48 protein-coding genes, 2 tRNA genes, 2 pseudogenes and 1 riboswitch (2 of these 53 running past the window's edge) are annotated in these 56,802 nt (G+C 73.3%); of the genes and pseudogenes, 25 read left to right on the top strand and 27 right to left on the bottom strand.

Features of this window, described 5'->3' with window-relative positions; all coding sequences use genetic code 11:
* From hpnH to ACZ6RC_RS12460, 5 genes are all read left to right on the top strand, one after another.
* On the top strand, nt 1-605 hold the 3' portion of the coding sequence (gene hpnH / locus ACZ6RC_RS12480) for an adenosyl-hopene transferase HpnH (RefSeq protein WP_391135145.1). Its footprint begins 418 nt before the window's first position; the window shows 605 of its 1,023 coding nt (coding positions 419-1,023); the start codon falls outside the window, past its left edge; its stop codon occupies nt 603-605.
* Nucleotides 606-672: 67 nt separating this feature from the next.
* On the top strand, nt 673-2,553 hold the full coding sequence (dxs, locus tag ACZ6RC_RS12475; RefSeq protein WP_469581647.1) for a 1-deoxy-D-xylulose-5-phosphate synthase: 1,881 nt from the start codon (nt 673-675) through the stop codon (nt 2,551-2,553).
* A complete protein-coding gene (locus ACZ6RC_RS12470) occupies nt 2,550-3,968 on the top strand; it encodes an aspartate aminotransferase family protein (RefSeq protein WP_469581643.1) in 1,419 nt (472 codons plus the stop codon). Before dxs ends, ACZ6RC_RS12470 begins: the two co-directional genes overlap by 4 nt.
* 106 nt (nt 3,969-4,074) lie before the next feature.
* Nucleotides 4,075-4,722, top strand: a complete 648-nt coding sequence (locus ACZ6RC_RS12465) for a helix-turn-helix domain-containing protein (protein WP_469581640.1) — start codon at nt 4,075-4,077, stop codon at nt 4,720-4,722.
* Between the two features lie 20 nt (nt 4,723-4,742).
* The gene (locus ACZ6RC_RS12460; RefSeq protein ID WP_391135133.1) at nt 4,743-4,898 is read left to right on the top strand and encodes a DUF6126 family protein; all 156 of its coding nucleotides are present in this window, start codon (nt 4,743-4,745) and stop codon (nt 4,896-4,898) included.
* Between the two features lie 66 nt (nt 4,899-4,964).
* Here ACZ6RC_RS12460 and ACZ6RC_RS12455 read toward each other — a convergent pair whose 3' ends face one another.
* Nucleotides 4,965-5,786 carry a tyrosine-protein phosphatase gene (locus tag ACZ6RC_RS12455; protein ID WP_469581637.1) on the bottom strand — a complete coding sequence of 274 codons (822 nt, stop codon included), beginning with the start codon at nt 5,784-5,786 and terminating at the stop codon, nt 4,965-4,967.
* Between the two features lie 391 nt (nt 5,787-6,177).
* Nucleotides 6,178-6,335: riboswitch (cyclic di-AMP (ydaO/yuaA leader) on the top strand.
* 2 nt (nt 6,336-6,337) lie between these two features.
* On the opposite strand from ACZ6RC_RS12455, the gene ACZ6RC_RS12450 reads away from it, so the two are divergent.
* On the top strand, nt 6,338-7,297 hold the full coding sequence (locus tag ACZ6RC_RS12450) for a M23 family metallopeptidase (RefSeq protein ID WP_469581634.1): 960 nt from the start codon (nt 6,338-6,340) through the stop codon (nt 7,295-7,297).
* Nucleotides 7,298-7,498: 201 nt separating this feature from the next.
* Entirely contained in the window at nt 7,499-8,266 is a 768-nt protein-coding gene (locus ACZ6RC_RS12445; RefSeq protein ID WP_391135124.1) for an SGNH/GDSL hydrolase family protein, read from the top strand.
* Here the strand turns inward: ACZ6RC_RS12445 and ACZ6RC_RS12440 are convergent.
* From ACZ6RC_RS12440 to ACZ6RC_RS12420, 5 genes are read right to left on the bottom strand one after another with little or no spacing between them, the layout of a single operon-like run.
* Nucleotides 8,253-9,119, bottom strand: a complete 867-nt coding sequence (locus tag ACZ6RC_RS12440) for an STM4011 family radical SAM protein (RefSeq protein ID WP_391135121.1) — start codon at nt 9,117-9,119, stop codon at nt 8,253-8,255. The two genes, ACZ6RC_RS12445 and ACZ6RC_RS12440, sit on opposite strands and share 14 nt — an antisense overlap.
* Before the next feature lie 6 nt (nt 9,120-9,125).
* A complete protein-coding gene (locus tag ACZ6RC_RS12435) occupies nt 9,126-10,466 on the bottom strand; it encodes an STM4012 family radical SAM protein (RefSeq protein WP_469581631.1) in 1,341 nt (446 codons plus the stop codon).
* On the bottom strand, nt 10,463-11,278 hold the full coding sequence (locus ACZ6RC_RS12430) for an STM4013/SEN3800 family hydrolase (protein WP_469582831.1): 816 nt from the start codon (nt 11,276-11,278) through the stop codon (nt 10,463-10,465). Before ACZ6RC_RS12430 ends, ACZ6RC_RS12435 begins: the two co-directional genes overlap by 4 nt.
* A 20-nt stretch (nt 11,279-11,298) precedes the next feature.
* Nucleotides 11,299-12,567, bottom strand: coding sequence for an STM4014 family protein (locus ACZ6RC_RS12425; protein WP_469582828.1), 1,269 nt, complete (start codon nt 12,565-12,567; stop codon nt 11,299-11,301).
* A 56-nt stretch (nt 12,568-12,623) separates the two neighbouring features.
* Entirely contained in the window at nt 12,624-13,580 is a 957-nt protein-coding gene (locus tag ACZ6RC_RS12420) for an STM4015 family protein (RefSeq protein ID WP_469581629.1), read from the bottom strand.
* 237 nt (nt 13,581-13,817) lie between these two features.
* Between ACZ6RC_RS12420 and ACZ6RC_RS12415 the strand changes: the two genes are divergently transcribed.
* Nucleotides 13,818-14,633: an SIMPL domain-containing protein gene (locus ACZ6RC_RS12415; protein WP_469581626.1), complete on the top strand. Its 816-nt coding sequence runs from the start codon at nt 13,818-13,820 to the stop codon at nt 14,631-14,633.
* 265 nt (nt 14,634-14,898) lie between these two features.
* Here ACZ6RC_RS12415 and ACZ6RC_RS12410 read toward each other — a convergent pair whose 3' ends face one another.
* The gene (locus ACZ6RC_RS12410) at nt 14,899-15,528 is read right to left on the bottom strand and encodes a TetR/AcrR family transcriptional regulator (RefSeq protein ID WP_469581623.1); all 630 of its coding nucleotides are present in this window, start codon (nt 15,526-15,528) and stop codon (nt 14,899-14,901) included.
* A gap of 77 nt (nt 15,529-15,605) precedes the next feature.
* Nucleotides 15,606-16,784: a Glu/Leu/Phe/Val dehydrogenase dimerization domain-containing protein gene (locus tag ACZ6RC_RS12405; protein WP_469581620.1), complete on the bottom strand. Its 1,179-nt coding sequence runs from the start codon at nt 16,782-16,784 to the stop codon at nt 15,606-15,608.
* A 149-nt stretch (nt 16,785-16,933) separates the two neighbouring features.
* Here ACZ6RC_RS12405 and ACZ6RC_RS12400 point away from each other — a divergent pair, with 149 nt between their 5' ends.
* Entirely contained in the window at nt 16,934-18,136 is a 1,203-nt protein-coding gene (locus ACZ6RC_RS12400; RefSeq protein WP_453611364.1) for an MBL fold metallo-hydrolase, read from the top strand.
* Between the two features lie 87 nt (nt 18,137-18,223).
* Here the strand turns inward: ACZ6RC_RS12400 and ACZ6RC_RS12395 are convergent, their stop codons facing one another.
* Nucleotides 18,224-19,501, bottom strand: coding sequence for an Nramp family divalent metal transporter (locus ACZ6RC_RS12395; RefSeq protein ID WP_391135099.1), 1,278 nt, complete (start codon nt 19,499-19,501; stop codon nt 18,224-18,226).
* A 148-nt stretch (nt 19,502-19,649) separates the two neighbouring features.
* Entirely contained in the window at nt 19,650-20,477 is an 828-nt protein-coding gene (locus ACZ6RC_RS12390) for an AraC family transcriptional regulator (RefSeq protein ID WP_469581615.1), read from the bottom strand.
* A 50-nt stretch (nt 20,478-20,527) separates the two neighbouring features.
* Between ACZ6RC_RS12390 and ACZ6RC_RS12385 the strand changes: the two genes are divergently transcribed.
* From ACZ6RC_RS12385 to ACZ6RC_RS12355, 7 genes are all read left to right on the top strand, one after another.
* Nucleotides 20,528-20,959 carry a DUF2000 family protein gene (locus tag ACZ6RC_RS12385; RefSeq protein WP_453611360.1) on the top strand — a complete coding sequence of 144 codons (432 nt, stop codon included), beginning with the start codon at nt 20,528-20,530 and terminating at the stop codon, nt 20,957-20,959.
* A gap of 86 nt (nt 20,960-21,045) precedes the next feature.
* Entirely contained in the window at nt 21,046-21,573 is a 528-nt protein-coding gene (locus tag ACZ6RC_RS12380) for a GNAT family N-acetyltransferase (RefSeq protein WP_469581612.1), read from the top strand.
* 515 nt (nt 21,574-22,088) lie between these two features.
* A complete protein-coding gene (locus tag ACZ6RC_RS12375; protein WP_469581609.1) occupies nt 22,089-23,954 on the top strand; it encodes a sensor histidine kinase in 1,866 nt (621 codons plus the stop codon).
* Between the two features lie 7 nt (nt 23,955-23,961).
* Nucleotides 23,962-24,396, top strand: coding sequence for a roadblock/LC7 domain-containing protein (locus ACZ6RC_RS12370; RefSeq protein ID WP_391135087.1), 435 nt, complete (start codon nt 23,962-23,964; stop codon nt 24,394-24,396).
* A 2-nt stretch (nt 24,397-24,398) separates the two neighbouring features.
* Nucleotides 24,399-24,770, top strand: a complete 372-nt coding sequence (locus ACZ6RC_RS12365) for a DUF742 domain-containing protein (protein ID WP_391135084.1) — start codon at nt 24,399-24,401, stop codon at nt 24,768-24,770.
* Nucleotides 24,748-25,371 (top strand): GTP-binding protein, encoded by a 624-nt coding sequence (locus ACZ6RC_RS12360; RefSeq protein ID WP_391135081.1) that lies wholly within the window; start codon nt 24,748-24,750, stop codon nt 25,369-25,371. The genes ACZ6RC_RS12365 and ACZ6RC_RS12360 overlap by 23 nt, the downstream gene beginning before the upstream one ends.
* Nucleotides 25,368-25,937: a GAF domain-containing protein gene (locus tag ACZ6RC_RS12355; protein WP_391135078.1), complete on the top strand. Its 570-nt coding sequence runs from the start codon at nt 25,368-25,370 to the stop codon at nt 25,935-25,937. Before ACZ6RC_RS12360 ends, ACZ6RC_RS12355 begins: the two co-directional genes overlap by 4 nt.
* A 108-nt stretch (nt 25,938-26,045) precedes the next feature.
* On the opposite strand, the gene ACZ6RC_RS12350 is transcribed toward ACZ6RC_RS12355, so the two are convergent.
* Nucleotides 26,046-27,245, bottom strand: coding sequence for an acyl-CoA dehydrogenase family protein (locus ACZ6RC_RS12350; protein WP_469581605.1), 1,200 nt, complete (start codon nt 27,243-27,245; stop codon nt 26,046-26,048).
* Between the two features lie 580 nt (nt 27,246-27,825).
* On the opposite strand from ACZ6RC_RS12350, the gene ACZ6RC_RS12345 reads away from it, so the two are divergent.
* A tRNA-Pro gene (locus ACZ6RC_RS12345) sits at nt 27,826-27,899 on the top strand.
* 234 nt (nt 27,900-28,133) lie between these two features.
* On the top strand, nt 28,134-30,218 hold the full coding sequence (locus ACZ6RC_RS12340) for a SpoIIE family protein phosphatase (protein WP_453611354.1): 2,085 nt from the start codon (nt 28,134-28,136) through the stop codon (nt 30,216-30,218).
* A gap of 52 nt (nt 30,219-30,270) precedes the next feature.
* Here the strand turns inward: ACZ6RC_RS12340 and ACZ6RC_RS12335 are convergent, their stop codons facing one another.
* From ACZ6RC_RS12335 to ACZ6RC_RS12325, 3 genes are all read right to left on the bottom strand, one after another.
* Nucleotides 30,271-31,203 (bottom strand): DNA/RNA non-specific endonuclease, encoded by a 933-nt coding sequence (locus ACZ6RC_RS12335; protein WP_469581601.1) that lies wholly within the window; start codon nt 31,201-31,203, stop codon nt 30,271-30,273.
* 132 nt (nt 31,204-31,335) lie between these two features.
* On the bottom strand, nt 31,336-34,386 hold the full coding sequence (locus ACZ6RC_RS12330; RefSeq protein ID WP_469581598.1) for an AAA family ATPase: 3,051 nt from the start codon (nt 34,384-34,386) through the stop codon (nt 31,336-31,338).
* A 235-nt stretch (nt 34,387-34,621) separates the two neighbouring features.
* Nucleotides 34,622-36,319 carry a S8 family serine peptidase gene (locus ACZ6RC_RS12325; RefSeq protein ID WP_469582823.1) on the bottom strand — a complete coding sequence of 566 codons (1,698 nt, stop codon included), beginning with the start codon at nt 36,317-36,319 and terminating at the stop codon, nt 34,622-34,624.
* 544 nt (nt 36,320-36,863) lie between these two features.
* On the opposite strand from ACZ6RC_RS12325, the gene ACZ6RC_RS12320 reads away from it, so the two are divergent.
* Nucleotides 36,864-37,667 carry a hypothetical protein gene (locus ACZ6RC_RS12320; RefSeq protein ID WP_469581595.1) on the top strand — a complete coding sequence of 268 codons (804 nt, stop codon included), beginning with the start codon at nt 36,864-36,866 and terminating at the stop codon, nt 37,665-37,667.
* Nucleotides 37,668-37,723: 56 nt separating this feature from the next.
* Here the strand turns inward: ACZ6RC_RS12320 and ACZ6RC_RS12315 are convergent.
* The 6 genes and pseudogenes from ACZ6RC_RS12315 to ACZ6RC_RS12290 form a co-directional block, all read right to left on the bottom strand.
* Nucleotides 37,724-38,065: pseudogene (locus ACZ6RC_RS12315) on the bottom strand (GNAT family N-acetyltransferase); the annotation flags it as partial.
* 261 nt (nt 38,066-38,326) lie between these two features.
* A pseudogene (locus ACZ6RC_RS12310) lies at nt 38,327-38,587 on the bottom strand (GNAT family N-acetyltransferase); the annotation flags it as partial.
* A gap of 244 nt (nt 38,588-38,831) precedes the next feature.
* Nucleotides 38,832-39,731: a hypothetical protein gene (locus ACZ6RC_RS12305; RefSeq protein WP_469581592.1), complete on the bottom strand. Its 900-nt coding sequence runs from the start codon at nt 39,729-39,731 to the stop codon at nt 38,832-38,834.
* Nucleotides 39,728-40,732, bottom strand: coding sequence for an SPFH domain-containing protein (locus ACZ6RC_RS12300; RefSeq protein WP_469581590.1), 1,005 nt, complete (start codon nt 40,730-40,732; stop codon nt 39,728-39,730). The genes ACZ6RC_RS12305 and ACZ6RC_RS12300 overlap by 4 nt, the downstream gene beginning before the upstream one ends.
* A 119-nt stretch (nt 40,733-40,851) precedes the next feature.
* Nucleotides 40,852-42,135, bottom strand: coding sequence for a DMT family transporter (locus tag ACZ6RC_RS12295; protein WP_469581588.1), 1,284 nt, complete (start codon nt 42,133-42,135; stop codon nt 40,852-40,854).
* Nucleotides 42,132-43,106 carry a phosphatase PAP2 family protein gene (locus tag ACZ6RC_RS12290; RefSeq protein WP_469581585.1) on the bottom strand — a complete coding sequence of 325 codons (975 nt, stop codon included), beginning with the start codon at nt 43,104-43,106 and terminating at the stop codon, nt 42,132-42,134. The genes ACZ6RC_RS12295 and ACZ6RC_RS12290 overlap by 4 nt, the downstream gene beginning before the upstream one ends.
* Nucleotides 43,107-43,262: 156 nt before the next feature.
* Between ACZ6RC_RS12290 and ACZ6RC_RS12285 the strand changes: the two genes are divergently transcribed.
* The 3 genes from ACZ6RC_RS12285 to ACZ6RC_RS12275 all read left to right on the top strand — a co-directional run bounded on the left by ACZ6RC_RS12285 (nt 43,263) and on the right by ACZ6RC_RS12275 (nt 45,753).
* Nucleotides 43,263-43,865, top strand: a complete 603-nt coding sequence (locus tag ACZ6RC_RS12285; RefSeq protein ID WP_391135048.1) for a TetR/AcrR family transcriptional regulator — start codon at nt 43,263-43,265, stop codon at nt 43,863-43,865.
* Between the two features lie 50 nt (nt 43,866-43,915).
* Complete coding sequence (locus tag ACZ6RC_RS12280) at nt 43,916-44,290, top strand: DUF488 domain-containing protein (protein ID WP_469581581.1); 375 nt, start codon at nt 43,916-43,918, stop codon at nt 44,288-44,290.
* Nucleotides 44,291-44,388: 98 nt separating this feature from the next.
* Complete coding sequence (locus ACZ6RC_RS12275; RefSeq protein WP_469581578.1) at nt 44,389-45,753, top strand: cytochrome P450; 1,365 nt, start codon at nt 44,389-44,391, stop codon at nt 45,751-45,753.
* A 23-nt stretch (nt 45,754-45,776) separates the two neighbouring features.
* Here the strand turns inward: ACZ6RC_RS12275 and ACZ6RC_RS12270 are convergent, their stop codons facing one another.
* Nucleotides 45,777-46,286: a DUF309 domain-containing protein gene (locus ACZ6RC_RS12270; RefSeq protein ID WP_469581575.1), complete on the bottom strand. Its 510-nt coding sequence runs from the start codon at nt 46,284-46,286 to the stop codon at nt 45,777-45,779.
* 173 nt (nt 46,287-46,459) lie between these two features.
* On the opposite strand from ACZ6RC_RS12270, the gene ACZ6RC_RS12265 reads away from it, so the two are divergent.
* Both ACZ6RC_RS12265 and ACZ6RC_RS12260 read left to right on the top strand, forming a co-directional pair.
* A tRNA-Pro gene (locus tag ACZ6RC_RS12265) sits at nt 46,460-46,536 on the top strand.
* A 190-nt stretch (nt 46,537-46,726) separates the two neighbouring features.
* The gene (locus ACZ6RC_RS12260; RefSeq protein ID WP_453611327.1) at nt 46,727-47,578 is read left to right on the top strand and encodes a DUF72 domain-containing protein; all 852 of its coding nucleotides are present in this window, start codon (nt 46,727-46,729) and stop codon (nt 47,576-47,578) included.
* A gap of 70 nt (nt 47,579-47,648) precedes the next feature.
* Here ACZ6RC_RS12260 and ACZ6RC_RS12255 read toward each other — a convergent pair whose 3' ends face one another.
* The 6 genes from ACZ6RC_RS12255 to ACZ6RC_RS12230 form a co-directional block, all read right to left on the bottom strand.
* Nucleotides 47,649-48,056: an FKBP-type peptidyl-prolyl cis-trans isomerase gene (locus tag ACZ6RC_RS12255; protein WP_453611325.1), complete on the bottom strand. Its 408-nt coding sequence runs from the start codon at nt 48,054-48,056 to the stop codon at nt 47,649-47,651.
* A 136-nt stretch (nt 48,057-48,192) separates the two neighbouring features.
* A complete protein-coding gene (locus tag ACZ6RC_RS12250; RefSeq protein WP_469582820.1) occupies nt 48,193-49,785 on the bottom strand; it encodes a long-chain-fatty-acid--CoA ligase in 1,593 nt (530 codons plus the stop codon).
* A 67-nt stretch (nt 49,786-49,852) separates the two neighbouring features.
* On the bottom strand, nt 49,853-51,559 hold the full coding sequence (locus tag ACZ6RC_RS12245; RefSeq protein WP_469581571.1) for an aldehyde dehydrogenase family protein: 1,707 nt from the start codon (nt 51,557-51,559) through the stop codon (nt 49,853-49,855).
* 82 nt (nt 51,560-51,641) lie between these two features.
* Nucleotides 51,642-52,979, bottom strand: a complete 1,338-nt coding sequence (locus ACZ6RC_RS12240) for an MFS transporter (protein WP_469581570.1) — start codon at nt 52,977-52,979, stop codon at nt 51,642-51,644.
* Between the two features lie 49 nt (nt 52,980-53,028).
* Nucleotides 53,029-53,946, bottom strand: coding sequence for a TauD/TfdA dioxygenase family protein (locus ACZ6RC_RS12235; RefSeq protein WP_469581567.1), 918 nt, complete (start codon nt 53,944-53,946; stop codon nt 53,029-53,031).
* Nucleotides 53,947-54,063: 117 nt separating this feature from the next.
* Entirely contained in the window at nt 54,064-54,666 is a 603-nt protein-coding gene (locus ACZ6RC_RS12230; RefSeq protein ID WP_391135006.1) for a TetR/AcrR family transcriptional regulator, read from the bottom strand.
* A 226-nt stretch (nt 54,667-54,892) separates the two neighbouring features.
* Here ACZ6RC_RS12230 and ACZ6RC_RS12225 point away from each other — a divergent pair, with 226 nt between their 5' ends.
* Nucleotides 54,893-56,802 carry the 5' portion of a S8 family serine peptidase gene (locus ACZ6RC_RS12225; protein WP_469581565.1) on the top strand. 1,825 nt of this gene lie beyond the right edge of the window, so only the first 1,910 of its 3,735 coding nucleotides appear in the window; it begins with the start codon at nt 54,893-54,895; its stop codon lies off the right edge, out of view.

Raw genomic sequence — 56,802 nt, 5'->3', positions numbered from 1 at the left:
AGTCCGTCGCCAAGGAAGGCGTCTTCGACGAGGCGGTGGCGGCGATCAAGGAGGCCAAGCGGCGCGGCTTCCGGGTCACCACCAACTCCACCTTCTTCAACACCGACACCCCGCAGACCATCATCGAGGTGCTCAACTACCTCAACGACGACCTCCGGGTCGACGAGATGATGATCTCGCCCGCGTACGCCTACGAGAAGGCGCCCGACCAGGAGCACTTCCTCGGCGTCGAACAGACCAGGGAGCTCTTCCGGAAGGCCTTCGCGGGCGGCAACCGGCGCCGCTGGCGCCTCAACCACTCGCCGCTCTTCCTGGACTTCCTGGAAGGCAAGGCCGATTTCCCCTGCACCGCGTGGGCGATCCCGAACTACTCCCTCTTCGGCTGGCAGCGACCCTGCTATCTGATGAGCGACGGATACGTGCCCACCTACCGCGAGCTGGTCGAGGACACCGACTGGGAGAAGTACGGCCGCGGCAAGGACCCGCGCTGCGCCAACTGCATGGCGCACTGCGGCTACGAACCCACCGCCGTCCTCGCCACCATGGGCTCGCTGAAGGAGTCCCTCCGGGCGGTCCGCGAGACCGTCTCCGGAAGCAACGGCTGATCCGAGGGGCGCGGGGAGCCCGCGACACCGTCGCGGGCCCCCGCCTCCGCGAGAAAGGGGGCCGCACATGACGATCCTGGAGAACATCCGGGGGCCGCACGACCTCCGGCCGCTCGACGGTCCGGAGCTGACCGCGCTGGCCGAGGAGATCCGGCGGTTCCTGATCCACTCGGTCGCCCGGACCGGCGGTCACCTGGGACCCAACCTGGGCGTGGTCGAGCTGACCCTCGCCCTCCACCGGGTCTTCGACTCGCCCGCCGACCGCATCCTCTGGGACACCGGGCACCAGAGCTACGTCCACAAACTCGTCACCGGCCGCCAGGACTTCTCGAAGCTGCGCGGCAAGGGCGGACTCTCCGGCTATCCCTCACGCGCCGAGTCCGAGCACGATGTCATCGAGAACTCGCACGCCTCCACCGTCCTCGGCTGGGCCGACGGCCTCGCCAAGGCCAACGAACGCCGGGGCAAGGACGACCACGTCGTCGCCGTCATCGGCGACGGCGCCCTGACCGGCGGTATGGCCTGGGAGGCGCTCAACAACATCGCCGCCGCCCGCGACCGGCCGCTGATCATCGTCGTCAACGACAACGAACGGTCCTACGCCCCGACCATCGGCGGCCTCGCCGACCATCTGGCGACCCTGCGGACCAGCGACGGCTACGAACGCTTCCTGGCCCGCGGCAAGGGCATCCTGGAGCGCACGCCCGTCGTGGGCAAGCCGCTCTACGGGTCGTTGCACGGCGCCAAGAAGGGCTTCAAGGACACCTTCGCGCCCCAGGGCCTCTTCGAGGACCTCGGCCTGAAGTACCTCGGCCCCGTCGACGGGCACGACATCGCCGCCGTCGAGTCCGCGCTGCGGCGCGCGAAGCGGTTCCACGGACCGGTGCTCGTGCACTGCCTCACCGAGAAGGGCCGCGGCTACCAGCCGGCCCTCCGGGACGAGGCCGACCGCTTCCACGCCGTCGGCGCCATGGACCCGCACACCTGCGCACCCCTCGCCCCGGCGGCCGGACCGTCCTGGACCGCCGTCTTCGGCGACGCCCTCGCCGAGATCGGCGCCGAGCGGCCCGACGTCGTCGCGATCACCGCCGCCATGCTCCAGCCCGTCGGCCTGAGCCGCTTCGCCGAGCGGTTCCCCGACCGGGTCTGGGACGTGGGCATCGCCGAGCAGCACGCCGCCGTGTCGGCGGCCGGCCTCGCCGCCGGCGGGCTCCACCCGGTCGTCGCCGTCTACGCCACCTTCCTCAACCGCGCCTTCGACCAACTCCTGATGGACGTCGCCCTGCACAAGTGCGGCGTCACCTTCGTCCTCGACCGGGCCGGTGTCACCGGCACCGACGGCGCCTCCCACAACGGCGTCTGGGACCTCTCCCTCCTCCAGGTCGTCCCCGGACTGCGGATCGCCGCCCCGCGCGACACCGACCGGCTGCGCGCCCAGCTGCGCGAGGCCGTCGACGTCCACGACGCGCCGACGCTGCTGCGCTTCCCCAAGGAGACGGCGGGCGAGCCGATCCCCGCCGTGGGCCGGATCGGCCGGATGGACGTGCTGCGCGACGAGCCCGATGCGGAGGTCCTGCTGGTCGCCGTCGGCGTGATGGCCGACACCTGCCTCCGTACCGCCGACCTGCTCGCCGACCGCGGAGTGCGCTGCACCGTCGTCGACCCCTGCTGGGTCACACCGGTCGACGCCCACCTCCCCCCGCTCGCCGCCCGGCACCGGCTCGTCGCCGTCGTGGAGGACAACAGCCGTACGGGAGGGGTCGGCGCCGCCGTCGGCCAGGCGCTGCGCGACGCGGACGTCGACGTGCCCCTGCGGTCCTTCGGGATCCCCGAACAGTTCCTCGCCCACGCCAGGAGGAGCGAGGTGCTCGCCGACCTCGGGCTCACCCCGGTGGAGATCGCCGGACGGATCAGCGCCGCCCTGGCACACAAGGAGAAGGCTCGATGAACGACGCCATGGGCCACGCGACGGACCGCCCCGAGGGCGCCTTCGATCTCCGGGCGCTGCTGGCCGCCCGCGGCGCCGAGCGGTACGAGCTGCACACCCGGCACCTCAACCACCAGCTGCCGCGCATGCTGCACACCCTCGGCTTCGACAAGGTGTACGAGCGGGCCGAGGGCGCCCACTTCTGGGACGCCGAGGGCGGCGACTACCTCGACATGCTGGCCGGCTTCGGCGTCATGGGCCTCGGCCGGCACCACCCCGTCGTCCGCAAGGCCCTCCACGACGTCCTCGACGCCTCGCTCGCCGACCTCACCCGCTTCGACTGCCAGCCCCTGCCCGGACTGCTGGCCGAACGGCTCCTCGCCCACAGCCCCCACTTGGACCGGGTCTTCTTCGGCAACAGCGGCACGGAGGCCGTGGAGACGGCGCTGAAGTTCGCGCGGTACGCCACCGGACGGCCGAGGATCCTCTACTGCTCGCACGCCTTCCACGGCCTGACCACCGGCTCCCTCTCCGTCAACGGCGAGAAGAGCTTCCGCGACGGCTTCGCCCCGCTCCTGCCCGACACCCCGATCGAGCTGGGCGACCTCGACGCGCTGGAGCGGGAGCTGCGCGCGGGGGACGTCGCCGCCTTCGTCGTGGAGCCCATCCAGGGCAAGGGCGTCCAGGAGGCCCCGCCCGGATTCCTGCGCGCGGCCCAGGAGCTGCTGCACCGGCACGGGGCGCTGCTCATCGCCGACGAGGTGCAGACCGGGCTCGGCAGGACCGGCGATTTCTACGCGTACCAGCACGAGGACGGGGTCGAGCCCGACCTGGTCTGCGTCGCCAAGGCGCTCTCCGGCGGGTACGTCCCCGTCGGGGCGACCCTGGGCAAGGACTGGATCTTCAAGAAGGTGTACTCCTCGATGGACCGGGTGCTCGTCCACTCGGCCAGTTTCGGGTCGAACGCGCAGGCCATGGCGGCAGGGCTGGCCGTGCTCTCGGTGATGGAGTCCGAGGGGACGGTGGCGCACGCGCGGCGGATGGGCGAGCTGCTGTCCTCGCGGCTGCGGGAGCTCGTCCCGCGCTACGAACTCCTGCACGAGATCCGCGGCCGGGGCCTGATGATCGGGATCCAGTTCGGGCGTCCCTCCTCGCTCGGGCTGCGCGGCCGGTGGACCATGCTGCAGGCCGCCCGCAAGGGACTCTTCGCCCAGATGGTGGTCGTCCCGCTGCTCCAGCGGCACCGCATCCTGACCCAGGTGTCGGGGGATCACATGGAAGTGATCAAACTGATTCCGCCGCTGGTGATCGACGAGACGGACGTGGAGCGGTTCATGACCGCCTTCACGGCGGTGATGGACGAGGCGCACGGGGGCGGCGGACTGATGTGGGACTTCGGCAAGACGCTGGTCAAGCAGGCCGTCGCACAGCGCTAGCGGCGGCCCGGCACGGCCCCGCACGGTCGGGCGCTGCTGGCCGGGGCGGATTTGCCCCTGAGGCAAGAAACTTGCCTCAGGGGAAAGACCCTGGCGCAATGGGGGCATGGAGCACCTCCCCGGGGAGCCGTCCCCGGACCCCCTCGCGCCGGACGGCCCGGACGAAGCCGGCGCGCTGCCCGACATGGCCCCCCAGCTGCGGGGGCTGCGCCGACGGCGCGGGCTCACCTTGGAAGTCGCGGCCCGGCGGGCCGGGCTCTCCCCGGCGCACCTCTCGCGCCTGGAGACCGGCCGGCGCCAGCCCTCGCTGCCGATGCTGCTCGCGCTGGCCCGTATCTACGGTACGACGGTCTCCGCGCTCCTCGGCGAGGTGCCCCCCGAGCGCGACCCGGTCATCCGCGCCGGCCGGTCCGAGCCGGTCGAGGCCGACGGCTGGATCTACCACCAGGCGGGCGGAGCCGGCCGCGCCCTGCAGGCGCTCCGCGTCCACGTGCCGTACGCCACCCGCTCCGACATCGTGCGCGTCCACCCCGGCGAGGAGTGGCTGCACGTGATCGACGGGCGGGTGCGGCTCTCCCTCGGCGGCGCCGTGCACGTCCTCGACCCGGGCGACAGCGCCCATTTCGACTCGCTCACGCCCCACCGCATCGGCGCCGCCACGCGCGGGGGCGCCGACCTGCTCTTCGTCCACACGCTGATGCAGAGCCCCGCGGCCGAGACCTGTCTCGGCGACACGACCGCCCGCCCGCGATGAGCCCCCGGAAGGGATCCGACATGTCCGACAAATCAACTGCGGTCACCGGCGAGGAGCGTGGGGGCGGCAAGTTCCCCAAGGGCCTGGTCCTGCGGCTCTTCGCCTATCTGGTGGCCGGGCACCTCTTCGCCGGCTTCCTCTACCTGCTGTTCCTGCTCGGCGGCCAGAACCAGTAGCGGACCAGGAGCGGGGCCGGGCCTCCGGGCCCGGCCCCGCTCGCTCGTCGCGCCGGTCCCGGCCGCTCAGACCTCGGTGGGCCCGGTCACCAGGCTCCGGCGCAGGCGCTCCCGTGTCTCCGGGGAGAGCCCGAGGCCCTGCGAGAGATACGCCTCGACCGTGCCCCAGGTCTGCTCCATCGTCTCGAAGGCCGCCCGGAGGTACTCCACCCGCGCGTCGAAGAGGGGGCTCAGCAGCTCCATCACCTCGGGCGCCATGGCGTCCGCCGAGGTGGAGCTGCGGCGGATCTTGTAGCGGCGGTGCGGGTCGTTCGACTTGACGTAGTCCGCCTCGATCGCCTCCCGCTCGACGCCCACCGCGAGCAGCGAGATCGCGATGGAGAGCCCCGCCCGGTCCTTCCCGGCGGCGCAGTGCATCAGCGCGGGAACGCTGTCGTCGGCCATCGCGTGCAGGACGCGGCTGTGCTCCGCCGTCCGCTCGACCACCATCTTCCGGTAGGAATCGGACATTCGGTCGGCCGCCTTGCCGTCGCCGAGCGCCTCGCGCAGCTGATCCAGTTCGCCGCCGCTGACCAGCTTCCAGAACTCCTTGCCGTCCGCCGGGTCGTTGAGCGGGATGTTCACGTTCCGCACGCCGGGCAGCTCGACGTCCGCGCCCTCCACCTTCCGGTCGGCCGCGTTGCGGAAGTCGAAGACGGTGTGCAGCCCCAGGCCGGCGAGGAAGGCCGCGTCGTCCTCGGTGGCATGGGCGAGGTGGCCGCTGCGGTAGAGGCGTCCGAACCGGACCGACCCGCCGTCCTCGGTCGGCAGGCCGCCCACGTCCCGGAAATTGCGGACCCCGGTCAGCTCGGGTTCGGTCGACGAGACCTGGGGCAGCTGCTGCGTCACGAGTGCTCCTGAAGGTTGGCGGACTTCGACGATACGAGATCGGTTCCAGGGGCAATCATTCCGGGTGGCGAGCCGGGCGCACACCCCTCGGACGGGAATGGGTGTTCTGTCCGAATTAGGGCCTTGGTGATAACGCGCCCTGATTGCAGGGGAGATGGGTTTCGACGCGTGAGCAGCGTCTCACAGGTGACGGACCGTGCCTGATCGTCTTCCGCAAACGCCCTGCGAGAAAAGGATGTCGAGAGTCCCGCATCCACGGAGGGTGACCGGAATTCCGGACGTAAATCGCTCCTCCGAATGGGCGGGGAAAAGAGCGGCTTGTTCACGCCGACCCCGCTCGTCTACGGTCACCGTCAATCCGGTCGGACCGCCGAATCCTGCCACCGTCCGGAATCCGCACCCACCCACGTACGGCAGGAGCGGGGGACCCAGGTAGTACGCCGATCCGGTCGATCCGGAACGGCTTGGGGTGAAGTCGCGAGCGATCGCGACCGGGCAACTCCAGCCCGAACCCGACAGCTCACCTCGTAGGCGACGGAGAGGAATTCGCCATGCCCGCGAAGGGTAAGCACCGCCGTCCCAAGGTCAACCCGATCACGCGCGGATTCGTCGCCGCCGGAACGGGCGGCGCCGTCGTCGCCCTGCCGCTCCTCGGCGCGACCGGAGCCCACGCCGCCGAGAAGTCCGCCCCGACCGTGACCCCCGAGCAGGCCGTCGCCGCCGTGGCCGCCGCTCCCGCGAAGGCGCCGGCCGCCCCCGCCGCCGCCAAGGCGAAGCCCACGACGTACTCCGTCGTGGCGGGCGACTACCTGTCCAAGATCGCCTCCGAGCACCACCTGGCCGGCGGCTGGAAGAAGCTCTACCAGGACAACCGCCAGGTCGTCGGCGAGAACCCCTCGCTGATCTTCCCCGGCATGAAGCTCAGCATCGGCGCGAAGTCGACGGCCGAGGCGCCCGCCCCGAAGGCCAAGGCCCCCAAGGCCGCGCCGAAGGCCGCCCCCAAGGCCGAGAAGTCCTCCGCCGACGCGTCCGAGACCCGCAGCTCCCGCAGCGCCGAGCGCACCGAGCCGGCGCCCGCCCAGGAGCAGCCCGCCCAGGCCGCGTCCTCCGGCTGGGTCGCCCCCGTCAGCGGCGGCATCTCCACCCAGTACCGCGCCTCGGGCTCCATGTGGTCCTCCGGCTACCACACCGGCGTCGACTTCATGGCCTCCTCCGGCACCTCCGTCAAGGCCGTCGGCGCGGGCACCGTCCACTCCGCCGGCTGGAGCGGTTCGTACGGCAACGAGGTCGTCATCCAGCACGCGGACGGCACCTACTCGCAGTACGCCCACCTCTCCTCCCTCTCCGTCTCCACCGGCCAGTCCGTCAGCGGCGGCGACGAGATCGGCCTGTCGGGCTCCACCGGCAACTCCAGCGGCCCGCACCTCCACTTCGAGATGCGCACCGGGCCGAGCTACGGCTCGGACATCGACCCGCTCGAGTACCTCCGCCAGAAGGGCGTCGGTATCTGACGCACCCCACCCGGAATCGCCTTCTCTCCGGGTGCGCACCGGGCCCGGCACCTTCGTGCCGGGCCCTTCGCGTATTCCGCCTTGGCGCAATCTTGACCGGTGGCATATCTCACCCTCCGTCAACCCCTCCTTACGGTCGCGTAGGTCACACCCGTAAAGGAAAGATGTGCTCCCGTGGCAGACGATTCGAGATCAAGAGACATGGACGTATTCGGGTCGTACGCGGCGATCGGAGACAGCTTCACCGAGGGCGTGGGAGACCCCGGCCCCGGCGGGAGCTTCCTCGGCTGGGCGGACCGTTTCGCGGTCCTCCTCGCCGACCGGCTGCCGGAGAACGACGCGTTCCGTTACGCCAATCTGGCCGTGCGCGGACGCCTCCTCGACCAGATCGTGGCGGAGCAGGTCCCGCGGGCGAAGCAGCTCGCCCCCGACCTGGTGACCTTCTGCGCGGGCGGCAACGACATCATCCGGCCCGGCAGCGACCCGGACGCCGTCGCCGAACGCTTCGAGCGCGCCGTCGCCGACCTCACCTCCGCCGTCGGCACGGTCATGGTGACCACCGGTTTCGACACCCGCGACGTACCCGTGCTGCGCCATCTGCGCGGCAAGATCGCCACCTACACCGCCCACGTCCGGTCCATCGCCGACCGCTACGGCTGCCCGGTCCTGGACCTGTGGTCGCTCAAGTCCGTCCAGGACAGGCGGGCTTGGGACGGTGACCGGCTGCACCTCTCGCCCGAGGGACACACCCGCGTCGCGCTCCGCGCCGCCCAGGTCCTCGGCATCGAGGTACCGGCCGACCCGGACCAGCCGTGGCCGCCCCTGCCCCCGCGCGGCGCGCTCGACCTGCGCCGCGACGACATCCTGTGGGCCAGGGAGTACCTCGTGCCGTGGATCGGCCGCCGGCTGCGGGGCGAGAGCTCGGGCGACCACGTGGCGGCCAAGCGGCCCGACCTCATGCCCCTCTAGGACCGCCCGGCGGCGCCGCCGGGATCCGCTCCAGGACCCCGCCCGCGAACACGTCGTACAGCGGCAGCGACTCCAGATGGACGTAGCCGATGTGGCAGTCGCAGACGGAGAGCGGGCAGGCGCGCGGGCGCAGGGCGGCGCGGTAGGAACCGTCGTAGAGACCGCCCAGCTCGGCCTTGACGAAGTGGCAGCGCCGGACCGTCCCGTCGCCGTCCACGGAGATCACCGACTCGCCGGTCCGGCAGGGGAGACCGGCCGAGCGGTGCGGACGGCGGCTGTACGGGAAGAGGGGGTCGAGCGCCGTCCAGGCGTCGGCCTCCTCGTCGGTGTAGGCGTACCCCTCGGCGGCGTTGATCCAGAGGTAGACCTCGGACGGCAGCTCCGCCCGCAGCCGCACGGCGTGCTCCCGGTGCTCCGGCAGTCCGACGACCCCCACGCTGAACCGCGTCCCCCGGGCCGCCAGCTCACCGCACTTGGCGAGGAACCGGTCGTAGGGCGTCTGGCCGGGGTGGTACGTGCACCAGAGCGCGAGGGTCCGGGGGTCGGCCTCCGCCAGCCAGTCGGTGCGGCAGCTCAGGTTGGTCTGGATCGCGACCCGCTCGACATGCGGCAGCCGGGACAGCTCGGTGAGCGTCCGCCGGTACCAGGAGCGGACCAGCCCCTCGCCCCACGGGGTGAACAGGATCCGCAGCCGGTCGCCGGTCTGCCCGGCCACCCAGGCGGAGAACCGTTCCAGCGCGGCCCGGTCCGCGCGGAGTTGCTCCCGGCTGTCGCGCCGCTTGGCGAAGGGGCAGTACGGACAGTCGTAGTCACAGGAGGCCAGCGGCCCCCGGTACAGGATCGTCAGGTCCACGCGGCCCTACTTCGGCTCGTAGGCGGCCATCGCCGCCCGCACGGCGGGGGAGAACAGCTCGGGTCCGATCCCGTCCGAGTGGGCGAGCCCCTCGGCGGAGAGCCGGAGCAGCCCGGCCGGCGCCTCCTCGTCCAGCCAGCCGAGCGCCTCGAACCGGCGCAGTTCGGCCGGGAAGTCGGCGACAGGGGAGGTGCCGAACCTGTCCTCGTACCCGCGGACGTCCATCCCCTCGGCCTGGAGCAGCGACTGGAGCAGATGGCGGCGGCGCGCCTCGCCCGCGTCGACCCACCGGCCCACCTGCGCCCGGCGGAATCCCTCCGGCCCGGTCTCCGTGTACGCGTCGATGAGGGAGCGGATCTCGCGCATGTCGACGGCGTAGTCGAAGGAGTAGTGCAGCGACGAGGTGTACGAGCGGGCTCCGCAGCCGAGCCCGATCATGCCGTCGGTCTGGCAGGCGTAGTCGTCCGCGCCCAGGGGCGGGGCGTCGGCCCGGCGGAACATCCGCATCGACACCTGCTCGTAGCCCGAGGCCAGCAGATGGTCCCGGCCGCGGCGGTAGAGGCGCAGCCGCAGACGGTCCCACTCGCGGTCGGCGTCGGCGGGGGAGAGCCGGCCGAGGCCGGTGAGCGGGCGGACGTAGAGCGGGTAGAGGTACAGCTCCTCCGGCCGCCAGGCGAGGGCCGCGTCGAGCGAGCGCAGCCAGGACTCCTCGGTCTGGCCGTCGATGCCGTAGATCAGGTCGATGTTGAGGACGGGGACGCCCACGTCACGGATGCGGCCGAGCGCCGCCTCCACGTCCTCCCGGCGCTGCGGGCGGACGGCGGCCCGCGCCTCGGCCTCGACGAAACTCTGCACCCCGATGCTGAGCCGGGTCGCCCCGCGCTCGGCGAGGACGGCGAGCCGGTCGGCGGTCGCGGTCGCGGGGGAGGTCTCGACGGAGAGGGGGACGGACCGCAGGTCGACGCCCATCCGCCGCTCGGAGATGTCGCAGAGCCGCTCCAGCTCGGGGGCGGTCAGGAACGTCGGCGTGCCGCCGCCGAAGGCGGCCGTGGCGAACCGGACGGGCCCGGCGTCACCGAGCGCCTCGCGCACGGCCGTCGCCTGCCGGTCGAGGGCGTCGAGATAGCGGGTGGTCAGCTCGCCGGGGGCGCCGATCCGGGTGAAGAGGTTGCAGAAGCCGCAGCGGACCTCGCAGAAGGGGATGTGGGCGTAGAGGGAGAGCGCGTCCTTCGGCTGGTCGGCCCACAGGTCGGCCAGGGACGGCGCCGGGTGGGGGAGCGGGCGGTACGCCGTCTTGTGCGGGTAGGCGTAGACGTAGCTCTGGTACGGACGCGGGGCCCCGGTCACGCGACCGCCTCCGGGCCGTCCAGGAGGAAGTGGGCGTACGGCACGGTCCAGACGACCTCGTGGCCGAGACGGTGACCGGTGAAGCCGTCCTCTCCGTACGCGGTGCCGTGGTCGGAGCAGACGATGGCGAAGCACGGGCGGCGGCTGCTCATGGCGGCGAGGAGCCGGCCGATGTGCCGGTCGACGTACTCCAGGGCCGCCGCGTGCGAGGCGAGGGTGTCCCCGGACTCCCGGGTCGCGCCGGGGAGATGGAACCAGTTGGGCTGGTGCAGCGCGGAGACGTTGACGAAGAGGAACAGGCGCTGCTCCGGCGGGAGATCCGCCACGACCTCCTCGGCCCGGGTCACCTGGGACGCGAAGGAGGTCGGGGAGGCGACCCCGAACTCGGGCTCCCAGTGGCTCTCCTGGAAGAGGTCCGGCAGCACGGAGCCGAGCGGTCCCTGCCGGTTGAAGAAGCCGACGCCGCCGACGCAGACGGTGCGGTAGCCCCTCCGGGCCAGGCCCGAGACGAAGTCGGGGGTGTCGTGGACGAAGGTGCCCTCGGCGGTGCTCTCGCTGCCCGCGAACCGCGCGGCGAAGAGCCGGGGGTGCGGGCCCTGGGTGTCCGGGGTCGGCAGGAAGCCGGCGAAGATCGCCTGGTGGGAGGCGTAGGTGAAGCTGCCGGGGGCGTGCCGGCGCTCCCAGCGGCCGCCGGGGAGGTGGCGGGCGAGGTTCGGGATGCGGCCGGCGGCGGCCAGTTCGGCGGCGACGTCGTAGCGCAGGGTGTCGAGCGTGACCAGGAGGAGGTCGTGGCTGCCGACGATCTCGTTCATGTCGGGCTCGGGCCGCTGTTTCACGGGGTGCTCGTTCCTGGGGTGCGCGGGGGTACGGGGGTGGCGGGGCCGGCGTCCGCGGCGGAGGCCGTCGGGGTGGGGGCAGGGGCTGGAGCGGCGGGGCCGGTGGCCGGGGCGGCCGGCGGGGTGGCGGCCGGGGCGGGGCTTCGGGTACGGAGGAGGGCGGCGACCTGGGCCGCGTAGGTGTCCAGGCCCTCGGCGCCGCTGCCCGGCAGGCCGGTGAGCCCGGGCAGCAGGTCGCCGAAGGCGTTGACCTCGCCGACGGCGAAGCGCCGCCAGTCGGAGGACGGCAGCAGGTCGACGCCCACGCACCGGGTGCCGGGGAAGGCGGCGGCCGCCCGCTCGGCCACGCCCAGCACGTCCTCCCACCGCCCACCGGCCGCGGCGACCGCGCCGCGCGCCGCCTCCAGATCGCCCCGGGCACCGCCCAGATGAAGGTTGGTCATGGGAGAACGGCTGGTGCGCACGACGGCGTGGCCGGCCCGCCCGTCGACCACCACCACCCGCAGATCGACGACGCGACCGGCCTGGGCCGCCTTCGGCAGCCAGCGCTCGATGTGCAGCCCGTCGGGAGCCAGCGCGTCCACGATCGCGGCGACCTCGCGCTCCGTCCGATAGCGGCGCACTCGCAGGGAGTTGAAGAGAGCGCCGTCCGGGCCGCGCTCCACGGACGTGGTCGCTTGGACCCGGCCGCCGGGTGCGGTCTCCACCGCCAGCACCCCGGAGGCCGAGGAACCGTGCGCGAGCTTCACGAACACCCGGCGCGCCCCGGCGGCCGCCGTCAGCGCCACGACGTCGTCCCAGCCACGCACGGGCGGCGCGTCCGGCCCCGAGGTCGGCGACGTGGGCACCGGCACCGAGGCCTCGCGGAGCACGCCGTGCCCGAGCCGCTTGTCGAACAGCACGGCCAGCTCGCCGGGATCGTCGACCAGGACCGCACCCGCGGACCGGACGTCGGCGGTCAGCGCCGACACGACCGCGATAAAGCGCGCGTACCACCGCCCGGTGCCCTCGACGCGGGTCGTGTCCGAGACGCCGCGCAGCAGCCGGTCGACCTCCGGGTCCTCGCCCGGCGAATCGAGACGGACCAGCTCGCCCGCCGTGAACCGCGCCCCGCCCCGCAGCACGTCGAGCCAGGGCACGACCCGTGCCGGAGGCAGCCCGGCGGCGGCCACCGCGTCCACGAAGAACCGGACGCGGCGGCCCGCCGGATTGCCGACGACGGCCAGACGGAGGGCGGCCTCCCCGGACCCCGCCCGGGACGGCACGCGCGCGGGGGCGGCCCCCCGCGCCCGCCCGGGGACGCCGCGCACGAGCGCTCGGGTCACTCGGCGACCGCGACGTACCGGTAGACCACGCCGCCGTTCTCGTCCGGCTGCTGCGCGTCGTCGACGTCGACCGTCACCCCGTGCGGGGTCAGCGCGTCAATGATCCGCTCGCGCATCTCCTTGGAGAGGTAGTGGTGGGAGAGGCCGAGGTAGGCCAGGTGCGTCAGCGGCCCCCCGGCGAGGAGGGCCGCCCCGCCCTCGTCGGTGAGCGTGCCCATCGACAGATCGAGCCGGTCGAGCCGGGCGACGACCGGGGCGTTCGCGACGGCGGCGGCGATCTCGTCCTGGATGTGGCTGTTGCGCAGCCCCAGATGGCGCAGGGAGGGGAACGCGGTCCCGGCGAGCAGCGGCTCCAGGTCCGCGACCGTGCTGTCGCCGCCGTACTCGTCCGAGCCGAGCCAGAGGTCGAGGTTCTCCAGTGCGGGCAGATCACTGCCCGCGATACCGCGCACCACCCCCGCGCCCAGACCGCCGGACTCCACCACGAGCGACCGCAGCCCGGCGTGGTGGATCGACGGGAAGGCGAGCCCCGAGCCTCCGCGCACCCCGAACTCCAGCAGCCGGGGATAGGCGGCGAGCAGCGGTGTCACGTCGCTCTGCTGGATCCAGGAGATCTCGCAGTCCTCGAAGGTCATGTCGCCGAGGAAGACCGCTTCGAGCGTGGTGAGCCGGTCGTTGGCCCCGATGAGCGCGGCGACGATCGGTGCCGACGAGTTCTCGTAGGCCTCGTCCCAGCCGCCGACCACCAGCGCGCGGACCCGGCCGGCGTCCACCGTGCGGAGGAAGTGGTCGAAGAGCGGCTCCCACGGCTCGTCGTCCGGCTCGCTGTACGTCGGCGCGGAGAGGCGCCACGCCACGGAGGCCGCGTCCGGCAGCGCGACCCGGGAGTCGGGGCCGGGGAAGTCGAAGACGGGCAGGCCGTGCAGCTCCCCCAAGGGGGTCGAAATGGTCATGACTACTCCCGGGCACCGGACGGCGTTGATCGGCTGTTGCGAGATTTCTACCAAGCGGCACTGACAGTGCGGTGCGCCGGGGGCGCTCCCCGTGCGGGAGGGGGCGCGCGGGCGACCAGGGCGTGTGCGCAGACCTGTGCGGGTGACGGGGCAGGAGTGGCGCCCGGGAGCGGGGGCCGGGGGGTGTTGGGATGTGCGCGCCGGGTCCTCCGGCCGCCGTTCCCGAAAGGACCGTCCGTGACGACCAGCCATCTCCGCACGCCCCACGCCCCTTTCGCCGCCCCCACCGCCGCCTCCGGCCCCGCCCGCCGGGCTCTGGGCCGCGCCCTGGTGGCGGGCACGGCCCTCGGCGGGCTCCTGCTCGCGGGCGCCGTCCCCGCGCTCGCCGCCGTCCCCACCGCACCCGCCGTGGCCGCCGCCCCGGCCGCCGCGCCCACGACCGTCACCGTGACCGGGACCGGCCGGGCCGCCGCCGCGCCCGACGTGGCGGTCCTCTCGGTGGGCGTGGAGGTCACCCGTAAGACCGCCAAGGAGGCGATGAGCGCGCAGCGCACCGCCGCCGAGGCGCTGCTCGCCGCACTCCGCAAGGAGGCGGTGACCGACCGGGACATCAGGACCGACAGCCTCTCCCTCTCCGCCGTCTACACCCAGACCGACGGCGGCGAGAACCGGGTCGCGGGCTACCAGGCCGGGCAGTCCTTCTCCGTCAAGGTCCGGGGCATCGACCGGGCGGGCCGGGTCATCGGCGCCGTCAACGACGCGACCGGCGACACGGGCCGGGTCAACAGCGTGGCGTTCGACGTCGCCGACCCCGGCGCCCTGCGCACCAAGGCCCGTGAGGCCGCCCACCGGGACGCCCACGACAAGGCGACCCAGCACGCCCGTCTCAGCGGCCACCGCCTCGGCCGCCTCGTCTCCCTCACCGAGGGCGAGGCCGCCCGCCCGATCTCGGGCGCGGTCCCGGCCATGCCGGCCGATGCCCCGGAGGTCCCGCTGGCCCCCGGCGAGATCGAGGAGCAGGTGACCGTGACGGCGGTTTACGAACTGCGCTGACGCGGGCGGCGGAGCCGCCCGCTCCTCCCGGCGGCGCCCGGGCCGCCCCCTCCGCGCGCCCGTGACGGGCGGCGGACGGCAGGAGCCCGGAGGGCAGGTCCATAGGCCGGCAGCCGCGTGCCGATCGCGCACGGCGGCCGAGGGGCGACACCGGACGGCCGTTGCTCCGAGGAGCGTCGGCGGAGGCGCCGCACGGCCGTGGACGCCCGTCGGCCGAGCCGGGGGAGCGGCGGCAGGAGCCTGGAGGGCCGGGCCCCCGCAGCGGCTACCGGCCGCCCCCGCCCGGTGTCCTCGCGGGGGCGTCGGGCAGGCCCAGCTCGCGGGCGAGGGCCGCGTCCGCCCACTCCAGCATGGCGGCGCGGGAGAGGGAGCCGGCGTAGGAGGTCATCTGGACCGCGAGGCCGTCCAGGAAGGCGGTCAGCCGCCAGGCCGCGCCGGCCGGGTCGGGGCAGGGGAACTCGCCGGCCGCCGCGCCCTCGGCGATCACCTCGGTAAGGGCCGCCTTCCACTGCTGGTCCAGGGCGGCCGCCACCTCGCGCAGGGCCGGGTCGCGCAGACTGGCCGACCAGCCCTCGATCCACAGCCGCCAGCCCTTGGCCTGGCCGGTCGGGGCGTACCAGCGGACCGCCGACCGCAGCCGGCGCAGAGCCGTGGTGCGGCGCCCCAGGAGCCGGCGCAGATGGACGAGGTCGCCCTCGGCGGCGTACGCGAAGGCCGCCGCGACGAGCTTCTCCTTCGTGGAGAAGTGGTAGAGCACGAGCGCGTTGCTCACCCCGAGGGCCGAGGCGACGTCCGCGATCCGCACGGCCGTCACACCCCGCGCCTCGATCTGCTCGACGGCGGCCCGCAGCAGGTCCTCCTGCCGCTCCGCCACGTTCAACCGCACTCTCGTCACGCCGTTCACCCTACACAGCACCTGACGCGGGCATGATCAGCAACGCGAGGGGTCTCCCGCTCCGGCGCACGCCCCCGTCAGTACCAGCCGTAGCGCTCGTCCAGCTCGCGCAGCCGCTCCTCCGCCAGCGCGTGTGCCGCCGCGCGCGGCGACGTCCCGTCCGCCTCCGCGCGGTCCAGCATCCGGCCCACCAGGGACCGCATCGCCCGCCGGGTGTGCGCGAACGCCTCCTCGGCGTCGGCGCCGATGTCGCCGAAGAGCGTCCACCACCACCAGGCGTTCGTGCCGGAGTTCACCACCACGTCCGGCAGCAGCACGACCCCGCGCGCCGCGAGGGCCTCCTCCGCCTCCGGAAGGACCGGCATGTTGGCCGCCTCCACCACCCAGCGGGCCCGGACGAGACGCTGGTTCCCCGCGTCGATCGCGTACGAGACGGCGGCCGGGACCAGGATGTCCACGTCCGCCGCCAGCCACGCCGCACCCGGCTCCTCCCGGTCCCCGGGCCGCAGGGCGGAACGGTCCACGACCCCGTGCCCGTCCCGCGCCGCGAGCAGCGCCTCCACGTCCAGACCCGCCGGGTTGGCGATCGTCCCGCGCGCGTCGGCGACGGCGACCACCGAGAGCCCGGCCCGGTCCAGGAAACGGGCGGTGGCGCCGCCCATCGTCCCGAAGCCCTGCACCGCGACCCGCGCTCCGGCGTACGGACGCGCCGCCCGGTCCAGCGCCGCCAGGGCGGCCTCGGCGACCCCGCAGCCGCCCACCAGCTCGCCGAGCCCGATCCCGTCCACGCTCCGTGCGAAGGCGTCGGCGAGCCGCCGGCGGGCCGCGGCCTCGTCCTCCAGGAGCGGGAAGACCGCCTGGACGGTGGAGACGAGTCCGGCCTCCGCGGCCGCCCGGTCGACCCGGTCCTGGGTCAGCCCCAGATCCTCGCCGGTGGTCCAGAGGCGCTCGACGTACGGACGCATCGCCCGCAGATAGCGCACCAGCACGCCGTACGCCTCGGGGGAGCGCGGGTCGCAGTCGATCCCGCCCTTGGCGCCCCCGAGCGGGACGTAGCGGCCGCGCGGGTCGTAGTGCAGGGCCTCCTTCAGGGTCATGCCACGGGCGAGCCCGGCCACCTCCTCGGCCGTGCACCCCTTCCGCATCCGCAGCCCACCGCTGGCCACCCCGCGCACCAGCCGGTCGACGACCAGATGGCCCCGGCTGCCCGTGACGTGGTCGGTCCAGGCGACGGACAGCAGGGGCGAGGTGTTCACGGACGTCTCCAGGGGGGCGGAAGGGGCGGTGGGGACGGGCGGGGACAGGCCCCCTTACTGAACGGCGGTTCAGTATCGCCCATGGTTCAGGCCGGGAGGACCGGGGGCCGCCCATAATGGAACGACCCCTACCCCCTCAGGAGGCTCCGTTGACCGGCACCGGTTCCGACCATCCGCTGCGGGCGCGGCTGCGCGCCCTGCGCCCGGCGGCCTTCGGCGCCGACCCGTCCGGCGCGCGCATGGAGCGCATCCGGCGCTCCCCGAACTTCGCGGACGGCGTCTTCCAGAACCCCGTGGCGGCACGCCACCGGCCCTCGGGCTCCACCCTCGAGTTCGCCAAGGTCTACTTCCGGAAGGAAGAGCGGGTCCTCCGGGCCCCCGCCGGCCCGATCCCCGTCCACCCCACCACCCTCGCCGACCTCGCCCGCCCGCCGGCCTCCGGGCTGCGGATCACCTGGGCCGGCCACTCCAGCGTCCTCACCGAGATCGACGGGCACCGGGTGCTCTTCGACCCGGTCTGGGGCGACCGCTGTTCGCCCTTCGCCTTCGCGGGGCCGAAGCGCCTGCACCCTGTGCCCTTCCCGGTCGCCGCGCTCGGCCCGGTCGACGCCGTCGTGATCTCCCACGACCACTACGACCACCTCGATCTGCCGACGATCAAGGCGCTGGCCTCGACCGACACCCTCTTCGTCGTGCCGCTGGGCGTCGGCGCGCACCTGGAGCGCTGGGGTGTGCGCGCCTCCCGTCTGCGCGAGCTGGACTGGAACGAGTCGACGGAGGTCGGCGAGCTGCGGCTCACCGCGACCCCCGCCCGCCACTTCTGCGGCCGCGGCCTGCGCAACCAGCAGCACACCCTCTGGGCCTCCTGGGTCGTCACCGGCCCCCGGCACCGGGTCTACCACAGCGGCGACACCGGCTACTTCCCCGGCTTCGAGGAGATCGGCGCCGCCCACGGCCCCTTCGACGTCACCATGATCCAGATCGGGGCGTACTCCGAGTACTGGCCGGACATCCACATGACCCCGGACGAGGGCATGCGCGCCCACCTCGACCTCCAGGGCGGCGCCCCGCACGGCGTGCTGCTGCCGATCCACTGGGGCACCTTCAACCTCGCCCCGCACCCCTGGCACGAGCCCGCCGAGCGCTCCCTCTACGCCGGCCACACCGCCGGCCAGACCGTCGCCACCCCCCGCCCGGGCGAGCCGTTCGAGCCCGCCTCGATACCGCCCGCGGAGCCGTGGTGGCGGGACGTCGCCCTGAAGCCCGCCGCCGGCTGGGCGGCCTGGCCGGCCGCCGCTGCGGCCACGGTCAAGGGCAAGCACCAGGAGAGCGACCTCGCCGGCGAGCGCTGAACCGGGCCGCCCCGGTCTCCCCGCGGCGGGGAGACCGGGGCGGCGCCCGGCGGTCCGTACGGCCGCGCGCCGCCCGGCGAGCGAGGTCTACCAGGGCAGGTCGCGGACCTGCTGGACGCAGAGGACCACGAAGAGCAGCCCGGCCGCGCCCAGCATCGCGTTGCTCAGCTTGCCGTTGCGCCATTCCGCCGGGGTGCGGTCGGAGTTCAGCAGCCACACCAGCGTCAGGGCCAGGAACGGCATGAAGACGGCGCCGATCACTCCGTACACCACGACGAGTCCGAACGGCTGGTCAAGAAAGAGCAGGCTGATCGGCGGGAAGGTGAGCCAGAGCAGGTACGCGCGGAACGGCGTGGACTTCTCGTGGGGCACCCCGGGGCGGGCCAGGGACGGGCGGTACTTCGTCACGAAGTCGGCGAACATCAGGCTCACCCCGTGCCACACGCCGATCAGCGAGGTGAAGGACGTGGCGAAGAACCCGATGAGGAAGAGCTTCGCGGTCGCCGCGCCGTAGCGCTCCTCCAGGACGCCGCTCAGGTCGAGCAGGCCCTTGTCGCCCTTGGCCAGGGCCACGCCCGAGGAGTGCAGCAGCTCCGCCCCGACGAAGAGCATGGCCACCACGAAGATGCCGGTGGTGAGGTAGGCGACGCGGTTGTCGAGACGCATCACCTTCATCCAGCTCGTGTTGTTCCAGCCCTTGGCGTTGACCCAGTAGCCGTAGGCGGCGAGCGTGATCGTGCCGCCCACGCCGCCGATGAGTCCGAGGGTGTAGAAGAGCGACCCGTCCGGCAGCGCGGGCACCAGACCGGCCACGGCGGAGTCGAGGCGGGGCGTGACCCTGATCGCGAGATAGACGGTGACCACGAACATCACGCCGACCAGGATCGTCATGAGCTTCTCGAACACGGCGTACTGGTTGAACCAGACGAACGCCAGTCCCACCAGGCCGCACAGCACGGCCCACACCTTGAGGTCCATCAGGTCGGGGAAGAGCGCCGCCAGCGGAAGCGCGCTGGAGGACATCGCCGCGGCGCCGTAGACGAAGCCCCAGACGACGACGTACCCCGCGAAGTAGACGCTGGTCCAGGAGCCGAGGCTGCGCCAGCCGTCGAAGAGGGTGCGGCCGGTGGCGAGGTGCCAGCGGCCCGCCGCCTCCGCGAGCGAGATCTTGACGAGGCAGCCGATCACCGCCGCCCACAGCAGGGTGTAGCCGAACTTGCCGCCCGCGATGAGGGTGGCGACGAGGTCGCCGGCGCCGACGCCGGTCGCCGCGACGACGATGCCCGGCCCGATGGACCGCCAACTCGCTCTGCGCGGCGCCTCCTTGCCGCTGCCCGTGGTCTCGGTCTGGGTGATGTCCGCCATGCGTGGCCGCCTTCCCGTTCGCCCCAGAGGTCGTCAGGTCACCAAAACGGGTCGACGGAGATCGCGCAAGAGGACCCGCCCGCGTCCGGAGTCCGAGAGTCCGCCCCCCGCCCCTGACGGCGCGCCCAGCGGATCGGGGCGTGGGGCCTCAGCGCCCCCGCGCCTCTCGGGCGTAGCGCCCCGGCGGGCTGCCCACGATCCGCTTGAAGTGGCGGGTGAAGTGCGACTGGTCGTAGAAACCGGTCGCCGCCGCGACCTCGGCCGGTGGCTGCCCGTCGAGCAGCAGGCGGCGGGCGCGGTCGACCCGGCGGGCCATGAGGTACTGGTGCGGCGCGATGCCGAAGGCGGCGCCGAACGCCCGTACCAGATGGGTGGGGTGGGCATGCACCACGGTCGCGGCCTCGTCCAGCGTCACGCCCCGGACCAGCCGCTCGTCCAGGAGCTCCCGCAGCCGGCGGGCCACCCCGCGGTCGTCCGCCGCCTGCGGGACGGCGAGGCGCGGCCGCAGATGACCGCGCAACCGTTCGCACACCAGCGCCAGCCTGCTCTCCGCCTCCAGCTCGTCGCCCGGGCCGGCCAGCGCTCCGTGCAGTTGCCCGACCCGGTGCCGCAGCAGGGGGTCGACCACGTCCGGACCGTCCACGGCGGGACCGACGAGGCTCTCGTCGAGCCGGGTCAGGTCCAGATAGAGCACCCGCTTGCGGAAGCCGTCCGCGGTGGCGGGCGAACCGTTGTGCGGTACGTGGGGCGGCAGCAGGGAGACCGTGTCGTCGGGGGTGCCACGCTCCCGGCGGCCCAGGTCGTACCGGACCGCGCCGTCGTCGACGACCAGCAGGGTCCAGGAGTCGTGGACGTGCATGGGGTAGGCGTGCTCGGTGAAGCGGGCGTGGAAGACCTCGACGACACCGGCCACCTCCGGGCGCCACGCACCGGCCACCTCCGGGCGCCACGCCGAGACCTGCTCCCGGTCCGCCATGCAAGGAATGTACAAGACGGGCCGGGGGGCCGGTCGGCAGCCTGGGAAGCATGACGACCGAGAACACGCCCGTACGCTTCGACACCAAGATCGCCGTCCTGCTGCGCCGCGACCTGGAGCCCTGGCAGCGGCTCAACGTGACGGCCTTCCTGGTCAGCGGCCTCGGCACGGAGCTCCCGGAGGTCATCGGCGAACCGTACGCCGACGCCGACGGCACGCCCTATCTGCCGATGTTCCGCCAGCCCGTCCTGGTCTTCGAGGGGACGAAGGAGGTGCTGACCGCCGCGCACGAGCGGGCCCTCTCCCGGGCGCTGCCCCGGGCGGTCTTCACCTCCGACCTCTTCACCACCGGCAACGACCGGGACAACCGCGCCGCGGTCCGCGCGGTGCCCAGGGCCGGGCTCGATCTGGTGGGACTCGCCGTGCACGGGCCGCGCAACGCCGTGGACAAGGTCCTCAAGGGCGCCCGCATGCACCCCTGAGGGCTGTCCCGCAACAGACCGTCAAGGGTGAACAGGGCTGTCGCAATCCGATGGTGCGACACGGGTCCGGCGCCGAGGATGGCCGGATGAACGAAGTGAAGCTGTCCGACGGGATCATCACGCTGTCCCCGCTGCGCCCGGACGACGGGGAGGCGCACCTCACGGGGGAGGACGAGTCGCTCGTTCGCTGGCTCAACGGCGGGCCCGGCACGCGCGAGGGCGTCGAGGCGTACATCCGGCACTGCCGGGAACAGTGGGAATCCGGTGGGCCGCTCCGCGCGTTCGGCATCCGGGTGGAAGCCGACGAGGTGCTCGCGGGGACGGTCGACCTGCGGTTCGCGGGAGAGGGTCTGGCTCCCGGCCAGGTGAATGTCGCCTACGGCCTCTATCCCTCCTGGAGGGGGCGCGGTCTGGCCACCCGCGCGGTGCTCTTGGCGTGCCGGTACGCGGCGCGCGAGGGCGGGGAGGCGGCAGTGATCCAGGTGGAGCCGGAGAATCCCGCGTCCGCCTCGGTCGCGCGGCGCGCAGGCTTCATCCCCGGCAAGCGGACGCGCGGCAAGGACGGCACACGGTTCGACTGGTACATCCGGGACCTGCGCGTCGCCGCCCGGTGACACGGGTGGTCACGGACCTCAGGGGAGGGGCCGGCCGGCCAGGGCGGACCGAGGCGCCCGGTCGTACGGACAGTCACCGGCGCGCCCCGGCCGCCGCACCCTCGGCGAACGCGTTTGCGAACGTCGCGGACGTGGTCGGACGGCCCCGTCCGGGGGTCCGCCGCGCGGTGTCCGGGGCCGCGCGCGCGAACGGGCCCGCCGGCCCACCGACGGATTCCGGTCAGGGCCGGATTCCGCGCGGGGCGGGGGCGTGCACCCGCCTCCGCCCTCTTCCGTTCCGCCCCGACGCGCCGTCGTCAGGTTTCGGCCGAGCGTTCTCGGCCTGGCGTGCGGAGGGTGATACCAGAGTGGGACTTTCTACGGGTGAGTTTGCCAACTGCGCGCCGCACATGAGCGGTTGACGACTACAGTGTGTGCTTGGTGATCATCGGTAGGCTCCACGCAACCACGTAGGACAGACCCCCCTCAGTACCTTTCGCTGTACGCCGATTCCTGGGCACGTACCAAGGACACTCATGTCTCAACTTCGCGCACCCGCCTCGCGGTCCGAACGCCGCGAGGGCGGGCGGCACGGCCGGTCAGGCGCCCGTCCCGCTCCCCCCGCGGGGGCTCCCACGCCCGCGCAGCGCTCCACGCAGCTGCCGACGGAAGCCCGCATACGCTCCCAACTCCTGCGCACCTCCGTGCTGCCCGCGGTCGCGGTGGCACTCGGCGGCGCGGCCGCCGTCCTCTTCACCATCCGCTCCACCGGCGCCGGCCCGACCCCCGGCCTCTGGGCAGCCCTCACGGGCGCCGCCGCCCTCACCATCGCCTCCGTCACCGCGGCCGCCTTAGGCGCCGACCGCGCGGCCAAGGCCGTCCTCGACCGCTGCAACGGCCTGCGCCGCTCCAGCGCCCGCGGACAGAGCGAGCTGCGCGCGATCGTGGAGCAGCTGCGCCGCGGCGAAGGCCCCCCGGCCCGCCCCGCCCTCCCCCCGGCCGCCGGCTCCGGCGACGAGTTCGACCTGCTGGGACAGGAGCTGAGCCGCTCGCACGAGGCCGCCGTCGCGGCCGTCGTCCAGGCCTCCCGGCTCTCCAGCAGCGTCGGCAACGAACAGAAGGTCGAGGTCTTCGTCAACCTCGCCCGGCGCCTTCAGTCCCTGGTGCACCGCGAGATCCAGCTCCTCGACGAGCTGGAGAACGAGGTCGAGGACCCCGAGCTGCTCAAGGGCCTCTTCCACGTCGACCACCTGGCCACCCGCATCCGCCGCCACGCCGAGAACCTCGCCGTGCTCGGCGGTGCCATCTCCCGCCGCCAGTGGTCCAACCCCGTCACCATGACCGAGGTGCTGCGCTCCTCCATCGCGGAGGTCGAGCAGTACCCGCGCGTGAAGCTCGTGCCGCCGATCGACGGTACGCTCCGGGGCCATGCCGTGGCCGACGTCATCCACCTCCTGGCCGAACTGGTCGAGAACGCGACCCTGTTCTCCGCGCCGCACACCACCGTGCTGCTGCGCGCGCAGTACGTCACCGCCGGCCTCGCCATCGAGGTCGAGGACCGCGGCCTCGGCATGCCGGTCACCGAGCAGAACAAGATGAACGCCCTGCTCGCCGACCCCGACCAGGTCAACGTGGCGCACCTCCTCCAGGACGGCCGCATCGGCCTCTTCGTCGTCTCGGCCCTCGCCCGGCGCCACGGCATCGCCGTACGCCTCCAGTCGAACATCTACGGCGGCGTCCAGGCCGTGCTCGTGCTGCCGCAGGGCCTGCTCGGCGCCGACCCCGAAGGCCTCGCCCCGAACGACCGTCAGGCCACGGGCGCCGCGGCGCAGGCCCAGGCCGCCGCTCAGGTCCAGCAGCAGCCGGTGCCCCAGGGCCCCCCGCCGGCCGTGGCCCCGGCGCACCCGGCCCCCGCCCCGGCGATGCGCCCCGCCCCCACCGGACCCGGCACGCCGCCGGCGCCCGTCCCCGTACCGGCGCAGGCACCCGCCCCCGTCCACGCCCCGCCGCCCCCCGCTCCCGTACGGGCGCCGGAGCGCGACACCGCGCACCGGCCGCAGGCGTACCCCGCGCCCGCCGCCGCACCGCACCACCCCGCGGCGCCCGGCGATCCCTACCCGGCCGAGCGACCCCGCACCGGTGGCACCCCTCTCCCCCCGCAGGCGCCCCTCGCGCACCCCGCCCCCCGCGCGGAGCCGCCGAGCCGGCCCCTCCTCCCCAAGCGGCGCGCCCAGGAGCACCTCGTCCCGCAGCTCCGGGACGAGCCGGTCGCCCGCAGGCAGGAGGAACACGCCCTGCACGACCCGGGTCTGATGGCCGCCTTCCAGCGCGGCATCGGACTCGCCGAATCCCAGCCCTCCCCCCAAGAACCGCTGCGTCCCGGCGACGCGCGCAAGGAGTAGATGCACCATGGCGAGCAATGCGCCGCACGGCCATTCCTCGGATCTCGACTGGCTGCTGAGCGGTCTGGTCCAGCGGGTTCCGTACACCCGCAACGCTGTACTGCTCTCCTCCGACGGGCTGGTGAAGTCCGTCCACGGCCTCGACACCGACGCCGCCGACCACATGGCGGCGCTCGCCTCCGGGCTCTACTCGCTCGGGCGCAGCGCCGGCGCCCGGTTCGGCGACGGGGGTGAGGTGCGGCAGGTGGTCGTCGAGCTCGACTCCACCCTGCTCTTCGTCTCCACGGCCGGTTCCGGCACCTGTCTGGCGGTGCTCGCCGGGCGCGAGGCGGACGCCGCCGTCCTCGGGTACGAAATGGCGATGCTGGTCAAGAGCGTACGGCCGTATCTGGTCACGCCCGCCCGACAAGCGGCGGGCGCGGCGGGCAGCGCGGGGCAGTGAGCGTGACGTCCCCGCAGGAGGGCCCCTGGCTCGACGACGCCGCGGGCCGGCTGATCCGGCCGTACACCGTGAGCGGCGGCCGGACCAAGCCCACCACCGCGCTGGACCTCCTCTCCATGGTGATGGCGACCGGCTCCTCCCCCCAGCCCCACATGGGCCCCGAGCACAACCTGGCCCTCGGCCTGTGCGACGGGCCCACCTCGGTGGCGGAGATCGCGGCGCACTTACGGCTCCCGGCGGTCGTCACCAAGGTCCTGATCTCCGATCTCGTGGACTGCGGGGCGCTCACCGCCCGAGCGCCCCGCTTCCACGCCAACCCCACCGACCGTTCCTTGCTGGAGGCAGTGCTCGATGGCCTACGACAACGGCTCTGAGCGCCACGAGAGTTTCGCGTCCGACCCGTTCCCGACCGCGCTGAAGATCCTCGTGGCGGGCGGCTTCGGCGTCGGCAAGACCACCTTCGTGGGCGCGGTCAGCGAGATCGAACCGCTGAGCACCGAGGAGTTGCTCACCCAGGTCAGCGCGGCCACCGACAGCCTGGAGGGCGTGGAGTCCAAGACGACCACCACGGTCGCGATGGACTTCGGACGGATCACCCTCGACGACCGCCACGTGCTGTACCTCTTCGGCACCCCGGGCCAGGAGCGCTTCTGGTTCATGTGGGACGAGCTCTCCGAAGGCGCGCTCGGGGCGGTCGTCCTCGCCGACACCCGCCGTCTGCAGGATTGTTTCTCCGCGGTCGACTTCTTCGAACGGCGCGGCATCGGATTCGTGATCGCCGTCAACGAGTTCGACGGCGCCTACCGCTACGAGCCGGACGAGGTGCGGGCCGCGCTCGACCTCAAGCCCGAGGTCCCGGTCGTCCTGTGCGACGCCCGGATCTCCAGCGCCGGCATCCGTACGCTGCTCACCCTCGTCCAGCATCTGCTCACCACCATCCCGGCCCCCGTGCCGAGCTACGGAGCACCGTCATGACCTACGACCCGACCGGGCACATGCTGCTGACCCCCGTCGACCGGGAGGCGCCCACGCGGGTGCGCCGCCTGCGCGAACTGGGACTGGGGGAGCGGCCCGAGCCGGCCTTCGACGAGTTCGCCCACCGGCTCGCGGAGGTGACCGGCGCGCCGTACTCGATGGTCAACTTCATCGACGAGAACCGGCAGTTCTTCGCCGGTCTGCACACCCCGGCAGGGACCCATTCGGGCAGCGACCTGGGCGCGGCCGCCGCCGGCGGGAACGTCGGCCGGTTCATGGCCCGCGACCACGGCTACTGCCCGCACGTGGTGGTGCGCCGCAAGGCCCTCGTCCTGGAGGACGTCTGCGACTACCCGCGCTTCGCGGGGAACCCGGTGGTGGACGAGATCGGCATCCGCTCCTACATGGGAGCGCCGCTGATCGACCGTACGGGCGTGGCGCTGGGCACGATCTGCGTGGTCGACACCGACGTACGGCCGTGGGGGCGGGCCGGTCTGGAGACCATCAAGACCCTGGCGGCCGAGCTGGTGGAACAGATCCACCGCCGCGAGGAGGGGCTGATCTGACCGGCCGAGCGACGCGCGACAGCGCCCCGGCACGGCAGGCGGCCGTGCCGGGGCGCTGTGGTGTGCGGAGGGCCTGACCGGCCGCGCCGGGGCACGGCCGCGGTGCCGTCAGGCGTGGGCGGGCTCCAGCCGGAGCAGCCCGGACAGCTTCTCCGACCAGCTGCCCTTGGCCGTCCCGAGGGCGACCTCCGCGAGGCGCAGCAGCTGGATGTCGGAGGTGCCGGCGGGCGCGAAGATGTGGTGCGCGTCGCGCAGATAGCGCTCGATCGGGCGGTCCGTGAAGAGCCCGGCCGCGGCGTGGATCTCCATCGCGTTGCGCGCGGAGTCGAGCGCCGACTCGACGTTCACCAGCTTGGCGTTCATCAGCTCGGCGTCGCAGGACTGCCCCCGGTCGAGCAGGTGCACGGCGTGGTACGCGAGGATCCGGGCGGTCATCACCCGGGACTGGATCTGGCCCAGTTTGAGCTTGACCGTGGGCAGCTCGTGCAGCGGCTTGCCGTAGCGGTGACGGTCCATGGTGAAGCGGGTGGTCTCGTCGAGGATCGCCTGGTGGATGCCGAGCGAGACGGCGGTGAGGTTGGCACGGCCGTAGAGCACGCTGGAGGAGTACGCCACGGACAGGCCGTCGCCCTCGTCGCCGAGCCGGTTGGAGGCCGGGACGCGGCAGTTCTCGAAGACCAGCTCGCCGAAGCTGAAGCCGTGCAGGCCCATGGCGGGCTGCTGGGGTCCCGTCCGGAAGCCCGGGCGATCGGATTCGACCAGGAAGGCCGTGAGCCCTTTCGAACCAGGGCCGGTCCTGACCACGACGCCGTGTAAATCGCCCACATGGCTATTGCCGACGAACACCTTGCTGCCGTTGAGGACGTAGTCGTCGCCGTCACGGACCGCGCTCGCGGTCATGCCGAGGACATGGCCGCCGGATTCCGGCTCGGTGACCGCGATGGTCGGCAGGCATTCACCGGCCGCGATGGCCGGAAGCCAGGTCTTGCGCTGGTCGTCGCTGCCGAAATGGACGATCTTGGCGGTGCCGAGCTGCGAGGCCTGGACCATAGCGCCCATGGCTCCGCTGACCCGGGAAAGCTCCTCGATAATGATCGTCTTGGCGAGATGTCCCGCGCCCATACCGCCGTATTCCTCGCCGATCGTCGCCCCCAGCCAGCCTTGCGCGGCGATCAGCCGGGAGAGTTCATGGTGAACCGAGCGGGACGCCTCCATGGCGGGTATTCGCGGCCGGACCTCACTCTCCGCGAAGTCCCGCACCTTTTCCCTGAGTCGATGATGGAGTCGGCTGCTGAAATAGCTGTCCATACGAGTCCTCCCCTGCGAAACGCCTGCTCGTTCGGATGTTCGAGCAGATGGTGCATCGGCAGTGGTCCCGTCCCGAACAGGCCGACCACTTCATGGTGTTGATCTTTCGGGAGCGGAGCAATATCGCCACGGAGTTTGTCTGAAAACGGAGTGGTTGACGTTTGAATGTGCCTGTGTTTCGTGTGGTCTTGGCCTGCTCGGTCCGGCCACCAGGTCATTCCCCGTGGGCATCTTTCTGCCACATGCCAACGGCACTCGATTCAGGGGTATATGACGAGAAGAGGCCCGAGCCCGTCTCACGCGCCCCCTCTTCACCATCGGAGTACTCCCCGGGCGCCCCCGGCGCGGCCGGATGACACCGGCGCCCCGGGCCCGGCGGGCGGTCGAACCCTCGGTGCCGGGTCCCGGCGCGGCGCACGGGTGTGCGGGGCGGCGCCGGGGCGCGTCACGGGGAGTGACGGGCGCGCACTCCGGCGCGTGCGCGCCGGGCGCGGCCGGAAAGGGGTTCGTGACCACCCGGAGAAGTGCGGTATTGTTCTCATGCACGTTCGGCCGGGGGAAACCCCAGGTCAGCGGGGCTCGGGACGTGGCGCAGCTTGGTAGCGCACTTGACTGGGGGTCAAGGGGTCGCAGGTTCAAATCCTGTCGTCCCGACTCGTAAGAGTCGCAGGTCAGAGGCCGTGTCGGAGAAATCCGGCACGGCCTCTGACGTGTGTGCGGGGCCGTCCGCGGAGTACCGGCCACCCATGATCACCCGTCCGCCGAGCTGCCCGGGCGGCCGTCCCGGAGGACGATAGAAGCTGTCGGGCCCGGAGCCAGGCCCACGGGCCCGGCCGGGTACTCCTCGGAGAAGGCCTCCGGCGGCCGGTGGACGGAGGGAGACCTGAGGTGGACGCGGACGCGGCTGGCACCTTCGGGGCGGCCACACCGTCCGAGCCGGGAGGCCTGCTGGACACCCTGGGCGTGGCGGCGGTGGTCCTCGACGCCGACGGCACCATCCGGCTCTGGAGCCCGCAGGCGCAGGAGCTCTTCGGCTGGAGCGCCGAGGAGGCGCTCGGCCGGTACGCGGGCCGGCTGCTCGTCCCCGAGGAGCACGCCGACTTCGTCCTCGACCTCTTCGAGCAGGTCATCGGGGGCGGACGGAACTGGGCCGGGGTCTTCCCCGTCCGGCACCGGGACGGGTCGACCCGGCTCGTCGAATTCCGCAACATGCGGCTCACCGACCGCGACGGCGCACGGTACGCCCTCGGGATCGCCGCCGACCACACCGTCGTCAGCGGCATCGAACGGAACCTCGCCCTCTCGGCCCAGCTCGTCGCCCAGTCCCCGACGGGAGTCGCGGTCGCCGACACCGATCTGCGGCTCGTCCTCGTCAACGCGGCACTCGAACGGATCACCGGCCGGCCGGCCGACGACTGCCTGGGCCGCCCGGCCGCCGAGCACCTGCCCTTCGAGGACCGCACCGACGTGGAAGCGGCGATGCGCCAGGTCCTCGAGAGCGGGAAACCGCTGCTCAGCCGGGCCGCCACCGAACGCGCCCCGGCCCCCGGAACGGGAGCCCGCGCCTGGCGGGTGTCGTACTTCCGGCTCGACGACTCCACCGGCCGGGTGATCGGCGTCGCCGTCACCATGATCGACGTCACCGAGCAGTACCGGGCCGACCAGCGCAGCGCCCAGGCCCGCCGGCGGCTGGCCCTGATCGCCGACGCCTCCACCCGGATCGGGACCACCCTCGACCTGGAACAGACCGCCCGCGAGCTCGCCGACACCGTCGTCCCCGACCTCGCCGACGTCGCCGCAGTCGACGTCCTGGACTCGGTCATCCAGGCCCGGAGCACCAACCGCGACGCCTCCGCCCCCGCCCATTTCCGGGCCCTCGCGGTCAAGACCGCCTACCCCACCAGCGCCGCCGACGCCGCCGACCCCGTCGGCGAGATCACCCGCTACGAGGCCGACCGCCTGGTCACCCGCTGCGTCGCCACCGGTCGGACCGTCCACCTCGCCCACGTCCGCCCCGAGGACCTGCCGCAGGTCGCCCGCGACGAGCCCGCCGCCGACCTCCTCGCCCACGCCGGCCTGCACTCCTACCTCGCCGTCCCGCTGATCGCCCGCGGCGAGGTCCTCGGCGCCCTGGACCTCAAGCGCGCCCGCAACCCCCAGCCCTTCACGGAGGACGACATCCTCCTCGCCGAGGAGCTCGCCGCGCGCGCCGCCGTCTGCATCGACAACGCCCGCTGGTACCAGACCCAGCTCCAGGCGGCCACCACCCTCCAGCGCCATCTCCTGCCGCGCACCCCGCCCGACGCGCCGGGCCTGAACGTGGCCTGCCGCTACCAGCCCGCCGGAGCCGCCGGCCACGCCGGCGGGGACTGGTTCGACATCATCCCCCTCGCCGACGGCACCACCGCCCTGGTCGTCGGCGACGTCATGGGCTCCGGCATCAAGGCCGCCGCCACCATGGGGCAGCTGCGCACCGCCACCCGCACCCTGGCCCGGCTCGGCCTCCAGCCCGCCGAGATCCTCCGCCACCTCGACCAGCTCACCGGCGAGCTGGAGGAGACCATCGCCACCTGCGTCTACGCCCTCTGCGCGCCGTACGCCGAGACCTGCCACATCGCCCTCGCCGGCCACCCCCCGCCCGCCCTGCTGCTGCCCGGCAAGGAGCCCGCGCTCCTCGAACTGCCCACCGGGGCGCCCCTGGGCGCCGCCGAGAACGTGGACTTCACGACGACCTCCGTCGCCCTGCCGCCCGGAGCCCGGCTCTTCCTCTACACCGACGGCCTGGTGGAGGCCCGCCGCCACGCCATCGACACCCGCATGCACGCCCTCCTCCGCCACATCACCGGTGCCCGGCTGCCCCTGGAGACCACCTGCGACCGCCTCCTCGCCGCCCTGCCCGACCCCGAGAGCCACGACGACATCGCCCTGCTCATCGCCGAGGCCGCCCCGGGGAACGGCGCCGAAGGCCCCTGAACGCGGAGGACCGCCGCACCCGGCCCCGTACGGCCCGCGGGACCGCGCCGGATCAGCCCTGCATCGCGATGTCGTCGAAGGACTCCAGGCGCCGCCAGCGGTCCTCCGGCGCCCGCATCGGCGGCATCAGATCGACGTCGGGCAGCGGCCCGAACTCCAGCTCCGTGATCTCCGCGACGTCCGAGACCGGCACCTGGTACGCCCGGAAAGGACCGAGCGGCGGGGGCGCGCCCGCCTTCGCCCCCGCGAGGGCCCGCTCCGCGTCCCGGCCCAGGTCCGGACTCTGATCGAGGACGTACGCCGTCGCCGCCAGCGCCCCGTCCTGCATGAACGCGACCACCTTCCAGAAGCGCAACGGCACCTGCACACCCCGGTAGGGCGGATCGGAGTCCTGCAGCACCGGCCCCGTCAGCACGCACAGCCGGCGGTCGAACGCGGCGACGTGATCCATCAGATACGTCTCCAGACCCTGCCACAGCCTCCTGCCCTGCACCAGCTCGTCGGCCGGGGAAGGGGCGTGGTGCGAGGCCCGGGGAACCGCGTTGGGGGAGAAGAACGTGTCCGTGTGCGCCTGGCCGGCCTCGGCGACCGTGCCCCACACCGGATCCTGCCGCCGCACCAGCTGGGCACGCTCCAGACCGTTGTTGCGGTACAGGTCGAACCCGGCCTGCCGCTCCTCCGGCAGCCGCGGGTCCAGCTCCCACAGGTCGTCGCGGGCCGCGTCCTCGATGAGCCGACGCCCCTCGATGCAGACCGCCGCCGAGGCGGCCAGCCGCCGGTCCGGGCGGAAGACCACCGTGAAGTGCGTGTACGGCAGGACCACCGTCTCGACCGACGTGCGGGCGGGCAGCGCCAGCGGCACGACCGGGCCGAGGAACGCCTCGTCGTAACCGGTCCGGTCGGCGAGCGCGTCACGGCGCGGGCCGCCCGCCCGCGGGGACGGCGGCTGGGGCTGCGAAAAGGACGGCGGGTCGGTCGGGTTCATACGGAGTACGTACCGCGCACGGCGGGCCGCGGTCGGCGCCGGGCCGCAGGCCACTCGTTCAGACGCCCCGGCGCCCTTCGCGCCCTCGCCGCCCCGCCGGATCGTCCCTCGCCGCCCCGCCGCCCCGCCGCCTCAGCCGCGGAGCGCGGTCGCGAGCTGGGCCCGGGAGCGGACGTCGAGCTTCTGGTAGATCCGCGTCAGCCGCGCCTCAACCGTCTTCACGCTGAGATAGAGCTTCGCGGCCGCCTCCTGGTTGCTGGCGCCCTGCCCCACCAGCCGGGCGAGCCGCAACTCCGCGTCCGTCAGCGAGGAGAGCGCCGGCAGGGTGTCCTCCCCGGCCTCCCCGACCCGGGTCTCGCTCGTCAGGGCCAGCCAGGGAGCGGCCCCGGCCCGCTCGAAGACCGCGGCCGCGGCCTGCAGCGCGCTCTGCGCCGCCGACCGGCGGCGGCGCCTGCGCTCCACCCTGGCCAGGGCGATCAACGCCCGGCCCCGCTCCAGCGGCAGCCCCGCCTCCCCGAACCGCTCGGCGGTACGGGTCAGCAGCTGCGCCGCCTCGTCCGTCTTCCCGGCCGCGGCGAGCGAGAGGGCGTACGCGCGGTCACAGCCGAGGAGGACCGTCGTACGGCCCAGGCGCTCCGCGACCGGACGCACCTCGTCCAGCAGTTCCACCGCCTCCCGCTGCGCGTCGTTGGCGAGCAGCGCCTCCGCCAGCTCCTCGTGCCAGCGGAGCATCGACGGGTCGACGTTCGCCTGGGCGCGCTCGTTGACCTGCACCCGGCGCAGCGTCTCCAGGGCCGAGGCGACGTCGCCGTTGACGAGCTGGACGCGGCCGAGCGCGTACAGACTGCGCGAGAGGAAGACCCGGTCCCCCTCCTCCTCCGACGCCTGGACGCTGCGCCGGGCGTAGCTCGCCGCCCGTCCGAAGCTGCCGCCGGCCGCCTCGGCGAGCGCCAGCGTGTACCAGGCGGGGCCGGGGGAGAGCCCGGCCTCCAACGTCAGCGCGAGGGACTGTCCGGCGTGCGCGAGGGCCGCCGGACAGGCCCCGATCCGGGACTCGATCGCCGCCAGGGTGGAGAACAGCTCGATGGTGTCCTCCACCGAACCGCGGCGCTGCACCAGCGGCAGCAGGGCGTTCAGCTGGTCGCGGGCGTCGCCGAGACGGTCGTCGAAGAGCGCATGACGGATCGTCAGGATCTGGGCGGCGTTGCGGATTCCGAGCGGGCGCTCGGCCGTCTCCAGACCACGCGCCTGCGCGAGGACCGACTCGGCGTCCGGTGAACCCAGCGCCCGCTCCATCCGCGCCTGGACGGTGAGGGCCTGGGCGGCCGTCCGGGGGTCGCCCATCGAGGCGGCCAGCGCGGCCGATTCGACGGCGGCGGCCCGTGAGCGCAGCGGATCGCCGTCCGCCAGCACGTATTTGACGGCCAGTCGGAGCTGGACCGCCGCCCGGAGCGCGGTGTCCCCCTCGGAGTCCTCCATGGCGTGCACGTACATCTCGTCGAGCCCGGTCAGGCCCTGGCCCGCGGTGTCGAGGACGGCGAGCCGGGCGCGGACCCGGTCGGAGGGCGCGGCGTCGCGGGCCAGCAGATCGGTGGCCGCCCGCATCGCGAGGTCCGCCCGGGCCGCGCGGGCGGCCTCCTCGGCCGCGTCCACGAGCCGCACGATGCGCTGCGGTCCGTGCTGGAGGGGCGTGGATCCGGCGGCGAGCAGGGCGAGTTCGGCGGCGAGGGCGCTGTTGCCCCGGCGGCGGGCGAGATCGGCCGCGGCGGCGACCTCGGCCGCGAGCGCCTCGTCGGGGATGTCGGTGGCGAGCGCCCGGTGGCGTACCGCCTCGACCGAGTCGTCCACGACCTTGGCGAGCGCCGCGTGTCCGGCGCTGCGCTCGGCCCAGCAGGCGTCGTGGACGAGGGTCGAGGGCAGCAGGCCGGCCGTGAAGGTGACCGTGCCGTCCTCGGCGAGGGAGACGAGATCGGCGCGCTCGGCGGCCGCGAGGTCCGCCTCCGCGTTCGGGCGGCCGGCCCGGCGGATCAGCGAGGCCGTGGGGCGCAGGGCGAGCGCGGCGAGCAGCAGGGTCTCGCGGACGGCGGGCGGCGCGGAGCCGAGCAGCTGCCGGGCCAGGTCACGGGCCCGGCCCGAGAGGGTGAGCGCCTCGGCGTGGTGGACGGGGGTGCGGGCGTCGGCCAGCGAGCGGCCCACGGCGAGGGCGAGGCGCGGATTGCCGCCGCTCGCCTTGTGGATCCGCCCCGCCATCCGGGAGGGGAGCCGGTGGTGGATGAGGAGTTCGGCGATCTCGTCGGCCTGCAGCGGCGGTACAAGCAGGATGTCGGCCTCGGACGGCACCCACAGGTCGGTGTCGTGCGCGTCCTGGGAACCGTACGCCTCCGGGGTCTCGACGGCGATGACCCGCAGCGCGGGCGGCGCGAGATGGAGGGCGAAGCGCAGCAGGTCGGCGCTGTCGGCGTCGATGTGCTGGACTCCGTCGACGACGAGCAGGGCGGGGCCGCGGGCGGTGAGCGCGCGCAGGATCTGGGCGATGCCGAGGCGCAGGGCGATCGGGTCCCAGCCGCCTTCGTGGAGCGGGGCCTCGCGGCAGAGCATGGCGACGGCGGTCCGCTGGGGCCCGGGGAGCCCGTCGAAGACGCCGGAGGCGGTGGTGCCGAGGCGGGTGTCCGGGGCGGGGGCGGCGACGGGGTGGGCGTCGGGGGACGGAGGGCATGTGCACGAGGGGCCGTGGCCGGCCGCGGGGGCTCCGGACCGTTCGGGACCGGTGGGGCGCGGTGCGTCCGGGCCGCCGGGGGAGGGCGTGTCGCCGCGGGTCTGTCCCGGTATCGCCGGCTGCCCGGTCAGGGATTCGGCGCGCGGCGCGAGGGTGAGCGGTCCGTCGTCCGGGGTGGCGTGGTCCGGCGCCGTCGGCGCGGTCCCGCCGGGCCGGATCACCGTCGCCGCGACGGAGGCGACGAGCGCGGCGGCCGTCGCACCGGGTATGTCACGGTCGGCGGGAAGGGTGGGGAGCCACAGGACGGTCTCGCCGCGGGCCTCGGCCCGGGCGGCCTCGGCGAGGGCGACCTCGGTCTTGCCGACCCCGGCCGGACCGGTCAGCAGGGCCCGGCCCCGTGTGTGCAGTACGCGTTCGAGACGGGCGAGAAGCTCCTCGCGGCCCACCGGCGCTGGGGGTCCCCCCACGCCCGCAGGGAGGTGCGGCGCTGTCGTCACGTTGTCCACCACCCTCCGGCGCTCGGGCCCGGCCCCGTGAGCCCCGTGGGGCAGAGAATACGGAGCGTACGGGCGCAGTCCAGGCCTCTTGTCCGGCATACGGACAGCGCGTGCCGGTCAACACGCCAGGACGCGCCCGTGGTGTAGACCACGAGCGCGTCGCTGACCAGCAATAATGCTGATGTGGGGGGTGGTTCAGGTGGGGTTAGAAGGTCAGACCCCAGGAGTCGATGTAGCCGGTGTCACCCGAGGCCACATCACGGACCTGAAGCTTCCAGGTCCCGTTGGCGACCTCGCTCGACGCGTCGACCGTGTACGTGGTCACCACGTTGTCGGCGCTGTCGGAGGAGGAGGACGCCTTGAGGTTGCGCACGGTGCCGTCGGGGGCGACCAGGTCGACGACCAGGTCCCCGCGCCACGTGTGCTTGATGTCCACGGCGACCTTGAGGGCCGCGGGGGCGTTGCCGGTGCGGCCGGTGACGGCGATCGAGGACGACACGGTGGTGTTGTCGGAGATCGTGACGTCGGTCGCGCTGGTGAAGGTGGTGCCGGACGGCGGCGTCGTGGCGGTGACCGCGTTGACCGTCTTGGTGGCGTCGGCGATGCCGGTTCCGCAGCCGCCGGTGCAGGTGCCGGGCAGCGGGCGGGCGTTGGTCTTGATCGCGGACTCGATCTCGACCGGGGTGAGGGTGCCCTTGGCCGACTTCAGCAGGGCGGCCAGGCCGGCGATGTGCGGCGCGGCCATCGAGGTGCCCTGGTAGGGCTCGTAGTTCTCGGCGCCCTGGGTCGTCCCGCCCGCGTTCAGCGTGGAGTAGATGCCGTTCTGGGGGGTGGTCACGGTGCCCGGGGTGTCGGTGCCGCGGCGGGTCTCGCCGCCGGGGGCCGCCACGTCCACGATGGAGCCGTAGTTCGAGTAGAACGAACGGTTGCCCTCGCGGCTGGTCGACGCCACGGTGATGACGTTCGAGCAGTTCGCCGGGGTGAAGCCGGAGGTGTTGGCGTTGCTGTTGCCCGCGGCGACGACGACGGTGGTACCGCGCGAGACGGCGCCGTTGATCGCGGTCTGGTAGACGCTCGGGCAGGTGGAGCTGGCCCCGCCGAGGCTCAGGTTGATCACCTTCGCCGGGGTGGGGTTGGCCGTGACGCCCGGCACGGTGCCGCCGGAGGCCCAGGTGATCGCGTCGGCGATGTCGGCCGAGGAACCGCCGCACTTGCCGAGCACACGCACGGGCTGGACCTTCGCGTTGTACGCGATGCCCGCGATGCCCTTGGTGTTGTTGGTGACCGCGCCGATGGTGCCGGCCACGTGGGTGCCGTGCCAGGAGGAGTCGCTGGCCTTTGAACCGAGGCCACACTCGTTGTCGGTGGCGTTCCAGTCGCCCTCGTCCTTGGCGTTCGCGTCACGGCCGTTGCCGTCGCGGGCGTCGGCCGAGGAGGAGATGAAGTCGTAGCCGGAGACGATGTTGGTCGCCAGGTCGGTGTGGGCGGCGTAGCCGGTGTCGATGACGGCCACGGTGACGCCCGAGCCGGTCGACTTGTCCCACGCGGACGGGACGTTCATGCCGCCGGTGGCCTCGAAGAGGTCCCACTGCTTGGCGTAGTCCGTGTCGTTCGGCGTGACCGCCATGGCGTAGGCCCGGATGTCGGGCTCGACGGAGGCGACCTGCGGGTCGGCGCGGAAGGCGTCCATGACCTCGGCCACGTCCTGCTTCGAGGCGCTGTCGCCCAGGTCCACCAGCGCGGCGCCGCCGGCCAGGCGGCGCTCGAAGGAGAGGCTCTCGCCGGTCTCGGCTCCCTTGGCGGCCGCGTCGCTCTTCGCGGCGGCGTTGGAACCGGCCTCGGCGGTCCTGGTCTTGTACGTGACGATGACCTTGTCGACGGGAGCGCTGGGAAGCGCGGTCATCGCCTGCGAAGCCGGGGCCGGCTTCGGGGTGGTGGCGGCCGGGGAGGCGGCGGACACCCCGGTGGTGGCGGCTGCGGCACCGAGGATCGCGGCACTCGCGACCACTACGGATATGACTCTCCGCGTGGAACTGTTCAAGGTGTTCCCTTTCAAGCACGACGTAGGTGCGGAGCAGTGGCGGCGGCGCGGGTACACCGGCGCGAAGTGGGGGTCGCGGTCCGTTGCACCCTGGGCTTGGGGGGCCCGTGCGCCGCCACCGGCGCGACGGCCCGGGTCAAGGCCGTCACCGGCGGACACGACCCACCTCACCTCATGCACCTGACAGGGCCTGAGCTCCTGTGGGGGGCGTGGTTCGGGGGATGGGATCTGCCGGTGCGGCAGACAGTAGGGAACCGGCAGATGAACCCGATACGGGGAAAACCCTTGTCACCCCTCGCAGGGGGGGAGGGGGGAGGGCGAGGGGCGGTGCTTGGGAGCCCCGTCCCGGGGGAATCACGGCGGGGTGAAGTCGACGGGGTACGGGCGGGGTTGGTATCGGGGACGGATGCCCGTCTGGTTACGGGGACTGGTCGTCCTCGCGGCCGGGTGGGGAGTCCTGCTCTGCGGTCAGCAGGTCGCCGAGGGGTACGGCGCGACGATGGAGTACCGCGACGCGCCGGTCTGCGCGAGCGGGGGCGGTGGGGGCAGTGGGTCCAGCGAGGCCGGTGGGGAGGCATGCGTGCGGCGCGAGGCGGGCACGGTTCTCGACCGCCGGACGGGGGAGCGCTGCACGTCCAACGGCACGAGCGGCGGCGGTGGGAGCGTCACGGCGGGCGGCATGACCATCGGTGGCGGGGGCGGCATGGCCACCGCGGGCGGCAGCACCGGCGGCACGGTGACGGGCGGGGTGACGGCCGGCGGCGGCACCGGCGGCACGACCTGCACGACGTACTACGACGTCGAGGTCGAGTGGCCCGGCCGCACCGCGTGGCTGGCGGTGGGATCGGAGACGTACGAGGAGGCCAAGGCGGGCGACCGCGCCGAGGTACGGCTCTGGAAGGGCGAGGTCGTGCGGCTGGAGGTGCGCGGTCACTCCCATGCCTACGCGCCCTCCTCGCAGAGCGGGGTGCTGCCCTGGCTGGCGCTCGGCTGCCTGATCCTCGCGGCGGGGGCGTGGGGCGCGGTGAGCGGGCGGCTCTCGGGCCTGTTCGCCTTCCCCAACTTCGGCTGGTTGTTCGTGGCCGCCGGAGTCGGATGGCTCGGGTCCATGGCCCTGTTCGGCGGGAACCCGCTGGTCTGGGCCTTCGCGATCGTGTGGACGGGGTTCGCCGTCTTCTGGATCGTGGACGCCTGGCGGATGCGCTGGTGAGGGACGAGGTGCGGTGAGGTGTGGGGCGGGGGCCCGGACCGTTCGGTTCAGGCGGGTCAGCCCAGTTCGAGGGTGGTCACTCCGAAGATCCGCTCGTGGGCGACCGGCCTGATCGGCCCCGTGTACATCCGGGCCGTCTCGAACGTCGGCTCGAGACCCCGCTCCCGGGCGAGGCGCGCCGCCGCCGGGTTGGCCTCCGGCATGTCGATCGCGATCCGTCCGGCTCCCAAGCCCCGCGCCTCGGCGGCCAGCCCGTCCAGGAGGGCCGCGGCGTCACCGGCCGTGTCCGCGAACAGGGGCCCGATACGGGCCTCCTCCTGGGCCGCTCGCACGACCCCGTACCCCGCCACACGCCCGTCGGCGACCCGTACGAGGGCGCGGTGGCCGGGGGTGGTCAGCCAGGGTTCGAGGAAGCGCGGGCGGGAGGCGGGATGGCAGGAGTCGTCGTACGCGGCGACGGCGGCCGGGTCCACGTTCGCCGCCGGGACCACGTCCGGCGCCGGGGCTGCGGCGGGGACCTCGCCCACGTACCGGGCGGTGCGGTAGGCCGTCGAGAAGCCGGAGCGGCGGTAGTTGTCCTGCTGGGCGGGCACACCGTCGAGGCCCACCGTCCGGTCGCCGGCGTGGGCCAGCGCCGTCCGCCAGGTGACGAGCCCGTGGCCGAGACCGCGCCGATCGGGGCGGACGAGATAGAAGCCGAGGAAGGCGTACCGGTCGTCATAGTTGACGACCGAGATCGCCGAGACGGGCTCCCCGTCGATCCGTCCGAGAAAGAAGCCCTCGGGGTCCTGCGCGAAGAACGCCCGCGCGTCGGAGACCCCGGGGTTCCACCCCTCGTCGGCGGCCCAGGCGCGCACCACGGCCCAGTCGTCGAGCGTGGCGCGGGAGACCTGGAGCGGGCCGGGGGCGGGGGAGGTCATGGGCGTTCCTTCGGCTGCCTGGGTCCGGGGAGGGGCGGGGCGGGTGAGGCGGGTCCGCCTGGTGGGGCGGTAGGGGCGGTGGGGGCGGCTGGAGCGGGCCGAGCCTAGGGCCTTTCGACCCGGACCGCGTCCACGGCGATCGTTTCCGGCCGCCCGCGCGGCCGCTTACGCGGGCGGCTACGCCGGCCGTCGGGCGCGGGCCGCCGACCCTCGACATGCCGGCCACCGACCCGCCGGGCCCGGCTCACCCCACCAGTCGCAGCGCGGTCCCCGATACCCCCACTCGTACGGTCTGCCCCCACGTCAGTTCCAGGGCGTCCGACTCCATGCCGTCGCCGAAGACCACCAGGCGGTCGGACTCGACGGTGAGGCTGAGGGCGTCGCCGGGGCCCAGGACGCCCTCCACCCGTGTGGTGCCCGTCACCGGGGACGGCCAGGCCTCGCGGACGAACCAGGCGAGCCGGGGGTCGGTCGGCGCGGGCGGTGGCAGCGGGCTCGAGCGCTGCAGCAGCAGCGAACGGAGCCAGCCCGTGGCCCCCGTGCCGGTGCCCACCACGACGCCCGATGACGCCTGCGGCTCGGCGCCCGGCGCCCCCTGGGCACCCTCGACGGCCAGGGTGTAGCGGGCGGTCTGGTGTCCTGGCGGGCCGACGTAGATCTCGTTGAGGGCGAGGAGCCGCTGTGCGTCGTCGGTGACGGCCTCCACCATCGTCAGCTCCTCCGCGCGCGCCCGGCCGGCGGCCGGCAGCAGCACCGCCGCGTCCGCCGGCCGGTGGCGGACGAGAACGCCCGGATTGCGCCCGGGATCGGTGTCGATCCCGACGACCGGCTGACCGGTCAGGTACTTCGCCGCGTTGGCCACCAGACCGTCCTGCCCGACCACGACGACCACGTCCTCGGGACCGAACAGGAAACGGTCCAGATCGGCGCGCTCCACCCGCGCCTGCCGCCAGGCCGCCGGGACCGCGCCCGCGACCTCTGCCAGCGCCCGCCGGGCCCGCTCGTGCCGCTCCCGTACCTCCTCCACGCCGCGGCCGCGCCCGGCGAGGAAGAACGCGGCCTGCCCGTGCGTGCCGTGCCGGGCGAGCAACTCCTCGTACTCCGTGGTGCGGTGGACGAGCACGGCCCGGGGCGCGAGGCTCACGACGCGTCCCCGCCGCCCAGCTTCGCGAGCAGCCCGTTCAGCACGTCGGGGGAGACGGTGACGCTCTCGATCCGGGGCAGGTTCTCCGCCGCGCGGGTCGCCGCCAGCGCGTGCAGCGTGGCCGTGTCGGCCTCCCCGTGCACCCGCAGCCAGGCGGCCTGCGCCTGTGCGCGCGCCTCGCCGACCTCGCGCGCCGCCTCGGCCTCGGCCCGGGCGAGCCGCACCTTCCGTACGGCCTCGGCCTCCGCCCGTACGGCGTCGGCGGCGGCGCTCTCCTCCGCCTCGCGGCGCGCGTTGGTGCCGCGCTGGTCGACGAGCCGTTCCTCCTGGCGGGCCAGCTCGATCTTGCTGGCGAGCTCGTTCTCGGCGATGGCCCGCTCGCGCTCGACCGCGACGGCCCGGCGTTCGTAGGTGGCCCGGTCCGCCTCCTGCTGGATCCGCTCGCGGGCCGGGGTGCGCAGCGCCCGCTCGACCTCCGGCTCGGGCCGGACGGCCACCACCCGCACCGCCACGACCTCCAGACCGGTGTCCGGCAGCCGGGGTTCGGCGGAGAGCCCCTCCGCGATCCGGTCCCGTACGGCCGACACGCCGTCGACCAGCGCGGCGGCGAGCGGGGTGCGCGCCAGGACGTCGAGGGCGTGCTGCTGCGCGGTCTCGGTGAGGAGGGTGGCGATCTGCTCCAGCGGCGCGCCCCGCCAGGCCCCGGTGTCGGGGTCGATCGAGAAGTCGAGCCGGGCGGCCGCGGCCTCGGGATCGCTGACGCGGTACGTCACCGTGCACTGCACGCTCACGTCCTGGAAGTCGGCGGTCCTGGCATGGAATGCCATGGACAACTCCCGGTCGTTCACCGGCACTTCGGAGAGCGCGGCGGAGAGCGACCGGAACCAGAAGCTCAGCCCCGCGCCGTCGTGGACGAGGCGTCCGCGACGGTGGTGCCGAATGTGGGCGGTGGGTGCGGAGCGAAGGTGGCGCCATCCGGCGCGCTTGGTGATGTCAGCCACGGGATCCCCCTTGTCGTCATGTTGACGATAGGGGGTGTCGTGTTTCTCGTCAAGATGACGAAAGTGGAGGAGGGGGCGATGTTCGTTCCGCTGCCGAGATCGTCCGGCCCCCCTCGACGTCAGCCGGCGAGCGGCGCGGCGGCGGGCACCGGGCTCCCGTCCGTACGGCGAGGCGGAACGGGCCGCTCCTTGTCGGCGGGCGTCAGACCGGGCGGGGTGGCGAGCACGACCGAGAGCGCCGGGGCTACGGGGGCGAGGGTCGGGGTGGAGTCGGGGGCGCGGCGCGGCCTGGGGCCCGCGGAGTCCTTCCACGGCGGACGGCGGCCCGCGCGCACCGCGACCGGAGCCGCCAGGGGCGTGGCCTGGACCGGCACCGTATCCGGAGCTGCTTGCGGCGTGGCCGGAGCTGGCACTGTATCCGGAGTCACTTGCGGCGAGGCCGGAGCCTGCATCGCCGGGCCTTCGGCGCGGGCCGAGGTAGCCGCTCCCGGTGTCGTGTCCGCGCCCGTCGTCAGCAGCACCACGCCCCGCGCCGCGACCATGGAGGCGGTGGCCGCGATCAGCCACCCCCAGCCCCCGGCGCGAAACGTTTCGCCGAGCAGCGCCACGCCGATGACCGCGGCGGCGGCCGGATTGGCGAGGTTCACGACGGCCAGGGGTGCGGCGAGCCCGCCGCGGTAGGCGGTCTGGGAGAGCAGCAGGCCGCCCACGGCGAAGCCGGAGATGAGGACGGCGACCAGCGCTGTCTGCCACCAGGTCAGGGATCCGCCCGGCAGTTCGAGCGCCAGTGCGGCGGTCAGGGTCTGCGTCAGCGCGGAGGCGACACCCGAGGCGATTCCCGAGGCGGTGGCGTGCCCGAGTCCGCTGCCGCGGGCCGGGGTGACGGCGCCCCCGCTCCCGGGGTGTCCGCCGCGCGTTTTGCCGTGCCGCCGTCCCGACGCCAGCACGGCGATCACCGCGGCCGTCGCCGCGGACACGACCAGTGCCTCGCGCAGGCTCAGCGCCTCGCCGGGCGTGGCGGGGCCGGTGACCGACACGAGTCCGACGAGACCCGCGAGCGTCCAGAACGCGCCGCGCCACTCCGTCCGGGTCACCCGGCGCCGGGCCAGGTGCGCGCCCAGGGGTAGCGCGGCCACCAGCGTCAGCGCGCCGAGCGGCTGGACGAGCGTCAGGGGTCCGTAGTGGAGGGCGGCGACATGGGCGAGCGCCCCGGCGGCGTTGAGTCCGACCGCCCACCACCACTGGCCGCGCGCGAGCAGCGCGCGCAGGGAGCCGCCGCCGTTCCCGCCGGCGGGGGCGGGGGTCGCGGCGAGCTGGGCCTGGGCGACCGCCGCGAGGGCGTATCCGGCCGCGGAGACCAGGGAGAGGAGCACCGCGAGCACGGTGCCGTCGAGTCCGGTCATCTCAGGGCTCCTGCCGGACGGGGCGCGGCGGTACGCGCGGAGGGAAGGTGGGGTGTGGGCGGGACTTTCCGGACACGACCTAGGGGTACGGAGGGCTCCGTGGTGGCGGATCCGGGCGGGGTCGCGGACCGGGAGCCCGGGGCCCGTACGACGGCGAGCGCGAGGGCGAGGAGCACCGCGGCGGCCAGGGCGTCGAACCAGTAGTGGTTGGCCGTGCCGACGATCACCAGGAGGGTCAGCAGGGGGTGCAGCAACCACCACCAGCGCAGCCGGCCGCGGGTGGCGGCGATCAGGCCGATCGCCACCATCAGGGCCCAGCCGAAGTGGAGGGAGGGCATCGCGGCGAACTGGTTCGCCATCGAGTCCGTCCGCGGTGTCGCGCCGTACACCGAGGGGCCGTACACCTGCGCGGTGTCGACGAGTCCGGCGGCGGTCAGCATGCGGGGCGGGGCCAGCGGCATCAGCAGGTGCAGCGCGAGCGCGGCCGCGGTGAGGAGGGCGAGGACGCGCCGGGACCAGAGGTAGTGGCCGGGCCGACGCCAGTAGAGCCAGGCGAGAAAGGCGACCGTGGCCGGGAAGTGCACGGCCGCGTAGTACGTGTTGGCGGCGCGGACCAGCGCGTCGCCGTGGAGGAGCAGGGCCTGCACCGAGCCCTCGCCCGGCAGATGGACGGCCCGCTCGGCGTCCCACACGCGATCGGCGTTGCGGAAGGCCCGCGATTCGTGGCCGTTGGCGAACAGCCGGCCGCACTTGTAGACGAGGAACAGGGCGGTGACCAGCAGCAACTCGCGTACGAGGGGCGGCCGGACGGCTCCGGCCGTGCCCTCCGGGGCAGCCGGCGACCGGTCAAGGGCGGCCGTCGCGCGCCGGTTCTCCCGCCCGTGCCGAGCGCCTGGTTCCGGTGCGGGGGTAGGGGGCGACCCCGGTCCGGCAGGACGTGTCCCACGTATCCCGCGTATCCCGGCAGCCATGGCGCGGCCCCTTTTTTCCGTCAAATCGGCAGCAAACGGAGGAAGCCTAGATCCGATTTCATCGAGACGCAAACGTCTCGATACGTTTGCGTCTCGATTGTGCACCCCCTACTCTCGTATGTGCAGAGCGCTGTCCGGGAGAAGCGGGAGAAACCGATGTCCACGCAGGCCGCGACCGCCGCAGCCCGCCGCAGCAAGATCACCCCCGAGCGGGAGACGGAGCTGTACGAGGCGGTGATCGGCCTCCTCCGCGAGGGCGGCTACGACGCGGTGACCATGGAGGGTGTCGCCGCCCGCACGAAGTGCGGCAAGGCGACGCTCTACCGCCAGTGGGGCACCAAGCCGCGGCTCGTCACGGCCGCGCTCGCCAACCGTCGCTGCGCCTTCTTCACCGACATCGACACCGGCTCACTCGCCGGCGACCTGCGCGCGGCCGCACGGGCGGCCGGGTCCCGCCGCGACCGGGACGCCGAGCTGATGGAAGCGGTCAGCCAGGCGTACACCCGGCACCCGGACCTGCGCGAGGCGCTGCGCGACACCGTCATCGACCCCGAGGTCGCGGCGCTCGACGCGATGCTGCGGCGGGCGGTCGAGCGCGGCGAGATCGACGCCGACAACCCCGCCATCGGCTTCGTCGCGCCCAGCTTCCTCGGCCTGCTCCGCGTCGAGCAGCTCTTCGAGGAGCGCTTCGCGGACGAGGCGGCGCTCCGGGCGTTCGTGGACGCGGTCCTCCTCCCGGCGCTGCGCGTCGACGGCTGATCGGCCGCCTCCGACAGGTGGACCGCCGCCCCGTGCCGCACCCTGGGGCCATGGCCGCCACCACACCGGACATCCGCGTGCGCCGGGTCTACGACCCCGCAGAGCCCGACGACGGCGTACGGGTCCTCGTCGACCGCCTCTGGCCGCGCGGCCTCGCCAAGACCGACGCGCACATCGACGAATGGCCCAAGGCGCTGACCCCCTCCACCGAGCTGCGCCGCTGGTACCACGGCACCGAGGGAGCGTACGAGGAGTTCCGCGGACGGTACGAGCGGGAACTCGCCGAACCCGCGGCCGCCGAGGCCCTCGAACGGCTGCGCGGTCTCGCCGAGCGGGGCACGATCACCCTCCTCACCGCCGCCAAGGACCCGTCCGTGAGCCACACCGCCGTACTGGAGCGCCTGCTGGCCGCGCCGGACGGCTGACATCCACCACTTTCGGGCCATAGCCACGGGATCCGGGCGCCGGTCACCATGACCGGACCGCACCGAGTACCGCACCTGCTCCGCCCGGAGGCGCCGCGTTGGACCCGACACCGCACGAGCTGCTCGACGCGCTGCAACGCGACCCGTACCCCCTCTACGCCCGTGCGCGACGCACCGACGGCCTGACCTACGTCCCCGAACTGGACGCCTGGCTGGTCGCCCGCGACCGCGACGTCCGTGAGGTGCTGCTGCGGCCCGAGGACTTCTCCTCGGCCCAGGCCCTGCGCCCCGACGTCATGCCCTCGCCCGCCGCCTTCCGCGTCCTCGCGGGCGGCTTCGGCAGACGGCCGACCGTCGTCTCCACCGACGGCGCCGCCCACCGCCGCTACCGCGCTCCGCTCAACCGCGGCCTGTCCGCCGCCCGCGTCACCGCCCTCACCGCGTACGCCGCCGAGGTCGCCACCGGGCTCCTCGACTCCTTCGCCGCCGACGGGCACACCGAGCTGATGTCCACGTACGCCCGCGCCCTGCCCGGCGCCGTCATCGGCCGGCTCATCGGCCTGGACCCGCGGGACCTGCCGACGGCGGTGCGCGGCGGCCACCGCGCCGAGCAGCTCCTCTTCCGGCCGATGGAGGAACGCGAACAGATCGCCGCCGCGCGGGACGTGGTCGCCCTCCACCACCTCCTCGACCGCTACGCCCGCGACCGCCGCGCCCGGCCACGCGACGACCTCTGCTCGACGATGGTCGCGGCACTCGCTCCGGACGACGGCCCGGCCTCGGAGGGCCTCGCACCGGACGACGGCCCGGCCTCGGAGGGCCTGGCTCCGGACGACGGCCCGGCCTCGGAGGGCCTGGCTCCGGACGACGGCCCGGCCGCCGGGAGCCGCCCCCGCCCGCTCCCCGGCTCCCGCCCGCTCACCGAGGACCAGCGCGCCGAACTCGTCTCCAACCTGCAGAACCTCCTCATCGCCGGCCACCTCACCACCACCGCCCTGATCGGCACCGCGCTGCTCCACCTCCTGCGCCACCGCGAGCAGTGGGAGCTGCTCTGCGCGCGGCCCGACCTGATACCCGGGGCTGTGGAGGAAGCGGCCCGCTACGACACCGCCGTCCAGGGGTTCCGCCGGACCACCACCCGCCCGGTCGTGCTCTCCGGAACCGAACTTCCCGCGGGGGCGACCGTCTTCGTCGCCTACGGCTCCGCCAACCGCGACGAGACCCGCCATCCGGGCGCCGACACCTTCGACATCACCCGACCCGCGACTCCCACCCGCCACGTCAGCTTCGGCCACGGCGCCCACGGCTGCCCCGGCTCCCGGCTCGCCCGCACCCAACTCCGGCTCACCCTCGAACTCTTCACCCGCCGCCTGCCGGGCCTGCGCCTGGCCGAGGGCCAGGAGGTGGCGATGAGCCCGACCCTGATCCACCGCTCGCCCGAAACGCTCCACCTGACCTGGTGAACCCAACCCCGGCCGGCAGGGCGCTACCGCCGGCGCAGCCGCGGCGCCTCGGCGGCGGCGTCGACCACCGGACCGGCGCCGTCCCCACCGCCCCGATCGGTACGGTCGGCCAGTTCGCGCGCCCATCCGGCGAGGCCGTCCACATCGATGCCGTACGACCGTCCCTGCGCGCCCGGCCGAGGGCTCGTGACCCGGTCGGCGCCCCGGCGCAACAACCGGGCCCCGCCCCGCGCGTTGCCGCGCGCGGTGTGCGTGAGCCCGACCGCCAGCTGAGCGAGCCCCTGCCACAGATCCCGCTCCTCGGCGGGCCCGGTCTTCCAGGCGTCCTCGAAGACCTCGTGGGCGTGGAACGGCATCCCGGCGTCGAGCAGCCGCTGCGCCTCGGCGAGCGTCTCCGGGGGCGTGCGCGACAGCCCCTCCGGCTGCCGGGGCACCCCCTCCGCCCCGTACGGCAGGGGCCGCCCCAGCCCGTCCCGCGGCCGCGCACTGCGCGCCCGCCCTTCCTCGTCGCGGTCCCTCGGCGTCCGGCTCACCCCGCCATTGTCGCCCCCTCGCCCCACCCCGGCGGCCGCCACGCCCCCCACCTGCACCGTCGCTTCCCCACCCACCCGGCGCGACGCCGACCCCGTGCGCTCATCCGGCCCCCGGAGTGGGGTAAAGTCTCTCTCGCAACGCCCCACCGGGAACACCGGGAGGGGACGAGCACCGGGACGTGGCGCAGCTTGGTAGCGCACTTGACTGGGGGTCAAGGGGTCGCAGGTTCAAATCCTGTCGTCCCGACCACGCGGAAACGCAGGTCGGAGGCCGTTCTCTCATCCATGAGAGGGCGGCCTTTCGTGTGTCCGGGGGCCGTGGTGGTCGCCACCCGCTCTTCGTCGGGCGCCCCTTCGACCTCGTCTCCGTCGGCCGGCGTCGTCACGGGGGCGGTGAGTCCATTTCCGGGTAGAGGGGCCCGAAGGAAAGGACGGCCGGAATGGGCGAGTGGCTGATCGGGACGTGTTCATGGACGGACAAGGCGCTGGTGGCCAGCGGATGGTACCCACCCGGGCGGCGTGACCCGGAGGGGAGGCTGCGGCACTACGCCGAACGCTTCCCCGTCGTGGAGGTCGACGCCGGCTACTACGCGCTCCCCAGCGTGCGCAACAGTCTGCTCTGGAGCGAACGCACGCCCCCGAGCTTCCGGTTCGATGTCAAGGCGTTCTCCCTCCTCACCGGCCACCCGACCCGCACGAGCGCCCTGCCCGCCGACCTGCGAGGCCACGCCCTCGACGATCCGGAGCTGCTCGACGAGGTCTGGCATCGTTTCGGCGCCGCCCTGCGGCCCCTCCAAGAGTCCGGCCGGCTGGGCGCCGTACTGTTCCAGTTCCCGCCGTGGTTCGGTCCGGGCGCGCAGGCGGAGACCGTGCTCCATACCACCAGGAAACGGATGTACCAGTGGCCGATGGCCGTGGAGTTCCGCCATCCCGACTGGTGGCGCGAGGACCGGCGGGAGCGCACGGCCGCCCTGTTGAGGGACCTGGACGCCACCGCGGTGGCCGTCGACACGGTCCAAGGGCTGCCCGCCTCGATGCCCGCCGTCACACCCGTCACGTCCTCAACGCTCGCCATGGTCCGCTTCCACGGCCGTAGCGCCGCCTGGGGGACCGGAAGCAAGGAGGACCGCTTCCGCCATACCTACACGCGCGAGGAACTGGCCGCCTGGCTGCCGCGCCTGCGCCGTATGGCGGACCGGGCCGAGCAGCTGCACGTCCTGTTCAACAACTGCTGCGGTGACGCTGCGGTACGCGCCGCCGAGACGCTGAGCGATCTGCTGGAAGACTCCTGAAGCGGCCGTCCGGTGACCCCCGAACGGTGAGTGGGCGCTCACGCCCCAGCGGCCCGAAACGCGGGGGCCCTCAGGACGCGCTGCTCCACCCGGCGGTCCGGGAGTACGAGTCGAGCAGGTCCACCACGAAAACCAGGGTCGAGTGCGCCGGGATGAGCGGCGAGGGCGACTCCTTGCCGTAGCCGAGACGCGGAGGAACGACGATCTCGCGCCGACCGCCGACCCTCATCCCCCGCACGCCCCGGTCCATGCCCTTGATGACCCTGCCGCCGCCGAGGGCGAACTTGAACGGCTCGCCGCGGTCCCAGGAAGCGTCGAACTGCGTCCCGGACTCGAAGGCCACCCCCACGTAGTGCACCCGGACCACCATGCCCGGCGTCACCTCGGCCCCGTCCCCGACGACCAGGTCGCGGATGGTCAGCTCGGTGGGAGCGGCACCCTTCGGAACGTCGACCTCGGGCTTCGTCAGCTCACCCATCACAGCCTCATCACTCTCCGCCGGTGCCCCGCACGGACAAGCCGGACACGCGGACTCTCCCCGGCAGCCTATGCCGGTCTCGTGGCGGGAGCCGACCGGCCGCAGACGGCCGGTCGGCTGAACGCCACCCGCTGCCTCAGTGCGCCTGCAGCGGTTCCGCGGCGCGTTCTGCGGTGACGTCGGCGCCGGCCTCCGCCGTACCCGCCTCCTGAAGCTCGCGCTTGAGGATCTTGCCCGTGGCGTTGGTGGGCAGGGCATCGAAGAACTCCACCAGACGGGGGTACTTGTAGCCCGCCATCTCCTCCCTGCACCAGGCGATCAACTCCACCTCGGAGAGCGCCGCTCCCGGGGTGCGTACCACGCAGGCCTTGATCTCCTCACCATGGCGGGCGTCCGGCAGGCCGATCACGGCCGCCATGCTCACGGCGGGGTGTGTGAGCAGTACCTCCTCGACCTCGCGCGGGTACACGTTGAAGCCACCACGGATGATCATGTCCTTGGCGCGGTCGACGATGTAGAACCAGCCGTCGGCGTCGCGGCGGGCCAGGTCACCGGTGCGGAACCAGCCGTCGCGCATCACCTCGGCGGTCGCGTCGGGCCGGTTGAAGTAGCCCTTCATCACGTTGTGCCCGCGGACGACTATCTCCCCGATCGCGTCGGCGCCCTGGACCGGGGTCCCGTCCTCGCCGACAAGGTCCACCTCCACGCCCCAGACGGGGCGTCCGATGGAGCCGGGGCGCACCGGCTCTCCCCGTGGCGAGAAGGTGGCGGCGGGGTTGGTCTCCGAGAGGCCGTACCCCTCCAGGATCGTGACGCCGAACCGCTCGGCGAAGCGGCGGTGGATCTCCACCGGGAGTGCAGAGCCGCCCGAGCCCGCCATGCGCAGGTTCTTCGCGATCTGCGGCAGGTCCACGTCGTCGGCGTCCGATGCGAGCAGAGCCCAGAACATGGTGGGGACGCCCGCGAAGAAGGTGACCGCGTGGCGTTGCATGAGGGCGAGGGCAGCACGGGCATCGAAGCGTGGCAGCAGGACCAGCGTGGCTCCTGACGCGAGGCCGGCATTCATCTGCACGACCTGGCCGAAGGAGTGGAACAGCGGCAGCGCGATCAGGTGCACGTCGTGCTCCACCTCGCCGAACAGCTTGTGGCAGGTCAGCACATTGAGCATCACGTTGGAGTGGCTGAGCTCGGCGCCCTTGGGCCGGCCGGTGGTGCCGGACGTGTACAGGATGACCGCGGTGTCACCGGGCTCCGTGGTCACCGTCTCGAAGTCCCCGCGCTGACCGGCCAGCGCCGCGGTGAGGCTCTCGGCGCCCTCGATCGGGGAGTCGCCGGAGAGTGCGGCCGTCATGACGAAGAAGTGCTCGCAGTCCGGCGCCTCGCCGAAGCCGGACCAGCCCTCCTGCCCGAGCGGGAGTTCGGCGCTTCCCTCGAAGCAGAAGTAGGCCTTGGCCTGGGAGTCGGCCAAGTGGTAAGCGATCTCACGGCCCTTGAGCAGCACATTGAGCGGTACCACCACCGCGCCGGCCTTGAGGATGCCGTAGTAGACGATCGGGAACCACGGCAGGTTCGGGCAGGACAGGGCGACCTTGTCACCCGGCTCTATACCGCGCGAGCGGAGGAGGTCGGCCACGCGGTTGGCGGCCGTGTCCAGCTCCGCGTAGGTGAGCCGCTGGTCGCCCAGGACGATGGCGGTGCGGTCGGGTACGGCGCGGACGCTGTTCTCCAGTACGACGGCGAGGTTGAGATGGGGTCTCCGTAGGGTGTGTCGGTGCGAGCGGCAGGCGAGCGGGGTGTCAGCCCCGCAACGCGGACGCGAGGAGGGCGGGCAGCTTGGTGAGGCTCGGCGCGGCCGTGAAGCGGGTGAGGCGCCGCACCGTGGTCAGGGCGGTGCGATGGGTGACGAAGTACGGCGGGCGTGGTGACAGGGACGCGTCGCCCGTGATCAGGCCGCGCGGAGCGGGTGTGAAGGGCGCGCGCAGGACGGTCTTCTCGACGTCCTCGAGCATGAACGCGTTGTGCACGAAGCCGATGCCGCTGCCGATGTCCTGCCGTGTGTGGCCGGGGAAGGCGCCCCAGGGGGTGTAGCCGAGCAGGAAACCGACCCCTGACCAGCAGTTGACGCCCAGCGTGCCGTAGCGCAGCTCGGCGACGGCGGTACGCACCGCCTCCCGATGCTCCCTCTCCGTCCTCGGGTGGACGATCAGGGTGGCGCCGAGGGTGCCGGGCAGGGTGTCGTTGGCGAAGTCGACGGCCTGCCGCAGGAATGCGGCCGGGGACGCGCCGGGCAGGCGTACGACGCCCAGGGCGCTGCCGAAGACCTCGTCGAGAACGAGGAGGTCGTCGTGGTCCGTGATGTCGGGCACGAGCAGTCGGCAGCCGTCGCCGTGGGCCTCCGCCGTCGGGTGAGCCGCTCGTACGGAGGCGAGACGGTCGGCGGCGCCGGGGTAGTAGTCGGCGCGCGGGGGCAGTCGGCGCAGCACCTTCCGGATCTCGTCGAGCAGCCGCTCGGTGCCGTCCCAGTCACGTGGCAGGACCAGGATCTGGCTGGCGATGCAGTTGTGGCCCGAGTTGTTCATCTTGCTGGTGACGATGTGCTCGGCTTGGAAGCGGAAGTCGGCTTCGCTCCACGGGCCCGGCGACACGATGCAGGGGCTGACGCCGCCCAGTTCGCTGCTGAAGGGCTTGGCGATCAGCGGCAGGTCGTCCCGTCTGCGCCGCTCGGCGTCCTCGTCGGTGCCCCAGACGATGGCGTCGTGGGTGCGGTCGCTGCCCGTGACATGAATGGAGTCGACGCCTGCGTGGCGGGTGAGGTAGCCGCCCTCGGCCGCGCCGCCGTCGACGAAGCGCAGCCAGCCCCGTTCGACGAACTCGGCGAAGACGCGCTCGAAGTGGGGGCGCACGTAGGCGTTGACCGGGTTCATCTTGGCGATGACGACCTGGCCCTCGGCATAGAGCTTGTGCAGGATGTCCAGCGCGGTGATGGCGGCGACGTTGCCGGCGCCGAGCACCAGGGCGAGGCCAGGGTCTCCCTGCCTGCCCCGGTACTCTCCCGCGGCGCACGCCCGCGCCTGCTCCGCGGTGACGCCGGGGCGCAGCCACACCTGCGCCGTGAACCCGTTGAGCAGCAGAGCGTCCCAGCGGGTGGCGGGGAAGACGTCCACGCGCGTGCGGCCGTTCTCCTCGTGAACCGTCCTGCCGTCCAGCGGGTCCCCGCCGGCGGCGATCCGCCGCAGGACGTGCAGGAGCGCGGCGGTGTTCTGGGCCAGGGCCCAGGGCCCGCCGATCCAGTCCTCGGCCGCCCAGGGGGAGTCCGGTCCGTACCCCTTCGCCCGGGCGCCCGCACCGGCGATGTCGGACGCATTCGCGACGACGCGCGGCAGCAGCCGCTCCAGGAGGGCGATGCGTTCGGCGAGCGGGGTGGCGCACCAGGACGCGGCATGGGCACGTACGTCGGCCACGGTGCGGTCGAGCAGGGAGGTGTCGAGGGTGCTGCTGTTCAACGTCGTTCCTCGCGGTCGGTCGGGAGCGGGAAGGGCGAGGCCTGCTCCCGGCGCTGCGCGAGGAGCGGACACGCGCCCGTGGTCACGCGGTCAGCAGGCGGGCGTCGCGGTCCGGGTCGATCAGCGTGAGGGCGGCGACTCCGCTCAGCAGGAGAACGGCGCCGGTGATCAGGACGGCGTGCCGGTAGCCCCCCACGCCGTGGGTGTCCACGAGGTGCCCGATCAGCGTTGGGGCGATCAGACCGGCGGTGGTCACCACGGCGTTCATGATGCCGAGGGCGCCGCCGCGACGATCGGCCGGAGCCAGTTCCGTGACGGTGGTGACGGCGACGCTGCTCATCGCTCCGGCGAGCCCGAATCCGGTGATCAGGAGCAGGGCCGTCACGGCACCGGCCGGGGCCGAAGGCAGGGCGAGGCATGCCGCGGCACCGACGAGCAGCAGCACACCGCCGACCCTGCCGCGGGCCCATCGGCTCGCGGTCCCGCGACGCAGCAGCCACCCGGTCAGACCTGCCTGCCCGAGCACCACCACCCCGCCCAGCCCCCAGACCAGCATCAGCATCCGGGTGGACCCGGCGGAGGTGTAGCCGAGTGCGTCCTGAAGGTAGGAGGGGAGCCAGACGAGGGCGAAGGCGATGACCCAGTACGTGCCGAAGTAGGCGGCCGTCGCACCGATCCAGGTACGGGTCGCGAGGATGCGCCGGTACGGCGTCCTCGGCCGGGCCGCACCCGGCCCCACCGCTCTCTCCCCCTTCCCGTCGCCGGAGCCGCCCGTCGCCGTGGCGGCCGGCGCCGCCGCGTAGGGCCCCTCCCCGCCGAAGGGGATCCACAGCAGCGCCCACACGACACCGACCAGCGCCACCGCGGCAACGGCCGAGCGCCAGCCGTGGTGCTGGATCACCCATGTCAGGACGGGCGCGGCGACCAGGACCCCCAGGGTGGTGCCGAGGACGATCAGCGCCCCCGGCAGGTTGCGTCGGTGGTTGGGGAACCAGGACAGGGTGGCCTGCTGAGCGACGGGGAAGGCGGGCCCCTCGGCAGCACCGAGCAGAACACGTGAGGTGAGGAGCACCGCGAGCCCTCCGCCCACCGCCAGCGGCGCCTGGGAGACGGACCAGAGGACGGCCATGGCAAGGATCAGCCACTTGGGCCGGATGCGGTCCGCGAGCAGCCCCACGGCGGCACCGGAGATCGAGAACAGCAGGAAGAAGGCGCTGCTGGCGAGTCCGAAGGCCGACGCGGACAGACCGAGGTCCTGTCGGATCTCCTCCGCGGCCAGGCCGAGCACGGACTTGTCCGCGAAGTTGATCATCATGAAGACGACGAGCAGCGCGGTGACGACCCAGGCGCGGGATCTCGTCCTGCCCGGCGCCTTCCGGGGGCTTGCCGGCACAGCGGGTGCGACATCGATGTCGGTCACAAGGGCTCCGCGGAGACTGGAGGGGGAGGGGGAGGGGCCGGGAGTTGGTTCAGGAGAGCGGGACGCCGGCGATGGCGACGCGTTCCATGACGCGGCGCTGCGGGAAGTAGTCGTTGATCGCGTAGTGCTGGGTGGCGATGTTGTCCCAGACCGCGACCGAGCCGGGCTGCCAGCGGAAGCGAACCTGGTACTCGGGGATGCGGGCCTGGAGGACGAGTTCGTCGAGCAGTTCGCGGCTCTCCGCGTCCGACAGCCCGACGATCCGGGTGGTGAAGGGCTCGTTGACGTACAGCAGCTTGCGACCGGTCCGCGGGTGGCTCACGACGACGGGGTGCTCGACGGCGGGCAGATTCTCCCGGTGCGCCGCGATCTGACGGTCGGTCATCAGCGCGCCCCAGCTCGGCACCCAGTCGTGCACGGCGGTGAGCCCGTCGACGCGGGCCTTCATGGGTTCGGTGAGGTTGTCGTAGGCGGCCGCCATGTCCGCCCACATGGTGTCGCCGCCGGCGGACGGCACCTCGACGGCGCGCAGTACGGAGCCGAGTGCCGGCGCGGCCATGAACGAGTGGTCGCTGTGCCAGATGTTCTCGGTGCCGACGGCCATGGCGTCCTTGGCCAGCCGGGAGACCCCGACGGAGTCGCCTTTGGGGAAGAAGGGGTTGGGTTCCGGCTCACCCCACAAGCCGGAGAACGCCAGTTGGCTCTTCGGGTCGAAGGCGTGCTGGTCGCGGAAGAAGAGCACCTTCCACTCCAGCAGGGCCTGCCGGATCTCCTCCGCGAGCTCCTCGCCGATCGCGAGCGAGAGGTCGACGCCCTCGATCTCGGCGCCGATGTGCGGGGTGAGCGGGCAGATGTCCAGGATCCGGTAGTCGGGCTGGGGCGCGTTCGGGGCGATGCGGTCGAGCGCGCGCTTCCCGTAGTGCATCAACGGCTTGTCGAGGGCGGGGGCGGGCGTGCTGCTGTCCATGAGGCCTCCGTGGCGAGGGCTAAAATCGTTACCCGGAGTATCGTTATTGCGGCGTGGTGAGGCAAGGGGTCTGACGCGCGCAATGTGGAGCCCGGGATCGCCGCCGCCGCGGAGGCGTCAGCGGACCGGGCCGACGGCCCTGGCGACGAGATCCACGAGGCTGTCCACGAAGCGAGCGTCGGGCATCTCCTGCTCGCCGATCAGCCGGAAGATCAACGGTGCGGCCACCAACGTGGCGGCGGCCCGGACATCGGTCTCCGGGGCCACGTCGCCGCGGATGATCCCGCGTTCGAGGATGCGCCTCGTCTCGCTCGTGATCCGCTCGGTGTACTCCGCGTACTGGCCTCGTACCGCGCCGGTCTCGGCCGCCGCCCCGATGAGGCCCGCGATCAGCCGGTCCGTACCGGGCAGCCGGTAGGCCTCCAGGCGAGCGGTGAGGACGAAGCGGAGTTCCGCGCGGAAGTCGTCCAGGTCGGGCACCGACAGAATGCCGATGCGGGTCTCCGCGGCTGCGATGATCAGATCCTGTTTGGTGGGCCACCGCCGGTAGATGGCGGGTTTGCTCACGCCGGCCCGTGCCGCGACGGCGTCCATCGTGACCGCCCCGATCCCCTGCTCGTGGACCATGTCCACGACCGCTGTGAGGACGGCTCCGGTGACCCGTTCCTCTCGCGGTCGACCCGGCCCTCGTCCTGCCCCGTCCGGCTGCGCATCCACCATGTCCAGAGCCTACGGCCGTCGACCCCGGCCGTCGGAGACCGGGGTCCGGGGCCGTTTCGGGGGACGACACGCCTGTCGGCACGGACGGGCCGCCGAACCTCACGTCTCGGTACGGTGCCTTTGCGCCCGAAATCGCGAGGTTCACCGCTGACAAACATCCGCCATGGCGAGGACTTGCCGTCATGAGCCCTTCACGACGGCGTTCACCGGTCGATAGACCCATGGCATGTACTTGCCCCCTCATGCTTCCGTCTTCCGGCGCGGGCGCCGGCAGCTGATCGCGGTCGCCACCGCCGTGCCCCTCGTGGCGTCGGGACTCGCGGCCCTGCACACGCCCGCACAAGCCGCTCCGATCAAACCCACCGTCACCGCCAAGCCCTCGGCGACCCACAAAGTCACCCTGGTCACCGGCGACGTCGTCACGGTCACCACGATGGCCGACGGCAAGCAGACGGCCGACGTCGACCGGCCGGACAGCGCCGTCGGCGGCGTGAAAGTGCAGCAGATCAAGGGCGACTTGTTCGTCGTCCCGGACGAGGCGGCGCCGCTGCTGGGCTCGGAGAAGCTGGACCGGCGGCTGTTCAACGTCACCGACCTGATCGAGATGGGCTACGACGACGCGAAGTCGGCCTCGGTGCCGCTGATCGCGACGTACACCCAGCCGAAGTCCCGCGCGGCCGCCCCGCCGACGGCCCCCCGGGGCAGCAGGCTGACCCGCGACCTCAAGGGCATCCGCGCCGCGGCGCTCAGCACCGAGAAGGGGCAGGCCCGCACCTTCTGGACCACCGTGGCGCCGCGAAACGGCGCGACGCTCGGCGCGGGTCTGGCGAAGCTGTGGCTCGACGGCCGGGTGAAGGCCGGCCTGAAGGAGAGCGTGCCGCTGATCGGCGCCCCCGAGGCCTGGTCGGCCGGCTACGACGGCAAGGGCGTCAAGGTCGCGGTGCTCGACACCGGCATCGACGTCAACCACCCCGACTTCGCCGGCCTGATCGACGGTACGGCCAGCTTCGTGCCGGGCGAGGCCGTCACCGACGTCAACGGGCACGGCTCGCACGTGGCCGGGACGATCGTGGGTTCGGGCTCGGCCTCCGGGGGCGACAACAAGGGCGTCGCCCCCGGAGCCGACCTGTTCGTCGGCAAGGTGCTCGGCGGCGCGGAGGGCTACGGCCAGGACTCGTGGGTCATGGCCGGCATGCAGTGGGCCGCCGAATCCGGCGCGGACGTCGTCAACATGAGCCTCGGCGACTCGTACCCGACGGACGGCAGCGACCCGATGTCGCAGACGGTCGACGCGCTGTCCGCGCAGTACGGCACACTGTTCGTCATAGCCGCCGGCAACGCGGGCCCGGAGAGCATCTCCTCCCCGGGTGCGGCCGCCTCGGCGCTGACCGTGGCCGCCACGGACAAGGACGACCGGCTCGCCTCCTTCTCCAGTACCGGCCCGCTCGCCTACTCCGGCGCCATGAAGCCGGACATCTCGGCGCCCGGCGTGGCCATCACCGCCGCTCGCTCGCAGGAGATGACCGACGGTGGTGAGGGTCTCTACCGCACCATCAGCGGCACATCGATGGCCACTCCGCACGTGGCCGGCGCTGCGGCGATCCTGGCACAGCGGCACCCGGACTGGACCGGCGCGCAGCTCAAGGAACACCTGATGAGCACCGCGAAGGGCCTGGCCGACGGGTACTCGCCGTACGAGGTCGGCACCGGTCGTCTCGACGTGGCCGCCGCCGTGCGCACCCCGGTCCGCGCCACCGGATCGCTCTTCTTCGGCAACTACACATGGCCGCACCAGCCGAGCGACGTCCCCGTCACCAAGGAGACGACCTTCACCAACACGGGTTCCGCCGACGTCACGCTCGACCTGGCGTTGAACGACGCCGACGGCCCGTTCACGTTGGGCGCCGCCAGGGTGACCGTCCCGGCGGGCGGAACCGCCGCCGTCCCGGTGACCGGTGATCCGCAGACCGCATCGGTCGGCCGGCACGTCGGCTACGTGATCGCCACCGACGCGGCCACGGGGCAGCCGGTGACCCGCACATCGGTCGCGCTCCTCAAGGAGGAGGAGCGCTACGACCTGAACATCAAGCTGATCGGCCGCGACGGAAAGCCCGCCGCCGGGTCGGTCGCGATCAA

The sequence above is a fragment of the Streptomyces sp. NPDC048353 genome (assembly GCF_055587165.1).
Note: the sequence above shows the minus strand (reverse complement) of the source record. Positions and strands in the feature narration are given on the sequence as shown.

Bases quoted from the DNA above. Each gene is read 5' to 3' on its own strand.
- ACZ6RC_RS12295 (WP_469581588.1), bottom strand. From the start codon at position 42,135: ATGACCGGACTCGACGGCACCGTGCTCGCGGTGCTCCTCTCCCTGGTC.
- ACZ6RC_RS12460 (WP_391135133.1), top strand. From the start codon at position 4,743: ATGTCCGACAAATCAACTGCGGTCACCGGCGAGGAGCGTGGGGGCGGC.
- ACZ6RC_RS12375 (WP_469581609.1), top strand. From the start codon at position 22,089: ATGTCTCAACTTCGCGCACCCGCCTCGCGGTCCGAACGCCGCGAGGGC.
- ACZ6RC_RS12450 (WP_469581634.1), top strand. From the start codon at position 6,338: ATGCCCGCGAAGGGTAAGCACCGCCGTCCCAAGGTCAACCCGATCACG.
- ACZ6RC_RS12230 (WP_391135006.1), bottom strand. From the start codon at position 54,666: ATGGTGGATGCGCAGCCGGACGGGGCAGGACGAGGGCCGGGTCGACCG.
- ACZ6RC_RS12355 (WP_391135078.1), top strand. From the start codon at position 25,368: ATGACCTACGACCCGACCGGGCACATGCTGCTGACCCCCGTCGACCGG.
- ACZ6RC_RS12430 (WP_469582831.1), bottom strand. From the start codon at position 11,278: ATGAACGAGATCGTCGGCAGCCACGACCTCCTCCTGGTCACGCTCGAC.
- ACZ6RC_RS12390 (WP_469581615.1), bottom strand. From the start codon at position 20,477: ATGGCGGACCGGGAGCAGGTCTCGGCGTGGCGCCCGGAGGTGGCCGGT.
- ACZ6RC_RS12285 (WP_391135048.1), top strand. From the start codon at position 43,263: ATGTCCACGCAGGCCGCGACCGCCGCAGCCCGCCGCAGCAAGATCACC.
- ACZ6RC_RS12420 (WP_469581629.1), bottom strand. From the start codon at position 13,580: ATGACCATTTCGACCCCCTTGGGGGAGCTGCACGGCCTGCCCGTCTTC.
- ACZ6RC_RS12360 (WP_391135081.1), top strand. From the start codon at position 24,748: ATGGCCTACGACAACGGCTCTGAGCGCCACGAGAGTTTCGCGTCCGAC.
- dxs (WP_469581647.1), top strand. From the start codon at position 673: ATGACGATCCTGGAGAACATCCGGGGGCCGCACGACCTCCGGCCGCTC.
- ACZ6RC_RS12320 (WP_469581595.1), top strand. From the start codon at position 36,864: ATGCCCGTCTGGTTACGGGGACTGGTCGTCCTCGCGGCCGGGTGGGGA.
- ACZ6RC_RS12255 (WP_453611325.1), bottom strand. From the start codon at position 48,056: ATGGGTGAGCTGACGAAGCCCGAGGTCGACGTTCCGAAGGGTGCCGCT.
- ACZ6RC_RS12370 (WP_391135087.1), top strand. From the start codon at position 23,962: ATGGCGAGCAATGCGCCGCACGGCCATTCCTCGGATCTCGACTGGCTG.
- ACZ6RC_RS12445 (WP_391135124.1), top strand. From the start codon at position 7,499: ATGGACGTATTCGGGTCGTACGCGGCGATCGGAGACAGCTTCACCGAG.
- ACZ6RC_RS12380 (WP_469581612.1), top strand. From the start codon at position 21,046: ATGAACGAAGTGAAGCTGTCCGACGGGATCATCACGCTGTCCCCGCTG.
- ACZ6RC_RS12470 (WP_469581643.1), top strand. From the start codon at position 2,550: ATGAACGACGCCATGGGCCACGCGACGGACCGCCCCGAGGGCGCCTTC.
- ACZ6RC_RS12385 (WP_453611360.1), top strand. From the start codon at position 20,528: ATGACGACCGAGAACACGCCCGTACGCTTCGACACCAAGATCGCCGTC.
- ACZ6RC_RS12350 (WP_469581605.1), bottom strand. From the start codon at position 27,245: ATGGACAGCTATTTCAGCAGCCGACTCCATCATCGACTCAGGGAAAAG.
- ACZ6RC_RS12335 (WP_469581601.1), bottom strand. From the start codon at position 31,203: ATGAACCCGACCGACCCGCCGTCCTTTTCGCAGCCCCAGCCGCCGTCC.
- ACZ6RC_RS12395 (WP_391135099.1), bottom strand. From the start codon at position 19,501: ATGGCGGACATCACCCAGACCGAGACCACGGGCAGCGGCAAGGAGGCG.
- ACZ6RC_RS12235 (WP_469581567.1), bottom strand. From the start codon at position 53,946: ATGGACAGCAGCACGCCCGCCCCCGCCCTCGACAAGCCGTTGATGCAC.
- ACZ6RC_RS12325 (WP_469582823.1), bottom strand. From the start codon at position 36,319: ATGACCGCGCTTCCCAGCGCTCCCGTCGACAAGGTCATCGTCACGTAC.
- ACZ6RC_RS12465 (WP_469581640.1), top strand. From the start codon at position 4,075: ATGGAGCACCTCCCCGGGGAGCCGTCCCCGGACCCCCTCGCGCCGGAC.
- ACZ6RC_RS12280 (WP_469581581.1), top strand. From the start codon at position 43,916: ATGGCCGCCACCACACCGGACATCCGCGTGCGCCGGGTCTACGACCCC.
- ACZ6RC_RS12290 (WP_469581585.1), bottom strand. From the start codon at position 43,106: ATGGCTGCCGGGATACGCGGGATACGTGGGACACGTCCTGCCGGACCG.
- ACZ6RC_RS12260 (WP_453611327.1), top strand. From the start codon at position 46,727: ATGGGCGAGTGGCTGATCGGGACGTGTTCATGGACGGACAAGGCGCTG.